The following is a 57,671-nucleotide window of genomic DNA, read 5'->3' on the forward strand; positions in this document are numbered from 1 at the left end:
GTTAAGCGTAGAGGAAACCTCGGAAAAGGTTTCCTACACTTCGTTGCATTTCAGGCCAGATTCCCGTCTTCTCCCTATCATTGCGCCTCCTTAATTATTTCGCGAAACCGCTAGTTTGATCAAAAATGCTTGGTAGGAGTAAAGGTTCCCCGGGTTCTGCACTGAAAGATAATGGTTGGACTAACTTGATTCTTAATATAAAAGTCTCGATTAAGGGACAATATGTCGAAGGTGAGGAAAAGATAAACCTGATAAAAAATTCAAACAAACGATTTAAATTTGAAAAATGATATTAGTGGCTTTATCAAGAACGGAATAAAGCGAGAAATAGAAGTAAATAAAAAAGGGAACTGCAAAGTCCCCTTTTGGGTGGTGATGGAGGGAATCGAACCCCCGACACAAGGATTTTCAGTCCTTTGCTCTACCAACTGAGCTACATCACCATTATTTCGAATGCGGTTATATCTCTCACCGGGGCCACAAAAGTATAGAAATTTATATTCGGTGCAAAATTGGTAGCTGAATTATTAATTATTGATTTTTTTAAATTAGGTTACAATCCAGAATTAATAAAATGATAGGACAGATTGCATTTATTATCGTACTAGCTGTTTTCAGCTACCTTATATTCAAAAGAGTATCTAGAATTCGCAAAAACATCTTTTTAGGGAAAAAAATAGAGATCAACGATCATAAAAACGAAAGGTTCAAAAACCTTTTACTGGTAGCATTTGGACAGAAGAAAATGTTTAAGAGACCTGTACCGGCTTTTCTACATTTATTCATCTACTTGGGTTTTATTGTCATTAACCTTGAGGTGTTAGAATTTGTAATTGACGGTATTGCCGGCACCCATCGTATCTCTGCTCCTTATCTCGGAGGTTTTTATACTTTCTTAATGAACATTTTTGAGTTTCTTGCAGTGGCTGTTCTTGTTTCATGTATCCTTTTATTGGCGAGACGTAATGTTTTAAAATTAAAACGCTTCTGGACTTACGAAATGAGCGGCTGGCCCAGGTTAGACGCAAACATTATCCTGCTTACTGAAATTGTTCTGATGGTTGCTATCCTCACTATGAATGCTACCGACCAGGTACTTCAAACCAGAGATACCCATTATGCTGCTACCGGAAGAATATTCTTCAGCTCGATGGTAAGCCCACTTTTTGAATCTCTGCCTACAGGTACTCTAATCTTCATTGAACGATTCGCCTGGTGGTTTCACATTGTAGGCATCCTCGGTTTTGCGCTATATGTCACATACTCAAAGCACCTTCATATTTTCATAGGGTTTCCAAATACGTACTATGCCAAGGTTGATCCCAAAGGGCATATGAACAACATGCCTGTTGTTACCAACGAAGTAAAAATTATGTTGGGATTACAGGATGCAAACAATAGTGCCCCCGCTGAACCAGGCCGATTTGGTGCGAAGGATATTAATGATCTGTCTTGGAATAATTTGATGGCAGCGTATGCCTGTACCGAGTGTGGTAGGTGCACGTCAGAGTGCCCTGCTAATATTACCGGCAAAAAGCTTTCTCCAAGAAAAATAATGATGGACACACGTGACAGAATGGAAGAAGTTGGAAGATCACTTGAGAAAGGTGGCCCTGGTTTGAATGATGGCAAAACACTCTTTCATGATTACATCACGAAAGAAGAGATCAATGCCTGCACGAGCTGCAATGCCTGTGTTGAAGCTTGCCCGGTTTTAATTAATCCCCTCGAAATAATAAATGAATTAAAACGATATCAGTCCATGGAGGAGTCTTCAGCTCCTGCCTCATGGAATGCGATGTATCAGAATGTTGAAACCAGTTTTGCACCATGGAAATTTCCTCCATCAGATCGCTTCAACTGGGCAAATGATTTAAAGTAATAAACTTAAGTTTTAGAAAGATGAATGTTCCTACAATGGCAGAAATGGCTGCTGCTGGCAAAACACCGGAGGTTCTATTTTGGGTGGGTTGTGCCGGATCTTTTGACGATCGTTATAAAAGGGTAACAAAAGCATTTGTTAAAATATTAAATGCTGTCGGCATTGATTTCGCAGTACTCGGTACCGAAGAGACATGTACCGGAGATCCAGCCCGAAGAGCTGGAAACGAGTTTTTGTTTCAGATGCAGGCCATAAACAATATCCAGGTGTTGAATGCCTATGGCATTAAAAAAATTGTTACCGCATGCCCACACTGTTTCAACACAATTAAAAACGAATATCCTGAACTTGGTGGTAGCTATGAAGTAATCCATCATTCAGTTTTTCTTCAGCAACTAATACAAGATGGGAGAATAAAACTTGTGGGAGGGGGTACATTCAAGGGAAGAAAAATCACTTACCACGACTCCTGTTATCTTGGCCGGGCCAACAACATTTACGAAGCTCCAAGATCAGTGCTTGAAGCTTTGGATGCTGACCTTGTTGAAATGAAAAGATGTCGGACTACAGGACTTTGTTGTGGCGCTGGGGGAGGGCAGATGTTTAAAGAGCCTGAACCCGGAAGAAAAGACATTAATGTTGAAAGAACGGAAGAAGCACTGTCTACAGGGGCATCAACAATTGCTGTGGCCTGCCCGTTTTGTATGACAATGATGAGTGATGGAGTTAAAAATAAGGAGCGGGAGGCCGATGTTAAAGTAAAAGACCTGGCAGAACTTATTGCTGAAGCTAAAGGTTTGAATTGAAAATAACAGGTTATGTTTATTCCTTTCGATTCAATTTCCCCCAGTTCAAAAATCTGGATATTCCAGTCGGCAATGCCGTTTACCACTGTTCAAAAGAATAACGTTTCAAATTATCTTTTAGAATTTACACAACAATGGAACGCTCACGGGCATGAACTGAAATCGTCTTTTAAGATTGCTTTTGATCATTTTATTATCCTCGCTGTTGATGAGTCTTATATCGCAACAAGCGGCTGTTCGGTAGATGAGTCAGTAAGAGCTATTAAAACGGTTGAAGCAACAAATGGACTTGACCTCTTTGACAGAAACAAGATTGCCTTTTTGGAAGGTGAGCAAGTTTTTTTTGTAAAAGTATCCGAATTAAAAGAAAAATTTAAATCGAATACCTTGAAAGAGTCAACATTAGCGTTTAATAACTTGATTAGTACAAAACAGGATCTAGATACTTTGTGGCTGGTACCTGCCGGTAACACCTGGCTTAAAAGATATATACCGAAAGAAACGGTTAACACATAATCCTTTTAGAATTTGTTAGTTTTATACCATATTTAAAGATATGCGGCTCTTCTCTCCCTTCATTATTATTCTTATTCTCCTCGCTGCCTGCAGTGCTGATAAAAAAGCAACCAAAGCGTTTAGATATGGTAAGTACCAATCAGCGATCGATTTATATAAAAAGCAACTATCAGATAAAGCGAAAGCTCCTCGGGCGAACTACTTCATTGCAGAATCGTACAGGCTTTCCAACAGAATTAAAGAGGCTGAAGCCTACTATGAAAAAGCAGGTGGCAGAGGGATTAATAAGGATTCTATTAAATTTTATTACGTTCAGGCGTTAAAGGCGAATGGTAAGTACAATGAAGCCCGCGCGCAATTGGAAGACCTTTCTAAGAATGCTGAAGAAGAAAAAGTAAGAGATCGTGCGAAGGCTGAACTTGATGGATTAAGCTACCTCGAAAATCTTAAAACAAAAGCAAGTTATTATAAAGTTAAAAACCTTGAGCTTATTAACACACCATCAAGTGAGTATTCTCCTGCATTTTTGAACAACGAATTATTTTTTACATCATCCAGAGGTAATGGAAAGATCTATCAGGGAAACGGTACACCTTTTACGGATATTTACAAGGTTGCATCAAGAGGTGCCAACGTTGATTTAGCCACGTTAGCACCTATGCCAGAGGGTATTAATTCGGAGAACATCAATGATGGTTGTATTACCTTCTCACCAGATGGGAAAACAATGGTGTTTGCAAAAGGTAATAGCGGAAAGAAAAAAGGCGGTGAAGATGTCGATCTCTATATTTCGCGATTTAGAAATGGTGCATGGCAAGCGCCTGTGCCGTTAAATATAAATGATCCGGAGGCTTGGGATTCGTCTCCTTCCTTTAGCCCCGATGGCCGTACCCTTTATTTTGCTTCCAATAGAAAGGGGCGTGGCAGAGACAAAACCGGTTATGGCGGAACAGACATTTACTCAGCGCAGATGGACTCCAGGGGAAGGTTTTCACGTGTAAAGAACCTTGGTCCTGAAATAAATACTCCGGGTAATGAGCTGTTTCCCTACGTAGCTGAAGACATGAAATTATACTTTGCTTCAGATGGCCATCCTGGTTTTGGTGGGCTTGATCTGTTTGTAGTAATGCGTCAGAAGGGAAGAACAGTGATAGAAAACCTGGGCGAGCCAATGAACTCAAGTGGCGATGATTTTGGTATTTTCCTCTTTAAAGCAGATCGCGGATTTTTTACTTCCAACAGAGAAGGAGGAAAAGGCGATGACGATATTTACACTTTCGTGAATGAAGATCCGGATCTGAAAGTTGTTAATTACTACTTGCAGGGTATCACTTATACAAAAGACAGCGTTGATAACAATCAGATATTACCCAACACAAAAGTGTCTCTTGTTGATGCCAATGGCGATGTACTTCAGGATTTTGTTACCGGAAATGATGGTAAGTTTTTATTCAGGATTTATGACAACGAGGATTATAATCTGATCGGACAAACCGATGGATACCTGGTAAAACGTCAGACTTATTCTATGCGCGGTAAAGGAGTAGATCCAACTACGTTGAAAGAACTGGTTACCAACATCACGTACGATACCATTATGATTCTTGACAGAATCGAGCTAAATAAAATCTTCGTACTCGAAAACATTTATTATAACTACGACAAGGCAGACATTAGACCTGATGCCGCTAAAGAACTTGACAAACTTGTTCAACTTTTGGTCGACAACCCTGAAATAAAAATTGAATTGAGTTCACATACTGATAGTGTAGATACTGAAGCTTACAACCTAGACCTTTCACAGCGCAGAGCACAATCTGCAGTGAATTACCTGGTTAAAAAGGGCATTGAGTCCCAAAGGCTGGTGGCAAAGGGCTACGGAGAATCGAAACCAATTGCACGAAATACAAACCCGGATGGAACTGACAATCCAGTTGGGCGACAGAAGAACAGAAGAACAGAATTTAAAATTCTTGCTATTGGCGTGGTTCCTAAGAAGGTAGAAGAGAGCGAGGATGAGGAATTTGACGAAGACAAATATTTCCGCGGCAGCGGTAATTAAACAGTATTAAAGCCTCCTAAAACGGAGGTTTTTTTTATTTATGTAGCGCTGCTTTACATTTTATAAACTGTCTGAAATTAATGGGGTTAAAAGTTTATTGTAAAGAATACTACCCTATTTTTGCCGCTAAGAATTAAATACTATTATGAGCTATCGTATAGAGAAAGATACTATGGGCGAAGTCCAGGTGCCCTCAGATAAGTATTGGGGAGCACAAACTGAACGTTCACGTAATAATTTTAAAATCGGCCCTGAGGCGAGTATGCCCAAAGAGATCGTTTATGCTTTTGCATATTTGAAAAAAGCTGCGGCTCTTGCAAACCAGGAGCTTGGAGTTCTGTCAGCCGATAAAAAAGATCTTATTGCTAAGGTATGTGATGAAATTCTTGCAGGTAAGCTCGATGGTGAGTTCCCTCTGGTTATCTGGCAAACAGGTTCAGGTACGCAAAGTAACATGAATGTGAATGAAGTTATAGCTTACCGTGCACACGTACTCAATGGAGGAAAGCTTACAGATGAAAAGAAAGTGCTCCATCCTAACGATGATGTAAATAAATCACAATCATCAAACGATACTTTTCCTACAGCAATGCACGTTGCCGCCTATAAACAAGTGAGCGAAGTAACCATTCCTGGTATGTTAAAACTTCGTGAAACGCTGGCTAAAAAGGCAATAGCGTATAAGAATATCGTAAAGACCGGTCGCACGCATTTTATGGATGCTACGCCGCTTACATTAGGACAGGAAATCTCGGGATACGTTCAGCAGATTGACAACAGCATCAAAGCCATTAAGAACGCCCTTGACGCAGTTAAAGAATTGGCATTAGGTGGTACCGCTGTTGGAACAGGATTAAATACTCCTAAAGGGTATGATGTATTGGTAGCAAAAAAGATTGCTGAGTTAACAGGATATCCTTTCATAACTGCGCCAAACAAGTTTGAAGCATTGGCAGCGCATGATGCAATGGTTGAGTTGTCAGGAGCCTTAAAGCGATCTGCCGTTGCATTAATGAAGATAGCTAATGATGTGCGTATGCTTAGCTCCGGACCTCGTTGTGGAATTGGCGAGATAATTATTCCCGATAACGAACCAGGCTCTTCTATAATGCCAGGAAAGGTAAACCCTACTCAGCCAGAAGCATTGACTATGGTTTGTGCGCAGGTAATAGGAAATGACGTTGCTGTTTCTGTTGGTGGTTCAATGGGGCATTTTGAGCTAAACGTGTTTAAGCCGGTAATTGCGGCTAACGTTTTACAGTCAGCCCGGTTATTAGGCGATGCATGTGTTTCGTTTAATGACAAATGCGCTGAAGGTATTGAGCCTAACGAAGACATGATTAAGCAACATCTTGAAAACTCGTTGATGCTCGTTACCGCATTAAACCCCCATATTGGTTACGAAAACGCCGCCAAGATTGCCAAAACAGCGCATAAGGAAAATAAAACCTTAAGGGAGGCTGCTGTCGGATTGGGGCTTTTAACTTCTGAGCAGTTCGATCAGTGGGTTAAGCCTGAAAAGATGGTTGGAAGCTTGTAAAATGGCCGCTTTTTAATGTTCCAAAAATTCTTTGTACTTTTATAGTTGATATAACCATTAAGCCATGAATTACAGACTAATTACTATTTTTTGTCTGGCTTTAATTTTTTCAGCTTCTCAAAGTTTTAGTCAACTGTCAAAGCAAGAAAAGAAAGAGTGGAAGAAGAAAGCCAAGGAATATTCCAAGAATCCTGCAAACCTTAAGCAATTACTTGATGAAAAGGATGCAGCTCAGTCAGAAGTAGCATCTTTGAATGCAAAAGTTTCTGATCTCCAATCAAAAGTGAGTGATAAAGATGTGAAAATAGTTGAACTTGAAGATCAACTTTCACAAGCGAGGGCTCAGTTAACCGCTGCAAAAGCTGAGTTGTCACAAGCAAAAGAAACACCTGTTATTAATCCTATGGATTTTTCTAAAGGTGTAGTTTTTAAAGTGCAGATTGGTGCTTTTAAGAATAAGGATCTTGCCAAATATTTCGAAAATAATCCGAACTTTGGCGGCGAGGTAAAAGAAAACGAACCTCAGAAAATCACAATAGGTATTTTCAGAGACTATTGGGAGGCTGATAAGTTTAAGAAGTACATGCGCGAAATGGGAGTGAAGGATGCATGGATTGTACCTTACAGAGATGGAACTCGTGTTGAGATTAAGGATGTACTCGAAGGTGTTGTTAATGCCAAACCTGCAGAGGGCACTTATTAATCTTAATTAATGATTTTATAAAAAAGCAGTATCCCTCTGATACTGCTTTTTTCATTATTTAAATTCTAAAGAAAATACTTAGTCCTGATTTAACATGATCATTGTTAACGCAAATAAAAGCTAAGATTAAATCGCATTTTATTAAATGGGCCCTATTGTTGTATTAAGACGATTGGTTTTGATGTCTTTAAAAATAGGAGTACTACCTTGAATAAAGACCATAGGATAAATCTTTTTGTTTATATTGTTCCATCATAATGAGATAGCGACCGAATCATGAGGAAGGAGAGCAGGACAATGATAAAAGGAATGTTTATTTGAATAATAAAAGATAGTGATGGAGAAGCGTTGGTTCTATAAGGAGATTCCACCCCAGGAAGATATCATGTCGCTTTGTAAAGCAATTAATACAAGTGTTTTTACATCAACTATTCTTTGTCAAAGAGGTATTACCGATTATGATTCTGCAAAGAGGTTTTTCAGGCCATCTTTAAAAGATCTCCATGATCCTTTTCTTATGAAGGACATGCATCAGGCAGTACAACGATTAAAGAAAGCAATAGACAGTAACGAGCGCATTTTGATATATGGCGATTATGATGTTGATGGAACCACAGCGGTGGCCCTTGTATATAGCTATTTAAAGAAATTTTATCCCAACTGTGCTGCATACATTCCGGATAGATACGCGGAAGGATACGGCGTCTCATTAGCAGGTATAGAATGGGCAGAACAAAATGGTTACTCCCTTATCATTGCTTTAGATTGTGGTATAAAGGCTTCTGAAATTGTATCGCTGGCGCATAGAAAAGGTATTGACTTCATTATTTGTGATCATCACTTGCCAGATGATTCCATCCCGCATGCAATTGCTGTACTGGATCCCAAACAGGATGATTGTTCCTATCCGTGCCCTGATTTAAGTGGGTGTGGTCTAGGGTTTAAATTAATACAAGCCTTTGCAAGAACGCATCGCAATGAAGAAGAGGTATTTGAATACCTCGATCTTGTTGCTGTAAGCATTGCTTCTGATATTGTTCCTATTACTGATGAGAATCGTATTCTTTGCCACTATGGTTTAAAGAAGTTGAATGAGAATCCGCTCCCCGGTTTAAAAGCATTAAAGGATATCGCGTGTATTAAAAATGATCTTGATGTATCAGGAATAGTTTTTACGCTTGGGCCTAGAATTAATGCTGCAGGCAGGGTAGCACATGGTAGTGCTGCTGTAGATTTGCTTATTGCTAAAACTGAAGAAGAGGCGAATGCATTAGCAGAGAAGATCAACCTCAAGAATGACTTAAGAAAAGAATTTGATTCTTCTATTACAGAGGAGGCAATTGCGATGATTGAATCTAATGCTGCGCATCGCTCTTTAAAAACAACAGTGCTGTTTAAGAACTCTTGGCATAAGGGTGTGATTGGCATAGTTGCTGCACGTTGTGTTGAAAAATATTACCGACCAACAGTAATACTAACGGAATCAAATAATAAAATTACAGGATCCGCCAGAAGCATTAATGGCTTTGATTTATATAACGCTATTCTTGAATGCAGCGACTTACTTGAAAAATTTGGGGGTCATAAATATGCAGCAGGGCTTACGTTAGATATCAGCAATCTTGAAGCTTTTCAACAACGATTTGAAAAAGTTGTTTCATCTACACTGACAGATGAGATGTTAATACCGGTAATAGATATTGATCTTTCCATTCCGTTGGATGCCATTACTAGCGGCTTTTTAAATGTTTTAAAACAAATAGCTCCTTTTGGCCCTGGAAACCAAAAACCTGTTTTTGAAGCACAGAATTTATATGTGTTTAATTCACTGACAAGTTTTAAAGACAGGCATATTAAATTTCTGGTAGGCCAGGAAGGAAACGACAATGTTTTTCAGGCTGTAGGCTTTGACTTATCAGAGCATTATAATCGGCTTGCAAGGCGCGATAATTTTAAAATGGCATTTACAATAGAAGAAAATACGTATAACGGAATAACATCCGTACAATTAAGAATTAAGGACATCAAGTTTTGATAAGATGGTATTACGTGCTGAAAATCTTATTAAGAAATACAAGACAAGAACAGTTGTAAACAACGTTTCTGTACAAGTTTCTCAAGGTGAAATAGTAGGTTTATTAGGGCCAAACGGTGCAGGTAAGACTACTTCTTTTTATATGATCGTTGGTTTAATTAAACCAAACGAAGGAAAGATATTCCTTGAAAATGAGGAGATAACTCCTATGCCTATGTTTCAACGTGCAAAAAGAGGTATTGGTTATCTTGCTCAGGAAGCCTCTGTTTTCAGGAAGCTAACCGTAGAAGAAAATATAATGGCTGTACTCGAGATGCGCGATTTTACAAAGCAAGAACGGAAAGAAAAGGTGGATATGCTCATTGAGGAGTTTAGCTTGCAGAAAGTGCGTAAAAACTTAGGTATGTCATTGTCAGGAGGGGAGCGAAGACGTACTGAAATAGCGAGGGCGCTTGCTGTAGATCCTAAATTTGTTTTGCTTGATGAGCCTTTTGCAGGTGTTGACCCGATAGCAGTTGAAGAGATCCAACATATTGTAGCAAAACTCAAAAACAAGAACATCGGTATTCTTATTACTGACCATAATGTTGATGAAACGCTTTCAATTACTGATCGTGCTTATCTGATGGTAGATGGGAAATTATTCAAATCAGGCACTGCAGAAGAACTTGCCGGTGACCCTCAGGTTAGGAAGGTATATTTAGGTCAGAATTTCGAACTAAGAAGAGCGAAGATTAACCTGTAATTAGAAACGCGATCTTAGTGGGGAAAAAGCTCTTTGATTAAACTCCAAACAAGATCTGGCTCGTAACCTTTTTGTATTACATATTTAGAAAGTTTATCGCGTCTAACAAAAAGATTAGGTTCATCAAGAGAATTTGATTTGTCTTTAACTAATTTCTCTAAAGTTTGTGTGTAGTCTCTCTCGTCTATTTCCTTCAAGGCAGACTTTATACAGTTTTTAGAGATATGTTTTTGCTCCAGCTCATGAACAATTTTTAACCTGCCCCACTTTTTCATTCTAAACTTTCCGCCTGCAAATGCTTTGGCAAAACGTTCTTCGTTTAGAAATCCTTCCGTAATCAGGTACGTTATCAGTTCTTCAACGTCAGTTTTAAATAGCCCGAAACTGTAAAGTTTATCTCTAACTTCGCTATGGCATCTTTCCTGATAAACACAATAGCGAAGTATTTTTTCACGTGCTTGTAAGGGAGTGAGTTTCTTCATGCTAGCTGCAAATGAGAGACTCAATAATATGTATTATTTCACCAGGCCTTTATTCTTAAGAATACTGGCCACAAATTTACGCTCGTTATCGGTATTGAAAATTTTAAAGGGCAGGTGAATAAGCTGCGCTTTGTTGACAAAAAGGGCAAAGTGATCTTTTCCTATAGATGCTCTTTTAATCTGATCCCATTTTAACGGCATACCTTCACGAGGATTTATTTTCATTAAAATTTGCTGACTGCTAATCTCGTAAGAGAACTTCTCAAATAACATTTTTCCCTGGTCGAGTTGGGTTACACCATAAAACTGAATATACCAGAACAAAAGATAGAGTCCTAAACCAACTACTGCGCCTATAAACCACCAGATACTAGGCACCCATATGTACATCAAACATAAGACAAAAGCTACTAAGGCAGGAATCCATCCCTGTTGTCTTAGTATACTTTTAAATGCCAGATTAATATAAGTTTTCTTATCTAGTTTGTAATTTTTTGTCTTTACAATCATACTACGTTATGCTTCTTCTACTTTATTGCTTTTAAACTTAAATCAAGACTTTTGATGGAGTGAGTTAATGCACCAACAGAGATAAAGTCTACCCCACACTCAGCTATTGGTCTTATAGTCTCTTCAGTAATACCTCCACTGGCTTCTGTTTTAAATCTTCCATTGATGAGTTTTACCGCTTCTTTCATGGTTTTTACATCCATATTATCAAGCATAATTACATCAATCTCACCAACTTCGAGTACCTGCTTTACTTCTTCTAAATTTCTGGTTTCAACTTCAATCTTAAGTGCCTTATTTCTGGCGCGAAGATAGTCTTTTGTTCGAATGATTGCTGGTTGGACACCTCCTGCAAGGTCAATATGATTATCTTTAAGCATTATCATATCGTAAAGCCCTACTCTGTGGTTCTGACCTCCGCCTATTGCCACCGCCCATTTTTCCAACAATCGGAAATTTGGTGTTGTTTTACGGGTATCAAGCAGTTGTGCGCCTGTCCCCTTTATTAGATTTAAAAGATGCCTTGTATAAGTAGCAATGCCACTCATCCGTTGCATTGAATTCAAGACAAACCGCTCTGTAGTTAAAAGAGAGCGGGAAGACCCACTTACAGTAAGTGCGATATCACCTTTTTTGACTTCGTCACCGTCTTTGAAAAATGTTTCTACTTTTAAGGAAGGATCAAATTGATTGAAAATACGAATAGCGAGCTCTATACCTGCAATAATGCCATTCTCCTTTATCAGTAATTTAGCTTTACCTACAGCATTTTCAGGAATAGCAGCCAGGCTGGAGTGATCTCCGTCGCCTACGTCTTCTTTCAGCGCAGTCGAGATAAACTGATCTAAAAATTGATCTGTAATGTATGCTGGTCTCACAGCTACAAAAATAGACCAGTATTATAAAGATTAAAGAACAAACTTGTTTTAAATCTTGGATAATGAAATAAAAAAAGCCTACTCTTTAGAGAAGCTTATTTCCTGAAGAAGTTGCTGGTTACTGGTGGCTTTTATTTTCATAAATACCCGGTAAACATCAGCCCCGCTTTTGTATTGACCAATAGCAAAAGGTTGACCTCCTTTAGAAGATCCCTGGTGGATGATATCAAATTCAGAAGGCGGATGTTGTTTAAAGAAATCTCTGAACACAAATTCAGCCTGTGTTTTGCTATAGCTTTGAATATTACCCTCGATCGTTACATCAACATTTTGATAGAGGTATTTAGATAGCTCTTTAGCACTACCTGCTTTGATAGTTTCTTTTACTTGACCAATAACGTCGGTTTGCCCAAAAACCCTGAAAATCTGTAAAGAAAGCAGGGTGGAAATAAGCAACGCGTTTAATCTAATACCCTTCATGACAATGATCCATTAAGGCGAAAATTATGCCACTTGTGAAAGATACCAAATTTAAAGTATGAAACGACATTATATCTCATTTGTAGCGGCTGTATGTAAGATTGTTAGTCTATTTGTTTTGAAACGTAGCTATATTTGCGGGCTTTTAATTCAAATACAATAATAAACGGAAGCAACCTTAAAAACTATAGCATCAGATGAATAAGAAAGTTCTGCTCATGATCCTTGATGGTTGGGGTCTGGCCACTAATAAAAAAGTATCAGCAATTGATCAGGCAAAAACCCCTTTTGTAAGCTCATTATATGGTAAGTATGCTAACAGTAAGTTGGAAGCTTCCGGGCTCGCTGTAGGATTGCCAGAAGGACAAATGGGTAATTCGGAAGTAGGTCATATGAACATTGGTGCGGGACGAGTGGTGTATCAGGATCTTGTTCGTATTAATAAAGCAATAAAGGAAAGAGAATTAGACAATAATCCTGTATTAAAAGAGGCATTTGCCTATGCTAAAGCGAATGGCAAAAACATCCATTTTATAGGTTTGGTTTCTGATGGTGGTGTGCATTCGCACATTGAGCATCTGAAAGGCCTCGTGTCAATTGCTAAACAAAACGATATACAAAACCTTTTTATCCATGCCTTTACGGATGGAAGGGACACAGATCCTAAAGGTGGATTCCAATATTTACAGGACTTGCAGAACCACTTAAGTAAGACAACTGGGAAAATAGCCACCATCATAGGAAGATATTATGCAATGGATCGTGATAAACGATGGGAGAGGGTGAAGCTCGCTTATGATTTATTAGTGAACGGCGAAGGTTTAAAAACTACAATGCCATTAGAGGCGGTTAAGAAATCTTACGAGGAGAATATTACAGACGAATTTATAAAGCCAATTGTAGTAACAGACGTTAATCACAAACCAGTTGCTACTATTAAAGAAGGTGACGTAGTGCTCTGCTTCAATTTCAGAACTGACCGTGGAAGGCAGATAACACAAGCGTTAACACAACTTGATTTCCCTGAACAGGGAATGAAAAAACTAAAGTTGCATTACATTTCTTTAACCAACTATGACGACTCGTTTCAGGATGTTAAAGTAATCTTTGATAAGGATAACCTGGAGAATACAATAGGAGAGGTTATTGCAGCTGCAGGCAGAAAACAAATACGTATTGCTGAAACAGAAAAATATCCTCATGTAACGTTTTTCTTTTCAGGAGGTAGAGAACAAGCTTTTGCTGGCGAATCTCGTATTCTTTGTCCTTCTCCAAAAGTTGCTACTTATGATCTTAAGCCCGAAATGAGTGCCAATGATATCAAGGACAAGATTATTCCAGAACTTGAAAATAAAACGGCTGATTTTATCTGCTTAAATTTTGCCAATCCAGATATGGTGGGCCATACAGGTGTTTTCGAAGCTGCAGTTAAAGCCTGTGAAACGGTTGATATGTGCGCACAAAAGGTGACAGAAGCTGCCCTTAAAAGTGATTATAGTGTCATTATTATTGCAGACCACGGCAACGCGGATATGATGATCAACGAAGATGGTACTCCAAATACTGCGCATACCACAAACCTTGTTCCTTGTATTCTTGTTGATAATAACTATAAAGGGAAACTGAAGAATGGAAAACTCGGAGATCTTGCTCCTACTATCTTAACATTAATGGGTTTACCACTGCCCCCACAAATGACAGGTGATGTATTATTACAAAACTGACAGGAAAATCATACCAGCACTAATTGTGCTTACCCTCGTAGTTCTTTCATGTAATAAGAAATCTGAAGTTGCGCCACTTTATAATATTGATAGTCTGATAACATCACAGGTTGGCTATTTAAGTAAGAAGCAGGCACAGTTACTGAAGGAGGCAAGGATAGGATCTCAACAGGATGATAGTGTTTATAAACCTAAGGATACTTTGGCCTGGGCCAATGAATTTGAAATCTTCAGGGAGTTAAGTGCGATTAATAAACCGACTAATCGCGATAGTTACATAATAGACGATAACCTTTTTGATCCTGCCAGTAATTTAACGGTTAAGGCATTCTCGCTTAAAGAAGGTTTAGAGCTGCCCGTGAAATATGTGCGTATCTTCTATTTGAGCTCCCTTCAAAAACCTAAAAAGATCGAAGCATTGTATAACGAAAAGAATCTGTTGTCAGCAAGTTCGCGCTTACTTACAATGGAATTTAAGGAGATCAGAAGTATAAACGTTCTTACATCATATAGTATCCAGGGAGGTCAAAAAATGATTTTAGGGGATTCTGTGTCGTTCTTAATCATGGGTAAAATCATTAGCGACTAATTTTTATTTGTATATATGGCTAAGCGTAATAGCGAACCAATTTCTAAAGAGGATAAGCGGGCATTGAATAAAACAAATTTGAAAACACTAATGGGTGTTTTCAAGTTCATGCTTCCTTATAAAGGGCTGTTCATTATAGGTCTGATCTCACTAGCTCTTTCCAGTGTAACTTTACTTGCATTCCCTCGACTCGCCGGAGAATTGCTTGATGTTGCTTCGGGGAAAGCAAAGTACTTTTCATCTATTAATGAGGTTGCACTGATCCTTATTTTCATCTTATTTATTCAAAGTGTTTTCTCTTTCATTCGTGTTTACACTTTTTCAATAGTAAGTGAAAGAGGAATGGCAAATGTCAGGGAGACTGTCTATAAAAAGATCATCTGGCTGCCCATGACCTTTTTCGATAGCAGAAGAGTGGGAGAGTTGATGAGTAGGATAACAGCAGATGTCGGAACCCTTCAGGATACTTTCAGTTTCACATTGGCTGAATTGCTAAGGCAGTTGATCACACTCATATTCGGCACGGCAATACTTCTTTACCTTGCACCTACACTTACCGGTTTCATGCTTCTTACATTTCCAATTCTTGTAGTTGCAGCTTTGATTTTCGGCAAATTCATTAGGAAATTATCAAAGAAAACTCAGGATAAACTAGCAGAAGCTAATGTAATTGTTGAAGAATCGCTTCAATCTATTTCAATAGTTAAGGCCTTTACAAATGAAGCATTTGAAATTAATAGGTATAGCAGTGCCTTGAAAGAGGTTGTTAATGTTGCTTTGCATGGGTCGCGCTATCGAGGCTTCTTCATATCCTTCATAATTTTTGCATTATTTGGAGGTATTGTTGCCGTGGGATGGTATGGAGCCAGTCTTGTACAATCTGAATCTATTACGGTAGGAGAGCTATTTTCTTTTATTTTTTATACATCCTTTATTGGTTTTTCAATAGCAGGGTTAGGAGATATTTTCACCCAGCTCCAACGTTCTATAGGCGCTTCTGAGAGAGTTTTAGAAATAATTAAACAAACCGATGAAGCACAACCGAAGCAAGATAAGATTAAGGTGTTAGGTGAAATTTCTTTTGAGAATGTGTCTTTCGCTTACCCTTCCCGAGCTGAGTATCCTGTGCTTAAAGAGCTGAATTTTAAAATCAAGGCAGGAGAAAAAATTGCTCTTGTGGGTCAGAGCGGGTCAGGAAAATCGACAATCATAAACCTGTTGATGCGTTTTTATCCGGTGACCGAAGGGGTTGTTTCAGTTGATACAATCAATATTTACGACTACAATCTTACTTCTTATCGTGAAAACTTAGGTATCGTCCCTCAGGAAGTGATTTTGTTTGGTGGAACTATTAAAGAGAACATTCAGTACGGGAAGCCAGGAGCCACTGAAGATGAAATTCGCGAAGCGGCTAGAAAGGCAAATGCATTAGAATTCATTGAAGGCTTTCCGGAGAAGTTCAGTACCATTGTGGGAGATAGAGGTGTAAAACTTTCTGGTGGACAAAGGCAAAGAATAGCAATTGCACGGGCAATACTGAAAGATCCTTCTATCCTTATTCTTGATGAAGCTACAAGTTCGTTGGATGCACATTCTGAAGTGCTGGTTCAGGAAGCACTAGAAAAGCTCATGGAGGGAAGAACCACAATTGTTATTGCACACAGACTAAGCACAATTAAAAAAGTAGATCGTATCTTTGTAATTAAAGAAGGTCGCTTAGCCGAAATGGGTTCACATGCTGAACTTACCAAGCTAAGTAATGGTATTTACAGTAACTTGCTTAAGTTACAACTACAATGATGAATGCAGTTTCAGAAAAGCTTCTTCGTGATTTCCGGTTGCGCTCAACGCCTACCCGCCAGGAAATTCTTGACCTTTTTCTGAACTCTAATTACGCTTTATCGTATGGGGACATTGAAAAGGAGATCAGCGAATCCGATAGAGTAACTGTTTATAGAACACTAAAAACCTTTCTGGATAAAGGATTAATACATAAAGTTCTGGATGATGAAGGGAGTTTAAAGTATGCCCTTTGTAATGATGCCTGTGATACCTCCGGCCATCATCACGACCACGTTCATTTTAAATGTATGAAATGTGGTCAAACTAATTGTATTAATGTTGATATTCCCGAAGTAAAATTGCCGAAGGGGTATGTAGCACAGGAAAAGAATCTATTAATTCAGGGTATTTGTGATTCTTGTGCGAGGTAACCAGCATCTTGGTAAAAAATGTTTTTACATTAAAACAGAGGGTAAGTTTTTGAGATAAAATAATATTTGTAGTTTTGAAAGTTAGGGTATTAGGAAAATATTAATATTGAACAATTTCCGAAACTTTAATCTGTAATTTTTGACCCCATTGCAATCAGGTTTGAACATACTTCTATTTTCCATTTTCAGGAACCATAGCGAAAGAGAGACTATTCTTTTCGGAATCTTTGCTATTATCATTATCCTGTTTCTTGTGCTTGATCTAGGGCTATTCCATAAACAAGCAAGGAAGATATCAACCAAATCAGCGCTCTACCAGTCTATTTTCTGGGTTTTTATTTCAACATGTTTTGGCATTTTTATCTATGCTTATGACGACAGTGGTGCTGAAGGTGCCGTCGAGTATTTTTCGGCATATCTAACAGAGTATGCCCTGTCTGTTGATAATATTTTCGTAATCCTTTTAATTCTGAAGTACTTTCAGGTTAAGGAGGAGTATTATCATAAAATACTCTTCTGGGGTATTTTCGGAGCTATAGTTTTTAGAGCAATCTTTATCTTCGTCGGAGCTTTACTTATCGCCAAATTTCACTGGATACTGTACATCTTTGGTGTATTCCTGATTTATTCTGGTATCCGTATCTACCTGGAAGATGGTGACGAGAAGATAGAACCCGAAAAGAATCCGATATTAAAGTTCTGCCGCAAATATCTTCCTGTTACGAAAGGCGAACATGGCGGAAGATTCCTGGTAAGAGAGCAGGGAAAATTAATGTTTACTCCGCTTTTCCTGGTTATCATCTTGATTGAAACTACTGATCTGATTTTTGCAGTAGACTCAATTCCTGCAGCTTTTGCGATTACTCAAAACGAGTTTCTTATCTATACCTCCAACATTTTTGCGGTAATGGGCTTAAGGGCGATGTTCTTTTTACTCGCTGGCATTATTGACAAGTTTTACCTGCTTCAAAAAGGACTTTCAATTATCCTTTTCTTTATCGGTGCGAAAATGTTGCTGGATATATGGCACATAGAGGTGAATGTGTACCTCTCCTTTACGGTAATTATTGCAACACTGATCCTTTCGATAGTCTTTTCGGTAATTATTCCCCGCAGAGCTGACGATTAGTCAGCATCGGGAATAATGTTCTTTGGTAATATTTTAAGCAGAATAGGAAGTGTAAGAAACTTCTGAGGCAAAGAAATAATAACAAAGGTGGGTATAGTCTTGAGAATAGCAATCAAATCAGTTCTTGCTTTCTCCTTTTCCTCTACTGTTAGCGAATCTGACTTTGCTTTGCTGAGGAGTTCCATAACATTGTCACTCCCTTGAATTTCCTTAAAAAGTGTTTTCTTATTCTTCTCAGCAATTCTGGCTACCCGGTTTATAAACTGTTCGCTAACTTCATCGTAATCCTGCTTATCCTGTAGGTGCCCGAGCTGTTTCCAATGCTCAAGCACAAATCCTTCTATAGCAAGTAAACTGTTCTCAAGATCATCATCCGTAAAGCCGAGTTGTTTTGCGAATGCTTCTATAAACTCCATCTCACCTTCTTCAACCTTCTTGTCGGCCCAGATAGTAAGAATAGCCATCTCCAAAAAATATTTCCTTAAAATCCAGGAGTTTTCAGAAGGAAGATTAATTTCTTCAATTCTAACACCGGTCTCAAATATTCGTAATGCCTCTTTTCTTTTCTCTGCAGGGAGGTTAGTACTGTGAATAAAAAACTCAACTAATTTTTTCTCTTCGTAAACTACTTCCTTATTGGCATGCGCAGCAGCAGCTATTACTTTAACTACAGAAAATCGCAGCTCATCACGTTCATAGCGGAAAAAGTCCGCCACTATTCTGTCTGCGTTGGTATGAATCCACTGCCCAAAGATGAATATATCAAGAAAGAGTAGACTATTGTGAAAGAAATGACTCCAGAAGTTCCCTTCAAACTCTGCTGTGTGTTCAATCCGCTTGTCTAGTATCTTCTCTGCGATTTCAAGGGGCGTGCGCTTTTTTCCGAAAATAGTTTTTGATGGTGTAGCAATTTCCGGAAATATATTATTGTAAAAGTTACCAATATTCTTAAGTGTGTTAAAGATAACTTTTGACAGTTCATCAGGGGTGGTGACTGGCTTGTCATTGAAAAGGAGAGAGCTGCTTATTAAGCTCTCAGCCAACAAAATTTTCATCTTGTCCTTCTCATTCCAGTTCTCTAATTGTAAATTCTCAATATTACCTACGGTTTGGCCATACATTAAACCTGTGGGCTGTATGATACGGTAGAGAGATTGTTCAGGATGACCTTGCTTATGATTGGAATCAGTGCCAATGTCCTTCAATAGCTCCTGGCGAAACTCCAGATATTCTTTTAGCCAACCTTTTTCATTAGGATTCATTGAAGAAAAAATGGTAGGAGTATAAGATACGCGATTTTGTCTCAGCAACGAAATCCATTACTTCAAAGCGGACCTCCATCCTTTTGAAAGGATGTTTTCTGCGTCGGTTTCTACTTTTTCGCCAAGTGATTTCTTATATGCGTCCAACCTTTCAGCTATTTTTTCATCGCTACTGCCTAATATTTGTGCAGCAAGTATACCTGCATTTTTTGCACCGTTTAAAGCTACAGTCGCTACAGGCACCCCGCCTGGCATTTGTAGTATAGAGAGTACAGAATCCCAGCCATCAATAGAGTTTGATGATTTAACAGGAACGCCAATAACAGGAAGAGACGTTAGCGATGCCACCATACCGGGAAGATGGGCAGCACCGCCCGCACCAGCTATTATAACTTTTATTCCCGCTTGGCGCGCACCCTGTGCATAGTTAACCATGCGAAGCGGGGTTCTGTGAGCAGAAACAATGGTTAGCTCATAAGCAATGCCAAATTCATTTAATATTTCTGCTGCCTCTTTCATCACCGAGAGATCAGACTGGCTGCCCATTATAATACCTACAACCGGCTTGTTCATGCTGCTATAACCTTTAAAGTTTCTTTAACAAAAATTGCCTTCTTCTTTAGGTTTTCGACATCCTCATCTACAATGGTAACATGTCCCATTTTCCTAAACGGCTTAGTTAGCTTTTTGCCATAAAGATGAACATGTACACCTCTCTCACGGATTACTTCTTCAAAACCTTTATATACTGCTGGACCCGAATATTCTGGCTCACCAAGTAGGTTTACCATGGCGCTAGGTATCACCAAAGATGTATCACCCAAGGGCCAGTTGAGTATGGCGCGCAGGTGTTGTTCATACTGAGAGGTAATATTTGCTTCAATAGTTTGATGCCCACTGTTATGTGGCCGCGGCGCAACCTCATTAACAAGCACCTTACTATCTTTTGTTACAAACATTTCAACAGCAAGAAGACCTACCATATCTAATTTTCTAATAATGTCTTCTGCTATATTATTTGCTTGCTTAATAACGTCAGATGATAGTTGCGCCGGAGCAAACAAATATTCTACAAGATTATGCGTAGGATGAAAAACCATTTCTACAACAGGAAATGTTTTTATTTCACCTTTTTCATTTCGTGCTACGATAACAGAGATTTCTTTTTCAAAATCTATCAACTTCTCAAGAAGACCGGGCGCATCAAATGCTTTTGAAAGTTCTTGCTCTGTTCTTATAATTTGAACACCGCGCCCATCGTATCCTTCTTTTCCAAGTTTGTTTACAGCAGGAAGAAAAGTTTTATGTTTAAGCACATCTTGCGCATTTTCAGTAAGCACAAAATCCGCCGTGGGGATGTTGTGTTCTTTATAGAAAGTTTTCTGAACTCTTTTATCCTGTATTAGCTCTATAACCTCTGGCTGAGGAAACACCTTTTTTCCTTGTTTAACAAGTTGTTTAAGGGCTTGTGTGTTTACGTTCTCAATCTCTATTGTAATAATGTCGCAGTGACTGCCAAATTGCATCACAGTATCAAAATCAGTAAGCTTTCCTGATTTAAACTGAGCAAGGGTTGAGCACGGTGCCGATGGGTCTGGATCAAGCACAGTAAAATCAATGTTAAAATCAATACCTGATTGAATTAACATACGTCCTAGCTGACCGCCTCCTAAAATACCTAATTTAAAATGTTGATTGAATGACTGACTCAAGATCTAAATGTTTTGACTGCAATTTAGACAGCCTTAATGAATACTAATAGTATTAAATTTAATTAGCAATTCGGTTTTACTTTGACTTGGCAATCTCTACGTCTGTGATTACGTCACCAACCTCAATACGATGTACCAAGTCCATTCCCTCAACAACTTCTGCAAAAATTGTATATCGGCCGTCTAAATGGGGTGTTGGAGAATGGGTTATAAACCATTGTGTTCCCTCGGTATCCTTTCCGGCTGAGGCCATGCCGACACTTCCTGTTTTGTATTTACGTGTGGTAAACTCTGATCTTATAGAATAGTCTTCACTTCCCCAACCATCACCGCGATTGCAGCCTCCCTGGATTACAAAGTTTGGAACTACACGATGGAAGGGCTTTCCGTCAAAGTAATTGCTTTGCGCAAGCTTTACAAAGTTAGCTACAGAACCTGGGGCTTCATCTGTTAGCAATTGTATTCTTACATTTCCTTTTGTGGTTTTTACTATTGCTTCCTGATTGTTCTTGATGTTCTTAATGAAGTCCCAATCAATGGGGTGGTTAAACTCATTTACAACAGGTTTCGCCTTTCTTCTTTCAAAATACGCTATCGCTTTCTCGACGGGCTGAAGTGCTTCGTTATCTTTTGGAAGGCTTAATTTTTTAGCCCCCTCAGCCAAAAAAGAAAAGTCCTTTACAGTGCTCCTGTAATTATTTAAAGAATCAGCAAGGGGTTCAGCAAGAATGCCTATCACTGCAGCGTCAACCTTTTGTTTTAACATCTCCTCTTTACAAACTTCGGCATACTTTGCTTTCAGGCTCTGATTAAAATCTTTTTGTTGATGCAAATTTGCAAGAGCACTGGCAGCAGATGTGCGAACAACAGCTGTGTCAGCCGAAAGTTTTTCTTGGATAAAATCAAAAGCAGAAATTGAATTCTGTAAAGAAGAAATTAATGAAGCTTGAGCATATGGATTGATGCTTTGATTTATCGATTGTTTTACTTCTTCGATAAGCGATTTGTTGTCACTAACTTTAATCGCAGCTTCAAATAGGTTCGCTTTAATTCTCCAGTTTTCAATTCTCCCTGTTAAATTAGAAAGTTCAATCCAGTTATCTTTTGTTGCTACTGCTTTAATCACTTCAGATGCCGCAATTCCAACATTGGGGTTGTTATTGTAAAGGGCAGCATATAAGATGGATTTTGTATTTTCTATAGGAAAGCTCCTAAGGGCATATAAAGCATTTACCTTAACCCTGAAGTCGCGTTCAGAATCAATAATCTCTTTTAGTGTCTTTACAACAGCAGGATCTTTAGCTTTACGCAGCGCTGATGCCGCCGCCATTCTTACTTCAGCAGAACGATCATTTAACGCAGATTGTGAAATTGATTTCGTGTATATACCGAGATCTTTTGCTCCTCTTGCAAAATAGTGCGCTGCAATTAAGCGTACAGATTCATTCAGATTTTCGCTTAAAAGAATAGAAGCAATCCTGTTGGCTGTAGTATCTGTCTTCCCATTTAATCCTGCCCGGTAAATAGATAAGGATAACCCCTCGTTTCCATTTGTGTCTTTTAACAATGTGGGCTGAATGAGCTCCCACTTAACGGTTCTTTTGCCGTAAGCTTCAAGTAATTCATTCAGAACAACATTGTTCTTTTCTTTCATTATTGCTCCAAGCAATATTCTTTCACTTTCTTTTGAAGGTGTTTGCCCTATAGCAAAAGCAGCTGCTTTTCGCACCGAAGTAGAGGGTTCGTTAAATAGAAGCTTGCCAATATGATGTAACGCTGCACTGTCTTGAATTGAACCAAAAGCGAGTACGGCTTCTTTTCGATAAGTAGAATCTTCCTGGCTAAAATATCGGTATAAACTGTCCGAAAGTCTCTTGTCTTTGTAGTCGTAAATTTTCTTTATCTCGGTGTCCGAGAACTTATTTACACCATCAGATTTTTTACCACAAGCAATAACCAGGCTGAGCAACAGCAGCAGGGGAAAGAACTTTTTAAACATTTATTGTCAGATTAGAGAGGGTTCTGTCATTGCAACACGAGCTACTTCGTAATTCGATGGTGAATAGAAGAAGTGGTTTTTCTTTTACTGCATACGACTATCTGCCTCAGATAATTTCCTGTAAAGATAATAAAGTTATTGGAGCAATTCGGATGCTTATGATAACAGCTGGTAAACAGCAAAGGCAGATAGATATGCCAATGCAGTCATATATAGGAGTTGAAGCAAAGGCCATTTCCATCCTTTTGTTTCCCGATACACCACAGCCAATGTGCTCATGCATTGCATGGCGAAAGTATAGAATATCAGTAATGAAAAACCTGTTGCAGGTGTAAAGCGAGGATTACCTGTTTCCGGATCTACCTCTTTGGCTAACCGCTCTTTAATTGTATCCTGATCGTCTTCATTTACACTTCCTATACTGTATATCGTGGCGATGGTTCCAACAAAAACTTCCCTTGCAGCAAAAGAGGTTAAAAGTGCAATTCCGATTTTCCAATCGTAACCAAGCGGTTTAATCACCGGCTCTATTGCTTTTCCGATTACACCCGCGTATGAATTCTCAAGCTTATACGCTGCAACCCTATCTTCAAGCCCTTGCTCTGTTAACCTTAAATTAGCTGATTGTGAAAGCACTGTTTCTCTTGCATTCTCTAATCTATCACCAGGGCCGTAGCTGGCTAGTACCCATAGAACAATTGAGATAGCAAGTATTACTTTACCAGCTTCAAATACAAATGCTTTTGTTTTTTCGACAATTGTATAGCCAACGTTTGACCACCGTGGTACGCGGTAGGCAGGTAGCTCCATGATTAAGAAGCTTCTTTCTTTAACCTTAATAAGCAATTTCATAACCCAGGCAGATCCTATTGCAGCAACAAATCCTAACAGGTAAAGTCCCATAAGTGCAAGACCCTGTAGATTAAAAAAACCAATAGCCCTGTCGGGAGGAATAATTAAAGCGATGAGAATAGTAAAAACCGGAAGCCTGGCCGAACAACTGATAAGAGGCGTTACGAAAATAGTGATTGTTCTTTCCTTCCAGTTATCGATGGTACGGGTTGCCATAATAGCAGGAATTGCGCATGCAACGCCCGACATTAAAGGCACTACACTCTTCCCATTTAAACCAAATTTTCGCATGATCTTATCCATTAGAAATACCACGCGTGCCATGTACCCTGATTCTTCCAGAATCGCGATAAACGCAAACAGAATGGCAATCTGCGGAATAAAGATTAGTATACCGCCAATACCAGGAATAATACCTTCAGCAATTAAACTTGTAAGCGGACCCTCAGGCAATGCGTTCTTAACAAAACCACTAAAATCCGCAAACAATGTATCGATCATATCCATCGGCAACGTTGCCCAGGCAAAAATTGATTGGAAGATCAAAAACAGAAGTCCGAAGAAGATAACATAACCCCACACTTTATGTGTAAGTATCTTATCAAGCTTGTTGGAATATTGCTTCCATGAATTATCACCTTGTTTTAGCGTTACCTGGTTCAGAAGATCCTGTATAATACTGTAACGCTGGATGGTCTCCGCTCCCTGAAATTTTCCGGGGAAGAAATTATATCCAGTTCTTATTGCACCAACTACATGTTGGTCTGAAGCTGACAGAAATTTTAGCGACTTTGGTTGTTCAAGAAATTGGTAGGCTTCATAATCGTTATCTACCTTCAATTTCTCACGTAGTTCCTGTACGGCAGGTTTAGCGTCATCCCATACTGAAAAAATAGGCTTTGGTGAGGGCGCTAAAGGCTGAAGGAAGGCACGTTTAAGTTCTTCTAATCCTATTCCGTTTCTCGCATTTATAGGAATAACAGGAATACCAAGTTTAGAAGATAGCGCCTTTAGGTCATAGCTGATGCCTGACTTCACAGCCAGATCCATCATGTTTAATGCAAGAATTACGGGCAGGCCGATGTCTATTATCTGCGTAACAAGTAAAAGACTTCTTTTAAGATTGGTGGCATCAGCAATGACAACGATCTTGTCGGGCGTCGATGCCGAATGATGGTCGAGCAGAATTTCAGCAACTATTTGCTCGTCTAAACTCCTGGGATAAATGCTGTAAATGCCGGGAAGGTCTACAATCTCAACAATGCTTTGATCTGGCAGCGAACAAATACCCGATTTCTTATCGACTGTTACCCCTGGAAAATTGCCAATCTTCTGATTAAGACCAGTCAAATGGTTAAAGAGAGATGATTTTCCTGCATTGGGATTCCCGAGCAATGCAATTTTCTGCCGCTTTATCTCTGACATTACTGAACGATTGAAATGGTTGCTGCCTCCTCAAGTCTTAAAGACAGCTCATAACCAGATACACTGATGCAAATAGGATCGCCAAACGGAGCAGTAAAATTAAATCGAACAGGTACACCAGGAAGGCATCCCATCTCCATCAACTTCACGGAAATGTATTCGTCTTTGAAACCAGCAATTATTGCTACTTCACCTGGCTTCATTTGCGCGACACTTTTGGTTGAACTCAATTCTGGTTATTTAGATTAATTACAAACAAGGCAAAGATATGGGTGGTTCCATTCACAAACAATGATTTTTATCAAAGGATTCTACTTTAGCGTAGATATTGTGTAGCATTAGTTAATACAAGAAGAGTCCTATGCTTACTCGTACAGGTACCATGGGGAATCAGTATGGGGACCGAGTAGCTTTCATGGTGATAGGGTAATGATAGGGTGGTCGTTCGGTGGAACAAGGGAAAAAGGGCCCTTTTACGGTTAAAAACCGTATTTAGGCTGAAAAAAGGCTGAATCTGCACTGATTATCCATAGAACCTGTACTGAACGCAGACTAGTCTGCCATGGTAGATCACTGATAAGTCATTTAGAAGGTTTTAAAGGGATTGAAAGAATTAATAGTTTTAAAAGTAACTTATGGAAAAGAAAGAAAAAGAGGAGAATGATGCTCCGAAATCTGAAAAGCATCAGAAAGAGGTGGAAGAGAAAAAACAAGAAAAACAGAATGATGCCGATGAAGGAGAAAATCCTTTCGACTTCGGAGGTATGCCTCAACGCGATTTAAAGAAAAACCTGGGCTGTGGATAGAGCAGAAAAAAACTTTAGATTCCTTCAGCTACAAATACTCTTTTCACGCGCTCGCTCGTGCTTGTGAGAATTTCGTATGGGATGGTATTGATACGATTGGCTACATCATGTATCGAAAACTCCTTTCCAAAGATAATCACCTCATCTCCTTCACGTGCATCTATACCAGTAACATCAACCATTGTCATATCCATACATACATTGCCAACCACTGATGCCATTTTCCCATTTATTAAAACCTTTCCGATACCGCGGCTAAATGCGCGGCTAAAACCATCGGCATATCCAATGGCAATGGTGGCAATCCTCATTTCTTTTTCTGCATTTCCTCTTCTTCCATAACCAATAGATTCACCTGCAGGAATGGTCTTAATTTGCGATATAAACGTTTTTAATGTTGCTACAGGTTTTAGCGCTCCAATTCTTTCTTGTGTTGGATCTACACCGTAAAGCCCTATGCCTAATCTAACCATGTCAAACTGCATTTCCGGAAGTCTGAGGATACCCGGAGAGTTTAAAAGATGATACAAAGGCTTAGCAGGCAAAATGGAAGAAACGTCATTTGCTAATCTGAAAAACTTTTCTCCTTGCTGCTTTGAGAATTGATCATGCATGGCTTCATCAGCGCCTGCCAAGTGGCTGAATATGCTGGCCACTGTTATATTCTGGTGTTTAATCAGAAGGCCTTTTAGTTCTTCAATGTCTCCCTCATCAAAACCAAGACGGTGCATGCCCGTGTCTAGTTTTAAATGAATTGTACTTTCTCTCCCATCAAGAAAGTTTAAGTAGGAATGAAAAATCTTAAAGCTATAAATCTCAGGTTCCAGGTGGTGACCAATAAGTTTGTTGAAACTATCTTCAGAAGGATTCATTACCATAATGGGTAAAGAAATATTATTCTTTCTTAGTTCTATTCCTTCATCTGCATAGGCAACACCCAGGTAATCTACTTTATGAAACTGCAGGAGGTTGGCTATTTCAGTGCTTCCGCTTCCATAAGCAAAGGCTTTAACCATCACCATAATTTTTGTAGATGGCTTAATGCGTGACTTAAAAAAATTCAGATTATGAACAACGGCGTTCAAATCAATCTCCATCACAGTGCCATGCACTTTGCGTTGCAGCTTATTGACAATCTTTTCGAATTGGAAAGGCCTTGCTCCCTTAACCAGTATAATTTCGTTTTGAAGTTTGGTCTCATCAAAGTCTGTAAGAAAGGCCTCCGTACTTTCAAAGAAAGTAGAGGAGGAGGGAAAGTACTTCTTATGCTTGCTTAGTAATTCACCTATTCCTACAAAGAAGTCTACTTTTCTACGTGCGATTACTTCTGCAATCTTTTTTACTAGATCTTCATCAGGCAAGCCCGATTGTAGTACATCGGATAATATTATGCGCTTTGTTTTCTTTTGATGCTGATTAGCCAGAAACTCCGTGCTGATTTGCAAACCCGCCAGGTCGTTATTATAAGTATCGTCAATAATCTGGCACTGGTTGATCCCTTCTTTCAATTCCAGACGCATGGGAATCGAGCGAAGCATAGCAATGCGATTATTAATTTCTTTTAAATCAAACTTCAAATAAATCAACAATGCGACGCAATGCAGGCAATTCTCAACCGATGCGCTATCTGTAAAAGGAATAGTAATGCGTTCCTGTTCATTTTGATAACTGATCAGAAAGTAATTACCATCTTTACGAATGATTATATCTGCATTGTTGCTAAAGCCCCAGCTCAGTAGCTTTTTATTTGATCGAACGGCAACCTCATCAATCAATAGATGGTCCTTGCAATAAATTACGATTGTGGAGTTTTCGAATAACTTGAATTTTTCTTCAGCTTTTTGCTTTCGGCTTTCAAAACCTTCGTCATGTGCCGACCCTAGATTCGAGAATATACCTACGGTTGGTTGTATAATTTTTGCAAGTTTTTCCATCTCCGCAGGCTCTGAAATACCGGCTTCAAATAAGCCTAATTGATGATATGGTTGCAGTTGCCATACCGATAAAGGAACACCCAACTGTGAGTTATAGCTACCAGGGTTCTTGGCAATCTTGTAATCAGGCGATAATAACTGATAGAGCCATTCTTTAATGATTGTTTTTCCATTACTGCCTGTGATTCCTACAACAGGGATGTTGTAATTGCTTCTATGCGCTGAAGCAATAGCCTGAATTGCATGAATAGAAGATTCTACCAAGAGGATGTTGCAACCCGCAAGTGTACTTAACCCTGCTATTTCACATTCTATTACAAATTGTCTTATCCCTTGATTGTATAGATCTTTGATGTATAAATGACCATCGTGATGAGGGCCCTTTATTGCAAAGAAGACAGAGCCTTCTACATTGCTTCCTTTCCTGCTATCTGTAATAAGATTGGTGATAAGCTGGTTCTGATCCATGGATAAAACGGAACCATTTGTTAAAGCAGGAAGATCTGAAAACCAAATCATAGATCACTATAGTCAAAATAATTTAGCGCCGTCAGGTACCGGCTTATCTGGAGTACAAAGAACTACGTTTCCTTTCTCATCAGGAAACCCCGTAACGAGTACCTCTGACATAAAGTTGGCAATTTGCTTGGGAGGAAAATTGGTAACACAGACTACTTGTTTGCCTACCAGGCCTTCAGGATTGTAATGTGTTGTTATTTGAGCACTGGATTTTTTAACTCCCATTTCCCCTAAATCTATCCACAGCTTAATGGCTGGTTTTTTTACTTCAGCAAATATCTCTGCTTTAATTACTGTACCGATTCTGATATCTATTTTTGAAAAATCTTCCCAAGAGATCATACTGCTTTAAATAACGGACGAAAAGTAGTCAGAAACATGCGAAATGCAATTTAAAGTGCTCTTAACTACCTGATTTCGATAGTTTAATCAATAAATAATGTTTGTATTACCGCTTTATTTCGTACTTTGCTGAAACAAAAAACAAAATGCTGGTGTTTAAACAATTTACCGAATAATGAAGGTTCAGCTCTCATATATCGTTTCATTGCTTTTCTTAAGTTCCTTAAGCAGCTTTGTGTATGCACAAGACGGTGGAATGCAGGATATTGAAATGACGGTTGAGGTAGTAGACAGAGATCGCATTATATCTTCTTCTTCCGGTGAATCTGGTTCTCGTTATACGCCCAGAACTTCTTATTCTTCCAATAAAGATTCTGTTGGTTCAAACTCACAAAACAACGCCCCCTCATCACCCGTTACGCCAGCACCAGCAACTAACAATAAAGCTCAAAAGCCAGCCGCTAACCAAAAAGCGCCCGCCGACAAGCACGCAAAAGAGAAAGATGACTCTATCCTTTCTTTTAATTTTCTCTATTATATAATTGAGAAGTACAAACTTCAGGACATCGTAGACTAACATTTATTGTTAGCTACAGAGGTTTATTTATTTCCTTTTCTATATTTGCAACACAGTTGCATTTAAATGAAGAGGCTCTTTTTAATTTTTATTTTGATTTTGTCTTCTGATTTGTTGCCTGGGCAACCTTGCAATAAACGTATTGAAGGCGAAATACTGTCTGATGAAGGTAAGTTCTTGCCTCAGGCTACTGTTAAGATCGTTAATACAGAACAAACTGTGCTTACCGCTGATGACGGGAGTTTTATTTTCGATCATTTATGCCAGGATAGAGTTCAAATCCTGGTGTCGTACGTTGGTTTCAGTAATATAACCATAACGCTCGACCTACCCATTAAAAGAAAAATCAACATTATACTTCAACGGGCGCAAAAAGTTTTAGATGATGTTATTGTTGAAGGCGAACAACTTCGGAGGGGCGCATCTCAGACTTCTGCTATTTTGAGTAGAGAAGATTTAGCCGGTCTTCATGGCAAACCCCTGGGTGAGTCGTTAAAAGAAATACCAGGAGTAAATGCACTTCAAACTGGTCCGGCAATATTTAAACCTGTAATTCATGGCTTGCACAGTCAACGGATAATGGTGTTAAATAATGGCATTCGCCAAGAAGGTCAGCAGTGGGGTGTTGAACATGCACCGGAAATTGATCCGTTTATTGCATCAGAAATTGAAGTTGTTAAGGGATCTGAAACTGTAAGATATGGCTCCGATGCCATTGGAGGAGTTATCATAGTTAATCCCCCGGCTTTGCATCCTACAGAAAAAATAGGAGGTGAATTTAATGTTGGCCTTGTAAGCAATAACCGGATGGGTGTGTTTTCAGGAATGATGGAAGGAGGTATCAAGCCTTGGAGACATTGTAGCTGGCGTGTTCAGGGCTCGTTTAAAAAGGGTGGCGACTATCATACACCTGACTATAACTTATCTAACACTGGCATTGAAGAGTATAACTTTTCTGCCGCATTAGGCTTTGAGCACGATCATCATGGAGGTGAAATCTACATAAGTAGTTTTAATACCGCAATTGGTATACTTCGCGCAGCACATACAGGAAATAACGAAGATCTACAACGTTCTATAGTAAGTGAACGCCCATGGTATATTAAAGATTTTACCTACGATATTAATAATCCACGTCAAAACATAAGGCACTATCTTGTTAAAGTTAAGGCGTACGAACAGATACGAAATTTAGGAAGACTGAATATTCAATATGGCGGGCAGTTCAATCAACGTGAAGAGTTTGATATCAGAAGAGGTGATAACAACACAAGACCCGCGCTTTCACTGGGCCTTTTTAGCAATGTTGTTGATGTTACACTGGATCATGAGAAGGGGCACCACAGCGGGAGCATCGGCATAAATGGAACTTTGAAGTCTAATAAAAATGATACGCAAGAAACAGGTATTGTAGCTTTGATACCAGATTATAATCAACTCGCTTCAGGTATTTTTGTATTCGAAAAGTTGAAGTTTAATAAATGGGTTTTGGAAGCTGGAGGAAGGTATGATTATCAACATCTACTTGTTAAGACATTTCAGAACAGAACGCTTCTAAAACCTGAATTTAATTTTCATTACTTCTCTGGCAACTTAGGCGCCACTTATAATTGGACACCATCATGGAGAATTATTGTTAACGCTGGCTATTCTACCAGGCCACCACATGTAAGTGAACTTTACAGTGAAGGACTTCATCATGGCACAGCTTCAATTGAAGAAGGGCTTATGTTAAAAGAGGGTGTAAAGATCACGGACCACTCGCACGTTAAAGAAGAGATTTCAAAAAAGATAATAGGAACATTGCAGCATACAAAGGAGAACCTCTCACTAGACTTTTCTTTGTACTATAACGATATTGATAACTATGTTTATTTGCGTCCTTACGAAACACGTCTTACCAACCGGGGAAACTTCCCAGCCTTTCAATACCGACAAAACAACGCTGTATTAACAGGAAGTGATGTTAGTCTGAAGTATACATTTAGTGAGAAAATAACTTACAAGTTAAAAGGGTCTTATCTGTACGCCAAGGATAGAGATAACGACGACGTTTTGCCTTTTATTCCTCCAGCTCAAATTGAAAATGGTGTAAGCTTCAATGTTAACTCAAATAGGATTAAAGATTTAATCATCAGTGTTAATCTTCCCTATACGTTTAAGCAAATACGTGCGCCAAAGGTTGTATACCCATTGGACCTGGATTCTGAAACTGTACAGGGTAAAAATTTTGATTTTGCTCCTGCACCTGCGGGCTACTTGTTGGTAAACGCATCAGTTTCATTTAAAATTCCTGTAAAAGAAAATACCCTAACGTTCTCGTTATCCACTGAAAATGTTTTCAATGAAGTATATCGTAACTATATGAATAGATTGCGATACTACAGCGATGAGATAGGCAGGAATTTTTCTTTACGGTTGTCTTATAACTTCTTACAACATTAACACTTAATAAACCTGATAAAAATGAACTCACAAAAAACACAACTTATTATGCCTACTCCAAAACAGATTTTGGCTTATATTTTTCTATTTGCAACATTGTTGCTCTCGTGCAGTGATGATGATCCGGAGCCAGTGAATGAAGAAGAGTTGATCACTACAGTAGTATTGGTTTTTCAACCGCTCAATGCAACAGGAAATCCTGAAGGAAATGCTTCCGTATTTTCATGGATAGATAGAGATGAGGACGGACCTATTGTACCTGTAATCAGCGATATCACGTTGTCATCAAACACTACTTATAAGTTAACTGTTCAATTATTAAATGAATCTGTAAATCCGGCCGTAAACATCAGCGAGGAAGTGTTAGAGGAGGGAACAGAACATCAATTCTTTTTTGGGAGAAGCAACGGTCTCAATCTTAACGTAACATATGCAGACAACGACAAAGATGGTTTACCCGTAGGATTAACTAACAATGCTACTACTGGCAATGCAAGTACCGGAGAGTTTACTGTTACTTTAAGACATGAGCCGCAAAAAAATGCATCTGGAGTAAAAAGTGGAGACATTACCAATGCAGGTGGTGAAACGGATGTACAGGTAAGTTTTCCAGTAACAATTAATTGAATGTTCTGTTAATTAATTTTTAAATACGTTGTGAAGTGTAAGAGGCTGTCACTATAAAAGTGCAGCCTTTTTTAATCGGAATTAAAATCGTCTACGATCGTAATCGAGTAGATCTACCTTTTTTTGAATCAGTTATTAGAGGTTCTTCTTTATAGCAAGAAGTGGGTTGAATAGTTATTGTTACAACGCGAGTTTTGTTCTTGCTCCAACACAAAAACTGATATGATTAATTTACTTCGATGTGATATGGAGATAAACACAATTTGTTTCTCAATTTTGTTATTCATATTTTATTTCATCTATGTCTAGTGTAGCTATTCACGTTGTTCCTTCTTCTCAAACTGTGTTGGGCCAAAAGCAATTGAACCGCGTTCAATCTATTGATTTACTTAGAGGTGTGGTGATGATAATTATGGCACTGGATCATGTGCGTGATTACTTTCATGCAGATGCCTTTTTTTACAATCCATTAGATCTGGAAAAGACAAGTATCGCACTGTTTTTTACAAGATGGATCACACACTTATGTGCTCCCGTATTTGTTTTTTTGGCGGGTACTTCTGCTTTTCTTGTTGGTAATAAAAAAGGTAAGGCAGAGCTATCAGCATTTCTATTGAAGAGAGGCTTGTGGCTGATTGTGCTTGAGTTTACTGTTATAAATTTTGCATGGTTCTTCAATGCTGAGTTTCCTTTGCTAGCACTTACAGTTATTTGGGCATTGGCAATTGGAATGATTGTATTAAGTGTTGCTATCTATATTCCCTTTAAACTTCTCCTCGCGTTAGGATTTGTGTTAGTAGCAGGGCATAATTTCCTTGATAGCATTCACATTAAAGAAGGCTTTGGTAGTTCTTTAACCTGGTCATTACTCCACGAACAAGGAGGCTTCGCGTTGGGCCACTTCTTTGTTTTTGTAGGTTACCCCATCATACCATGGACTGGCATAATGATTCTTGGTTATTGCTTTGGTAATTTTTACAAGCCTACTTTTGATGCAACACGAAGAAAGAGACTACTCTTGACTATCGGATTACTCATGATAGTTTCATTTTGCATACTTCGTTTATTAAATGTCTATGGTGATCCTTTTCCATGGCAAAGTCAGGGTAATGTTCTTTACACATTTCTGTCTTTTCTAAACGTAACAAAGTATCCACCTTCACTTTTGTATACACTTATTACACTTGGGCCTGCTTTTATTTTTCTTTCTTTTTCTGAGAATTATAATGGTAGGATATCACAATATGTGATCTCACTTGGAAGGGTTCCAATGTTTTACTACATCACTCACTTGTATCTGATTCACATTATAGCTGTAGTCGCTGCCCTTGCCACTGGCTTTGATATTTCTGATATGGTATTTAATACATGGGTTACAGATTCACCTAACCTAAAAAGGTATGGGTTTAATCTGGGTGTTGTATACTTTGTTTGGATAGCCGTAGTTCTATTGCTGTATCCATTATGTCTATGGTACGACAGGTATAAAATTGCAAACAAAGAAAAGTGGTGGCTAAGCTATCTTTAATAAAGAAAGGGGAAGGGGGGTTAGGCCTCCTTCTTGACCAGGAATTGTTCAAGGTCTTTAAGGTTAAGTACTCCTTCGTAATAGGCTTTACCAAAAATAACAGCAAAAATCCCCATGTCGTTTAAGCGTTTGATATCATCAACCCCACGCACGCCGCCGCTGGCTAGTACTGAGATTTGTGGAAATCTTTTTAAGATATCTTCATAGAAATCGAAGGCCGGCCCTTCGAGTACACCATCACGTGAAACGTCAGTTGACTTTACGTATTTTAAACCACGAGAATAGAAGTAATCAAGATGGTCGAATAGAGTGAGCTCTGCTTTTCGTTGCCAACCTCTGAATAACAATTCTTTTGAGTCTTTGTTAATAACATCAGCACCTAAGGTCATTTTTTCCCTGCCATACGAAATAATCCATGAAGCAAATAATTCCGGATCAGTAACAGCAACACTCGCTGCTGTAATATAATCTGCACCGTATTCAAAAGCCTTACTAATGTCTCCGTCAGTTGAAATACCTCCAGTAAAATCAATTTTTAAATCGGTATGGCCACGTATCGCTTCTAATACATGCCAGTTTACCGGGCCTCCTTTTTCAGCTCCGTCAAGATCAACTAAATGAACTACTTCAATACCATGGTCTTCAAATCGCTTTGCTAGATCAAGTGGATTTTCGTCATAAGCCTTCTCACTCGTAGGATCTCCTTTTCGCATTTTTACAACGTTACCCTTACGAATGGCAATGGATGGTATAACCTGAATCATCTGAAGTAGATTTTAGAACAGCTAAATTAAAATACAAAGTCTAAAGATGCATTGAAAACCAGAAAACTAGAAAATAATTTGGATCAAAAGTTGATTATTCATGCTCTTACAATTTATCCGTACCTTTGTATAATCCCGCAATCGTATGAAGTATTTATTTCTTGTATTCGGCCTTTACTTTTCAGCTTTTTATGCAAATGGACAGGCACAAACGCGAAAGTTGTCTTCCAGCATTAATCATCCCTCACTTAATTTGTACTCGCCCTATCTCAGTGCAGACGCTAACGCATTAGTGTTTATCTCCGATAATGCCGAAGATGGTGTATTAACTCCGTTTTATACGTTTCGGGAAGTTAGCGACTGGCGCGAACCTCAGCTGTTTCCAAAACATATACAATCGCGTTTAAATTTTTTACGTGGTTATTCACTCAGTGCGGACGGAAAACGGCTTTACTTCACAACTTTAAAAGGTCCTGGAGTAGGAGGGTTTGACATTTGGTATAGTGATCTGAAAGGAACATCATGGTCAGAGCCAGGAAATTTTGGCTTACCACTCAATACAAAAGCGCATGAAGGCTGTCCAACTTTTACTACGGATGGTAATACAGTTTACTTCATGCGATGCGAAAAGATGGACCAGAATAAAGGTGAAAATTGCAGGATCTTAAAAAGCACAAAAAAACCGAATGGCCAATGGGAAGAACCTGTAGAGTTGCCATCGAATATTAATACCGGAAATTCTCAGACACCAAGAATCATGGCGGATGGAGAAACACTATACTTCTCATCAGATAAATTATCTCCCAAAAAGGGAGGAATGGATCTATATGTTACCAGGCTCGTGAATGGAAAGTGGACAGACCCGAAGCCCCTCGATTTTATTAACACCGACAAAGATGATCAGTATATCAGCGTAGCTGCATTAGGAAGATATATTCTAAAAGATACACAAGGCCCGCGTAAAAATGAGTTGGTTGAATTTCTGATACCTGAATCCCTTAGGCCAAAGGGAATAATGAAGGTAGAGGGGAGTGTTACCGATCCTGCTGGTAAGGCGGTATCCGCTTATATTTCGGCTTTTGATGTTTCGAATAATAAAAGGGTTTATAATGCTAAACCAGCTGCTGATGGATCGTTTTATTTATATCTGAAAGAAGGAAGTAGATATGAAATATCGTTCGATCCGGAGCAAAATAATCTCACCTACTATTCTAGAATCTTTGATTTGAACAATAGCGACAAGATTCCCCAGGTTGAAAAACTAAAAGCAACACTAAAAGCTCTGGTAATTGGCGATGAACTCAATCTGGATAGAGTGCAATTTAATCCTTCTTCAAGTGAACTGATGCTAACAGAGGGGGTAAGCGAATGGAAGCGTTTAGTAAGAGTAATTAATGGAAACCCAAGCTTTAAATTTGATATACAGGTATTGCAAACAGGTTATCTTGAAGATACTATTCCCTCAAACCCTGATTTAACGGAGGCAATTTATGATTCAGTTACCACTCAATATGACGACATTGACTCACTTGGTCAGCTCTATAAAAGAGATACGATAATCGTTAAGACGATCTACCATAATAATCGCACAACCAAACAGGCTAAAGCAATTGCTGATTATCTTATTTCCTTAGGTGCAAGTAAAGATAGGATTAGCTACTTTGGAAATTCTATTCCTGCAACATCTCCAGATAATAGGAGACTTGTTATCAAAGCAGTGGTAAAGAAATAGTGATAAAGAAACAGATTAAGTTATTCTGAGGACATTTGTTTAAAGGTGATGGGAAGAGCCACAAGGGTTTTATCCCACGCGAGTACCATCTCAAGATCTTCACCTGTTTTTTCGAAGGAGATAGTAAACTGTTCAAAAATTTGGTCCTGTTGTACAGAAGAAACATCAATACTCAATACATCCTTTTCAGGTTGCCTGTTTGCTTCTCCCTTTGAATTTATGCCCCATTGGCCATATTCGGAATTAAAAATGACAGTCCAGATTTCTTGTCGTGGAATGGTCCAGAGAGAGTATTTGCCTGCTTTTAAGGTTTTACCTTCAATAATCAGGTCTTTATTGGTTTCAAAAGTAGTGGCTTCATTTGCCCCGGTTCTCCAAACTTTATCATAAGGTACAAGCGCTCCAAATACCTGCCGCTCTTTTTTATAAGGTCTATTGTAAAAAACTTTTATAGAGAGATCATCTTGGGAATAAACAATATTGTCTTCCGGAGAGAAGGATTTTGTTTTTCTTAATTGAACGTATATGACTATAACTGCCAGCACGCCGATGACTGCAATACCTATTAAACTATAAATTACAAACTTTTTCATGGCCCCGAATAAACTAAACTATTGCTTATCAAGAAATTAAACTTAAAAACATTTTTTTAAGTTTCTAATAAAAATTAGTCCAATACACCCTATTTTTACAACTCTAAAATTTAGAAATATGGATTTTGCTTCTTGGTGGCCTTTTTACGTTGTTATTGCTCTTTTTATCCTTGCTATCGTTTCACCATGGATATTCCCAAATAAAATGGTGAGCAAAAACAAGCACGACAACAAGTTCTAAATATCATCTGATTCTATTGCCAAACAACCTATTCTATATAGGTGGCGTGAGCAAGTTGTTAGTACTCCATAACAATGGAGTAACTTAAGCTGGCCTTTACAATATCTCTTTATCTGTTCTTAGATCGCCAGGAGAAGGTATACATAGTTTATACTAACCGCTGCTGCAGGCGCCCTTTCTTTGATATCATAACCTATTAAAAAATTTATCTATATTGAGTGGTGTGTCAGACATTATGACTCGCCTATACACTTTTCTAATAGTAATCATTTTTGCTTGCACCAAAGGCTTTTCGCAGGTGCTCGGTTTTTCTTTGGCGGAAGGAAGAACTAAGGTTCAAATACCAATTGAGATTAATAACAATCTCGTTGTAGTCCCGATAGTTTTAAATGGTGCCCTACCTCTTAAATTCATTCTTGATACGGGCGTACGAACAGCAATTCTCACACAGAAAACCTTTAGTGACATTTTAAATCTCTCTTACTCGAGAAAGTACAGTATCGCAGGCCCTGGAGGAATAAAGGTTGTTGATGCTTATATAACGAATAATGTTTCTCTTGAACTTCCTGGTGTACTTGGCAGGGGCCATGCACTCTTAGTTCTTGATCAGGACTACCTGGAGCTCAGAAATTACCTGGGCACAGACGTGCATGGAATTTTGGGTTATGAGTTATTCAGCAGGTTTATTGTTAAAATCGATTATGAAAAAAAGATTTTAACATTAATGCTTCCGGAAAGATTTAAGCCGAACAAGAAGTATCAAGCGTTGCCTATTCGTATTGAAGATACAAAACCTTACCTCACCACGCCGGTAATATTGGCTGATGGAACCCAACTGACAGCAAAGCTTCTGGTAGATTCAGGCGCAAGCCATGGCCTTATGCTCGATCCCGCATCAGATTCAAGAATTTCTGTTCCGGAAAATACAGTGAGCAGTGTAATTGGAAGAGGTCTGGGCGGAGAAATAACTGGCAGGGTAGGCAGAATAGATAGACTCATACTTGGCAACTTACAACTCCACGGACCCATTACAAATTTCCCTGATCCCAATAGCTACTTCGATAGTTTAAAAGTGGGCTCAGCCCAAAGAAACGGAGCGATTGGAGGTGAAGTCCTTAGCCGTTTTACCGTTGTCTTTAATTTTCCTAAGGAACAAATTTACCTCAAGAAAAATAGTGCCTTTAAAAAGGACTTCCATTACAATTTAAGCGGAATAACAATTAAAGCTAAAGGATCTCGATTAAATGTATTTGAAGTAACAGAAGTCAGAAGACAATCGGTTTCTGATAAAGCTGGGGTTGCCTCTGGTGATATTATTCTTACTGTAAATGGAATTTCTGCATCCGTGCTTACACTAAATCTTATCAATGGATTTTTTAACAACAAACCCGGAAAGAAAATCAAACTTTTGATCGAACGGAACGGTGTAAAAATTCGTAAAGAATTTAGACTTGAAGATCAGATTTAAGAGAATGCCAGTAATGATTTCTTTCTTTTTTGATAGGCTTGAATCAAATATTGCTGTGCTCGCCTAACATGAAGAGAATTGCGTAATGCGCTGTGTAACACTTCTGCTGAAAGATTATTCTTTAGTAGATAATCTAGAATGCCAGATGCACCAAAAGACTCCTGGTAGTTCGAATTTTTCAAAACCGTAATAGGTACGTCTTTTGTTTTATTACTCTGAGAAAGAGCCTGAATAGTTTGTGATAATTCTGCTTTACCAATATTATCATCAATTAAAATAAAATTAGGCTTGAAGCGAATCAAGCGGTCTAATATGCTTTTAACATCAAAAGCGATTTCTGTTACTATCTTTTTCGTTCTAATCTGCTTAAGCTTTGTAAGTACTCCGCTCATTTCTATCGGATTATTGCCTATAAGCAAAACATGAAGTGGCTCAGCACTTTTCGGAATTGTAAACTTTGTATTCATACCAACTAATACTGTATATAACGTATTCCAGGGTTAAAAGAGATTCCTTTTTTTGAAATTTTTTACGCTTTTATATTTCAGTTATAAGGTTACCTTTAATAACCATATAATTATTTCGAAAATTGAAGAACATCGCAATCGTAGGTGGAGGTTTAGCGGGTCTTGTTTCAGGTATCCAGTTAGCAAAAAAAGGAGTGCCATGTGCAATTTTTGAGCGGAAGGATTACCCTATAAACCGCGTTTGCGGAGAATACATTAGTAACGAAACGCTTTCTTTTTTAAAACAAAATAATTTATACCCCGAAAATTTTAATCCTCCGCAAATTTCTTTTTTGCAACTATCATCTGTTAGTGGACATTCTGCCACAATGCTGCTTGACCTCGGTGGCTTTGGTATAAGCAGATACGCTTTTGATCATTTTTTATACAAAAAAGCCGTGGAGGCTGGTGTAAAGATTCACACAAATACTGAGGTATTAGATGTAGTTTACAACAACACTAAGTTTAACATTGAGCTCGAATCTTCAACACACAGTGCTAATCTTGTAATTGGCACATTTGGCAAGCGATCACGGCTGGATACACAACTCAGGAGAAAGCACCTAACGCGAAGGTCTCCCTATGTTGGAATAAAATATCATGTTAAGAGTAATCATCCTGAAAATGTAATAGCACTTCACAATTTTTCTGGGGGGTATTGTGGCGTAGTAAATGTTGAGAATGGTATTACAAACATATGTTACCTTGTTCATCGTGATGTAGTAAGAAGGTTTAAGAACATCTCAGAAATGGAAAAGCATGTTCTTTTTAAAAATCCAAATTTAGAGAAACTATTTAAGGAGGCGGTTTTTACAGATAACAAACCCCTTGTGATAAATGAAATTTCATTTGCGACGAAAGGGCCTGTTGAACACCATATGCTGTTGGCGGGTGATGCTGCAGGTATGATAACACCACTGTGTGGCAATGGTATGGCTATGGCAATTCGTAGTGGGAAGTTGATTAGTGAAATCTCTTTTAAATTTTGTGAGGATAAAATAACAAGAGACAAGCTCGAGACTGATTACAGAAAAGCATGGTCTAAATTGTTTTCACAACGGCTTATGTTAGGAAGAATAGTGCAGAAATTATTCGGTAACTCTTTCACATCTGATTTTGCTGTGAAGCTTATGCTTCACTCTTCTTCAATAGCCCAATTAATTGTTAGGAATACACATGGCAAACCGTTTTAATGTTATTACAAAAACTGGTGTACTTGGGTAGTATTAAAAAAGAGGTAAAGAAAAAAAAGATTAAGACAAGTTGCTGAAATATAGTTAAGCGCCATTGTGCGGCCATAGTCAGCGTTGTTTTTATTCCTCAAGACGAGCATCAGCCAGTAGAAAAAATACAATAGCACGGGTAAAACTGCCATAAGAAAAATCATAGCGTACTTACTCGAAAAGTATAGATTTAAGTAAAGTAGAAAGCAAGAGAGAGCAACACCAAAAACGATGATAGAAAAATAAAATGTTCCTTTAACTCCAAGCTTTAAACTTATTGTAGTGTCTCCCCTTTTACTATCTTCCTCATGTTGATACACTTGTGTTAAGGGATAGTTGGCCCAAAGCATTAAAGACGTTAATATGCCCGGTATGATTACGTTAGGTCTTAAAGCTATAGAAATAGGGAAGTCATTCACGCCAACATAACACATGAGAAATGTAAATAACCCCTGAAAGATGCCGGTGATAACAAGACTTGTAAAGGCATATTTTTTTAATCTTATAGATGGATGACTATAAGCTTTAGATACTAGTCCATAAATTAATAACATCACAGCAAAAGTTAAGTTTAACTTCAGATAACCTAAAATTATTGCTAAAGCATCAAGTAAAAGAGAAAGATAGTAAAGACCTGTTTTGGTAGGGGGAGGATTCTTGAGGCCGCCTATGCTTTTTTCGTCCTTATCAAAATAACTGTTGTAACCGTTGCTTGCAGGGTAAAGAAGAAAATGAATGATAAAAAAGACCCAAAACAATCTTAACTCATTTAGATTAGGAGAAATAGAAAGCGAGAATAGAAATATTGGTAATAGAAAAAAGGAAAAAGGAATGCGGAGATGGAGTAAAGAAGACTTTGAAAACATATTTAAACTTTAAAACAAGTTAGTAGTTTTTCTTATAATTGATACGAATGAGTTTAATAACAGCTATCGCTACGGCAACGCCCGATAATAAATTTACACAGTCAGTCATCGCTGATTTTATGCTTCGTAAAATGACGCTGCATAACGGGGATAGCAGAAAGCTTAAAACAATATTTAAGTTAAGTGGAATATCGTACAGGCATTCAGTATTATCCGATTATGGTAAATCGGATAATTTTGAATTTTATCCTGAGGATGGAAATGCGATTTTCCCAACCACGCAGAATAGATTAGATACATTTAGGGCGCAGGCTCTTCCACTAAGTTTACTGGCTATTGAAAAGTTATGGACTAGCGCTACGGTATCAGCAAAAGAAATTACCCATCTGATTGTTGTAAGCTGTACGGGAATGTATGCCCCTGGTTTAGATATAGATATTGTACAGCACGCCGCATTGAACACAACAGTGCATCGTACTGCAATAACATTTATGGGATGTTACGCTGCATTCAATGCTTTAAAAATTGGTGATGCTTTTTGCAAGAGTAACCCCAAGGCAAAGGTGTTGATTGTATGCACCGAGCTTTGCAGTATACATTTTCAAAGAGGAGCATCAGAAGACAACTTAATCGCGAATGCATTATTTGCGGATGGTTCTGCAGCCCTTATTATGGAGAGTGAAACCACCAGCAAACTACAACTGGAGGTTGAGGGATTTCACAGTGATCTTGCGCCTAAGGGTAGTAATGACATGGCGTGGAATATCGGCGATTTCGGTTTCGAAATGAAATTATCTGCATATGTTCCTGATATCATTCAGGGTGGTATTGCAGCATTAACACAGACGCTTCTTAGAAGTTTATCTATCAGCTTTTCAGATATTAAACACTTTGCGATACATCCGGGAGGAAAAAAAATACTTGAAGCTATAGAAAAGGAACTGGGAATAACAAAGGAGCAAAATAGGGCGGCTTATCATGTGCTGGAGAATTACGGAAATATGTCGTCTCCAACAGTGCTATTTGTATTAGAAGAATTGATCAATCGCTTGGCGCGGAATAATAAAGGTGAAAATATTTTGAGCTTTGCCTTTGGTCCTGGTCTTACGCTTGAAAGTATGATCTTAAAGATTAATTCGATTTAAAGTATGCCTGACTTTTCCCAGCGTTCTTACGAGGAAGAAATTATGGATGACCTGGGTGCTTCAGGTGCAATAATTGATGTTACGTTAAAAGAGCTTGAAACAATCAACCTTTTGCTCGGTGGTAATTACGTAACGGTAAACGGTGTAAACACTTTAATAAAGAATATTGATAGAACAAGAAAATTAAGCATTGTCGACTTAGGCTGCGGCAGTGGAGATATTCTCAGGTTGATAAGAAAATCTCTTAATAAGAGGCAAATCAATGCAGATTTAATAGGCGTTGATGCCAATCCAAATATTATTGCTTATGCAAAAAAACACAATGCAAAAGAATCAGGAATTCATTTTGAAGCACTTAATATTTTTTCAGAAGAATTTAAGACCAGACAGTTTGATATAGTTACCGCTACTTTATTCTTCCATCATTTTACCAACGACCAACTCATCAGCTTCTTTGCTCAGTTAAAAAACCAGGTTCGCATAGGCATTGTAATCAACGACATTCACAGGCACTGGTTTGCCTACTATTCAATAAAATGGCTTACAAAGCTGTTCTCTAAGTCCACCATGGTTATTAACGATGCTCCTCTTTCGGTAATGCGCGCCTTTAAAAAGGTTGAATTGGAGAATATCCTCCAAAATGCGGGAATTAAAAACTATAAAATTAAATGGATGTGGGCTTTTAGGTGGCAAATAATTATTTCTATTTAATAATTTCTGGCTCAATTTTTCCTTTAAACTCACTAGATATGAAATCTACTATCCCCTTTTTATTACTTGTTGCGGTTTTATCCGCGTGCTCTTCAAGTCCCTTTGGAACAAAAGTTAAAGAACCTTTTCGCGGAAATGCCTATGAGTCAAATAACCGATTTTTTAGGGCAACAGGTAAAGGAGAAAGCTCAGAAGATAATATTGCCCGCGGAAAAGCAGATATTGATGCAAAGTCAATGTTGGCCGGGCAAGTAAATACTACCATGAAACAGGTTGCTGATCAATACCTGGGTCAGACAGAGAACACTGAAGCAGCAGATGTGGCAGACAAATTTCAAAGCCTCGTTCGGCAGGTTATGAATACCGATATCGCAGATCTGAGAAAAATAGGGGAACAGAAGTACTTTGATAAAAAGACAAATAAGTATACCGTATTTATAGCTTACGAAATTAAAAAGAATGCCATGTTTCGTTTCATGAAGAAGCAGGCAAAAGTAGATAAGACAGTAAGCGAAAAACAACGGGCTGTTATTGAGAAATTAATAGATGAGGAGTTAGAAAAAGCGGAAGCAGAAGAAAAATAGTTAGGTTTAAAATTCGAGAAAGCCTTCCTCATAACGAGGAGGGCTTTTTTTATTCGCTAGCGTTGAACATGTATAAAGCCTTTGTATTGCTTATCAGAACGAAAGTTGTTTTTGAATGCATAGTAGTAGATGCCTGTTGCAACGTCATCGCCCTTCCATTGGTTTTGATAATGGTTACTTTCATACACCGTTCCTCCCCACCTGTTATAAATAATTAGTTCCCAATCACTTTTCTCAAGACCGAGGATCTCGAACAATTGGTTAAAGCGATCACCGTTAGGAGTAAAGATATTCGGAATAAGGTCAATGTCTCCTTGTACAGGAACGTTCTTGGGTATTTCACTTGTACATCCTGTGGCAGGATCTGTTAATTGAAGAACCACTGGATGAATTCCTATTTCAAAAAACACTTTATTGGCTTTTGGTATACCTAAAAAAGTTTCATCTGGAAACAACCAGTCTGCAACCAATGTTCCATTTGCCAGCGAAGTGAAAATAACTTGCTCTTCAACAAAAGGATAAGCAGGTTTAAAAGTGAAATCGCCTTCTGGTGATTTGTTTACGAGCATTTCATTTGCCTTATATCGCACAGTGCAGTTGTCAGCATTTGTTAAGGCAATAATCGGCTGAAATTTTCCAGAAACACTATATACATGTGAAATCAGTGTATTCGTATTACTCTCAACGTTCCCATCACCAAAATCCCATTGCGCTGATACGGTATTGATGTATTCTGCCTTAAAGAGAATAGAGTCATTGGTACAATTAAATGGATTCAGCGAAGCAAACTTGCCTATAGGTCCATCAACAAAAATGAAATTTTTTATCTCCAGCGTATCGCTGCAACCATAAGCATCTGTTACTTCCAGCGAAACATCATATTTTCCAGGGAAGTAATAGCTATTGGTAGGATGTTCTATTACGGATTGTTGCTCATCGCCAAACTTCCAGGACCACGCAACTGCACCGATTGAAGTACTGACAAAGGGAGTAATTAAAGGCGGACAATCTGTAATAGTTTGTGATGAAGTAAAGTCTGCAACTGGTTTAATTATTTTTATAAAACTCTCCTCTTTAAATTCCTGTTCACATCCGTATAAGTCAGCGACGCGCGCCGTAAGTGCATAAGAACCTAGCGAAGTATAGCTTACAGATGGACTCCATGAGTTAGATGTTTGCCCATTTCCCAAATCCCATGCAACGCTTGCTGCGTTAGCAGGGGTAGAATTTATTTGGATGACTTCATTTAAGCATGCCGCTGGACGTGTTGTATTAAAATTAATCTTGGGTAAGGTAAACGCAAGGCTGTCCGGCAATACAACCACACATGTGGCCACAGGGTTGGTAACCTTAAGTGTCACATAGTATTTGCCGAAAGCAGTGTAGGTTTGAGTAGGAGGCAATTTTTCATTCCCATCAATTTTATCACCGTCACCGAAGTCCCACTCTCGGGAGACAATATCAGGAGATGCGGTGCTCTCGTCCTTAAATGTTACTTTTAACTCCTTGCAATCACTTACTGGTAAGTCGAAACTGAATTTCCCGTCAATGTCAGCTACAACAATAGGATGAGGCAGTGCAAATGTTTTTGAACATTGCGCCGAATCTTTTACTGTTAATGAAGTGGCATAACTTTGAGCAGTTGGATACGTTTTAGCAGGACTAAGTCTTTGACCATAGCCAAAAGTCCCATCTCCAAAACTCCAAACCCATTCTTTGGCATGCAAGGAACTATCTGAAAAAGTAACAGGTACATTCTTACATACTGAGTCTGGGTAAACGCCGTACCTCGCAACGAGCTCCTGAATGACCACATCTTTTGTAATAGAAAATGCAGCACAACCATCTTTCTGTGCCGTTAGTGTTACTGGATATTTGTCCTGCAAAATAAAAGTATGTTTCGGGTTAAAATCAGTGCTTGTTTTACTGTCACCAAAATCCCAGACACATGATGAACCAGAAGAAGTGATGTTGGTAAAACGTGGTGTGTATGGGTTGTTGCAATCTTTTTCAAAGGTGAAATCAACCAACGGCCCTTTTACTTTAATAGCGTTAGAAATTACTTTTACATTTTTACATCCGGCGTTTTTTGCGATTAAAGAAATAGTGTAAGTCCCTGGGGCCTGATAAATTTTACTAATAGTCGCAGCGCCAGATACAGTATCTCCTGGAGCAAGAACCCAACAGTAAGTATCCGCTTTAGTAGTGGAATTAAAGGTTACTACATCTGTATTTGTACAAACTGTATTTTTATCTATTGTAAAATTTGCAATAGGAGTTATATTCGAAACCTTTACCAACGCGTTAGTTGTGCTGGCACATCCAATTGAATTCTTTACTGTTAATTTTACTGTGTAAGAGCCTTCTTTTGTATAAGTATGTTTAGGTTTTGTTAGTGTCGATTTTTGATTATCACCAAAATCCCATTCCGCATTCCAGGAGGCGTCTCCTATGCTTTCAAATTGGACATTAAAAGGGGCACATCCTGAAAGCGTAGGTTCATTAGAGCAGGAATTTTCTTTAGCAGGATAAATAGAGGCGACAGGGTTATCCGTAATTGAAATTTGCTTCTGTATCTCCGAAGGGCATTGAAGGGCGTTATAGGCAATCAATTTTACATTAAAGGTGCCCGCTGAAGCGTATACATGGTTAGGATTAGGTTCTGAAGAAAAAATATTATCTCCAAAATCCCATAATAAAGACGTGTTGTTCTTTGACGTATTTGTAAATGAAATAGTGCGATCACATGCTGGCTTATAAGTAAAATTAGCACTGGCGGAATTTACAATTTCTATGAGTTTGGTCTGTTTAACAGGACAGATGTCAGTAGTCGCCGTGAGGGTAACAGTATATTTTCCTGCTTGAACATATTGTGTCTTTGGCGTAGCATCTGTTGATGTTTTTCCATTTCCAAAATCCCAGTGATACGATTTAATGCCATTTGATGACGGCACCGTAAACTCAATCTCACTGTTAATACAAGCCTGGTTTTTATCTGCGAAAATATCATATCCTCCTATTCCTACATTAATCGTTTTTTCAGTAGTGTGTTCACATCCATAATCACCTTTAACTGTAAGGTTCACTTTATAACTACCTATTTTCGTAAACGTAAATTGGCCGTTCTTCTGTGTTGATGTTCCTTCGCCGCCGAAGTCCCATGTATAGGAAAGATTACCAGGACCTATTGAATTGTTAGTAAAATCTACGTTAGCCGGAGCGTTACAAAAGAAGGTTGTAGCACTAAAGTCAGCTTTTATGGGATGGACCTTTATTATGTTATTTTTTGCTACTACACCTTGGCATCCTTGAGCATTAGTTGCCACTAACGTTACTGAAAAATCTCCCGCAGTTTTATATTCATACTTTGGGCTTACATCGTTGCTTGTATTTCCATCGCCAAAAACCCACAGATAGTTACTTATAACTGCTGCATCATCAGTGGAAGTATTGGTAAACTGCACTGGTCTTATTGGGCAACCTTCAACATAACTGAAGTTAAAATTAGCCGTAGGTTTATCATAAACAGTAATAGTATGTGTCTTGGTGCTGCTGTTATTAATAGTTAATGTAACTGTATATGTACCTTTGGTATCAAAGGTTACTGTTGGATTTTTCTCAATAGATGTGTTATTGGTAGCTTTTCCAAATGTCCAGCTCCATGAGTTAGCACTACTTGATTTATCCAGAAATTTAACTTGAAATGGAGCGCAACCTGTAAAAGATCCACTTTCTGTAGTGAAATCTGCTGCCTGACCAAAGGAAAACGACCTAGATAGGAATAGAGTAAAGACTAAGAAAGCAAAGGCTTTCAAATAGAGGTGGGGCATGATCAAAGGGATAATTTTTTTATTGCAAATTACACGTTTTGCTCATGTGCTGTTTGGCGATGTAAGAAAGAACGCATTCTTCTGTCACAGAACTACTTATAGATGTCTAATCGCTCTAAACAATTATAAATGCCCTTTTCCCAAAACGTTGCTCAATACCTTGTTTTTCTTGAATATTAACAGTTTTAAGAGCGAGCGGCCTTTTTGTCAGTTCTAGTTTTCTGCTATTGCTCTGCTACTCGTCTCCTACTCCTGCTACTTCTGCCATTATTACAGCAACTATTACCCTGTTTTACCTTGGTAGTAACCTAAAAGAGTCGTTGTACGTCTGTGTATTAAAAACATATTATCCTGTGAAAAACCTCCTTTTTGCCATTGTAATGCTTTCATTCTTTTCACTTGCCTTCGGGCAGAATGGAGAATTCCACCTCGATAAGGAGTATAGCATAAATAAAACAGGGATGTTAGATCTCGCAGCATCCGATGCGAAAGTCTTTATTACAGGCTCTGATCGTACCTCTGCGCATATCAGGATTAATAGGAAAATTGAGGCGAAAGGATGGACTAAGGGAGGGGAGAATTTTAAGGTAGAAGTTGAAGAGTCAGAAGGGAATATTAAAGTCAGGGAGAAAAATAATTTCTACAAGTATTTCTTTTGGCTACTATCGTGAAGAATATAAAATTGAAATAGAGTTGCCTAAAAGTGTAAGCTTGTTGGTTAGGGGTGATGATGGCGATTACTATATAAAAAACATAAACGGCTCCATCTCTTTGAGTCTGGACGATGCGGATGCTGAACTAAGCGACTGCGGCGGTTATAGTTTTACTTTTAGATTTGATGATGGTGATTTGAAAATGAATAGAGGTAAAGGGAAAATACAACTTGATGCAGATGATTCTGATGTGAGAATTTACGATGCAGCTTTTACTTCGATTGATGCAGACATAGATGATGGTAGTATATACCTTGAAACTTCACTAAGTGATAACGATTCTTACAGGCTTAACTCACAAGATGGTGGAATATCCTTGGTAGTAACAGCTGGTGGCGGTGAGTTTGATATCAGCCATGACGATGCTGGCATTCGATGCGACGACTCCTTTAAAAAATTGGAAGTAAGCGAAGAACACACACGGCTCTCTCTTAACAACGGTAAAGCGAAAGTTACGATTCGTTCCGATGATGCTTCTATAAAGCTGGCCTCGAAATAACATTTATAACATGCCCTGTCCGGTGCTTTTCATATAAAAGCAATTATTTCATTTCAATTATTGTTAATTCTGGGTTAAAAGTGGTTTGTTATTGAAATATTGATAATAAATTGCTGCAGCATCCTGGAACGATGATACGTGTTTATACAGTTACAAATGGTAAAATAGATCAGTACAAGAATCCTCCTTTAGCAGAGATTCTTGAATACAATGATGTTGTTTGGGTGGATCTGCAAACGCCTACCCAGCAGGAACGTGAATTCATTGAGAAGAATTTTAAGATCGAATTTTTTACCACGCAGGAAGCCCAGGAAATTGAAAGCAGTTCGCGTTTTCTCGAAACAGAAGAGACCATAGAGATAAACCTTGGTTTTATCTCCACCGAAGGAGAATTTAATGTTCAGAACGTAACATTTATTCTCAAAGGCAGTATTCTGTTTACTTACCGGCAGGGCGATAACAAAACATTTGCAGAGACAGTAAGAAGGCTTAAGACTATGAACGCAGAGACCAAAGCCCATGGTCTCGATATTTTTCTTACAATTCTCGAAGCAAGGATTGACGGTGATGCCGATTTGATCGAAGGAATTAATAGAAGGATTAACCACGTCAGTCGGGCCCTTCTTTCTCAACGATCACTTAAGGAAGACCTGCTTTTAGGTATAGCACAACTTCAGGAGAACGTAATGTTGCTGCATCAAACTATTACGGAAAAACAAAGAGTGGTTAGCTCACTCATCCGTATACCCGAGTTTAATAAACGTGAGAACGAACGACTCACAATTGTTATACGAGATATTGCCTCTCTTTTACAACACTCACAGTTCAGCTCAGAACGATTAGAGTACCTGCAAAATACTTTCCTTGGTTTGAGTAATATTGAACAGAACCAGGTCATAAAGATTTTTACTGTAGTAACTGTGGTTTTCATGCCGCCAACGCTCATCGCTAGTATCTATGGCATGAACTTCAAATTTATGCCTGAGCTCAATTGGATGGCAGGATATCCCTTTGCCATTGGTCTGATGATCTTTTCGTCGTTACTATTCCTTTGGTATTTTAAACGAAAGAAGTGGCTTTGATGGCCGTCTTTTTTAATCATAATTATGAAGAAGGGTTTATTACTTGTGATCTTCTCCGTTTTTGCTTTAAACTATTTTCTTAAAGCACAACCTGCCACTGAAATTTTTCTTTTTGATCTTTCTGTTAAAAAGAACGCAGTCCAGATTTCCAACCCTGTTAATATCACAAACCGTAGGGGTTACGATAATCAACCGTATTTTCATCCTGATAAAACAATCTTATATTATGTATCGGAAGATTCAGTGGGAAGAACAGATATTTTTCAGTACAACTACTTAACAAAACAAACAAGGCGATTAACACATACACCTGAACGGGAATACTCTCCAACTGTAACTCCCGATAAAAGATATATTTCCTGTATCATTCAACGGGACAATGGAGCACAGGACTTAGGTAAGTACCCTATTGATGGTGAAGCTACGCCAACGATTTTAATTAGTGATCAGGTGATAGGTTATCATGCATGGGCCGATAGCCAGAATGCAGCGGTACTGGCATTGCCGAAGCCATACAGTTTACACTTGATTAATTTTAAGACAAAAAAAGATTCAATACTCACAGACTCTGTCGGCAGGTCACTGCATAAAGTGCCAGGAGAGAATGCAATTAGCTTTGTTCAACAGTTAAAAGATAATGTCTGGATGATAAGAAAGGTAGTGTCAGAGCCAATGAAGATAAATGACATTACCATTAGTATGCTTTCAAAGGAACATGACATGGCATGGACTCCAGACTTAAAAATTATCATGAGTAATGAGTCTAAACTCTTTTTCATCAATACAAAAGGAAAGGGAGAATGGAAAGAAGTGTCAATCGATGGAAATATCACTGGGAAATCGTTTACAAGAATTGCAGTAAATAATAAGGGAGATAAGCTTGCATTGGTGATCAGCGAAGATTGAATCTTGTAAACATTATAGCTACATTCGTGGTCTAATTTTCAAGAACATTGTCTAAATCTCTCAAACACATTGCTATCTGTGGCAATATAGGCTCAGGAAAAACTACGCTTGCGCTTAAACTAGCTAAACATTATGGATGGGAAGCACTGATTGAATCGGTTGATGATAATCCTTATTTGAGAGATTTTTATAATGACATGACCCAGTGGGCATTTCATGTTCAAATCTATTTTTTAAACAGCAGGTTTAAACAAATAAACACAATACGCACAAGCGAGAAAATAACGGTCCAGGACCGCACCATTTATGAGGATGCATACATCTTCGCTGCTAACCTCTTTAAGAGCGGGCACATGAGAGAACGTGATTATCGGAGCTACCTCGACATCTTTAACTCCATGATTCAATACGTACAACCTCCCGACCTCCTTGTTTATCTGAAAGCTGATATACCAAAACTGGTGCATCAAATACAGAAAAGGGGAAGAGATTATGAAGACGCCATCAGATTAGATTACCTCAAGCATTTGAATGCGCACTACGAAGAATGGATCAGCAGCTATAACTTGGGCAAGCTGCTTATTGTAGATGTTAATAATCTCGATTTTGTAGAGCGCGTAGATGATTTCGCTTATGTCGTGAATAAGATAGACCTGGAACTCAACAATCTATTCGACCTTTAAAATATTACCTTCTTTTTTTAACCACTCCCGTAAATTGGGATTGATAGCAACGTAATAAATCCTGATCTTGCTTTAACCTAAGAAATACCTGATTATGAAAAAGTATATCTGCTGCATGCTACTGCTCGCCAGCTCACTCGGCTACAGTCAGCAAATGGACACACTGAAAACAAAACCCGACAGTGTCAAAAATCAAAAACAAAAGAAAAGAGAGTTTCTTCCGCTCGAAGCGGCAAGAAAAATAAAGATCTCAAGTACTGAAGGATCCTGGATGTCTCTTGATGTATCACCCGATGGTAAAACAATTGCGTTTGATTTCCTGGGAGACATTTATCTGCTTCCTTTTACAGGAGGTAAAGCAAAACCTTTTCTTAAGGATATGTCTTTTGAATCTCATCCAAAATTCAGTCCTGACGGAAAGAACCTGCTTGTAATATCCGATAGAAGTGGTGCTGAAAACGTATGGCGCTTTTCTTTAGACAGAAAAGATTCATTGCAGATTACGAAAATGACTTCAGATTATTTTCAGTCAGCGGAATGGACTCCTGATGGAAATTATATCGTAGCATCGAAAGGGAGAAGAAATCTTAAACTATGGTTGTATCATAGAGATGGCGGAGGTGGTGCCCAGTTAATCAGCAAACCTGATAACTTAAAAACCATTGAGCCTGCTTTCGGCAATGATGGAAGACATATCTATTTTTCTCAGCGTACCGGTGCATGGAACTATAACGCGCAGCTGCCTCAATATCAAATAGGTCTTTACGACAGAGAGACAGGCGAGGTGGATACAAGAACAGAACGCTACGGCTCAGCCTTTGCGCCAACATTATCTCCTGATGGCAAATGGCTCGTGTATGGTACCCGTTATAATGATAAAACAGGTTTGATCATCCGGGATCTGAAATCTGGCGTCGAGAAGTGGCTTGCTTATCCTGTTCAGCGCGATGAGCAGGAGTCAATCGCACCCATGGGCGTTCTTCCTGCTATGTCCTTCACCCCTGATAGCAAAGAAGTTGTAGCATCATATGGAGGAAAGATCTATCGTATTCCTGTAGCTGGTGGAAATGCAATAGAAATACCTTTTGAAATCAACACAGAAATAGAACTAGGGCCTAAGCTTGATTTTAAGTATCCGATTAAGGATGACAAAGACATGACAGTTACTCAAATCAGGGATGGCAAGGTTTCACCTGATGGAAAGCAACTTGCATTTACGGCATTGAACAGATTATACGTTATGGATCTTCCAAATGGTACACCGAGGCGCGTTAGCAATTTCGATTTTACAGAAGCAATGCCTGCATGGAGTCCTGATGGAACACAACTCGCATGGGTAAGCTGGGAGAATAATGGCGGAAATATTTATAAGATAAATGCGAAGTCAACATCGGCGCGTCCTGTTAAACTCACGTCTACACAAGCGTTGTATACTGAACCTGCCTGGTCGTACAAGAACAATAGAATAGTTTTCATGATTGGATCATCCCAGTTCTTTCAGGATGCCGAAGGGCCGTACGCTTTTTCAAGCAAGGAGAACCTAGCATGGATTTCAGCTGATGGCGGTGCAATTACAGTTGTTGATAAGGCTAAAGGAAGAAGCTTCCCGCATTTCGTTAAATCAGACGATCGTATTTATCTCTATCATCGCAGCAAAGGTCTTGTATCTCTGCGGTGGGATGGTACGGATGAGAAAGATCACCTGAAAGTAACAGGTATTACAACGTATGGTACGTCATTCGAACAGCATTGCATGTTAGTGGAGTCTGCATCGGAACCACAGCGCGAACCTTCTAATGCTGAATATATCCTGATGGCACCCGATGGAGATCAGGCCTTGGCACAAATTAATAATGAAATTTATGTAGTGTCAGTGCCAAAGGTAGGTGCTGAAGCGCCAAAGATTTCTGTTTCTGATCCTTCAAATGCACAGTTCCCTTCGCGTAAGCTAACGAAGATCGGAGGCCAGTTTGCAAGCTGGAGCAACGATGGAAAGAAGGTATTCTGGTCTATCGGTAACGCCTTCTTTACATATAACCTCGATGAAGCAAAAGCAAAAGAAGAAGAGGTTAGAAAGAAAAAAGAAGCGAAGGAGAAGGCTGAAGCGGAAAAAGAAAGAAAAGATGACGACAAGAAGAATAAAAAGGATGGCGATGAAGAGAAGAAAGAGGATACATATAAGCCAGCTGAATTACGAGTTAAGGTAAAAGTCTTAAGAGACATCCCCGACGGAAAGGCTTTGCTTATGAACGCAAGGATCATTACAATGAAAGGTGATGAAGTTATCGAATCAGGAGATGTACTTATTGAAGGCAACCGCATTAAGAAAGTTGGTCCCGCAGGTTCAATAGCAGTAGACGGCTCTGTTCAGAAGATTGATCTGCAAGGTAAGACGATAATGCCCGGCTTTGTAGACACCCACGCTCACATGTGGCCTACATGGGGCTTGCATAAAAATCAGGTATGGATGTATGCTGCCAATCTTGCTTACGGTGTAACTACAACACGTGACCCGCAAACAGGTACAACAGATGTTCTTACTTATGCGGACCTTGTCGATGCCGGAAAAATTGTAGGTCCACGCATCTATTCAACTGGTCCTGGTGTCGGTTATTGGTCTTACAATATTAAAGACCTTGACCAGGCAAGAGATATTTTGAAACAGTACTCCGAATACTACAATACCAAATACATCAAAATGTATTTGGTGGGTAACAGGCAGCATCGCCAGTGGATCATCATGGCAGCGAAGGAGCAAGGTCTAAAACCTACTACTGAAGGTGGACTTGATTTCAAGTTAAACCTGACACAAATTATAGATGGATATCCAGGACATGAACATTCATTCCCTATCTATCCGCTTTATAAAGATGTTTCAAAGCTTGTAGCAGAATCAAATACAGCATATACACCTACGTTGCTTGTTTCCTATGGTGGCCCTTGGGCAGAAAATTACTATTACGCAACAGAGAATGTTAACGGTGACCCTAAACTCAATTTCTTTACACCAAAAGGTGAGTTAGACGCTAAATCAAGAAGAAGAGGAAGCTGGTTCATGTATGAAGAACATGTTTTCCCTGATCATGCTAAGTTTGTAAATGATTTGATAAAAGTGGGAGGTAATGCAGGTATTGGTTCCCACGGCCAACTTCAGGGTCTTGGTTATCACTGGGAATTGTGGTCAGTGCAGTCTGGTGGCATGTCTAACCATGATGCGCTTAAAGTTGGAACTATTCATGGTGCTAAAGCGCTTGGACTTGATGGTGATTTAGGATCAATAGAAGCAGGCAAACTTGCTGATCTGATTGTGTTAGATAAGAATCCATTAGAGAACATCAGAAATTCCAACACCATCAACAAGGTGATGATGAATGGAAGAATGTATGATGGTAACACGTTGGATGAAGTATATCCTATTTCAAGAAAGATAATGAATACATGGCAACAAAGCCAGCCAATAGGCACGCCCGGAGTAAGAGAATAATATTTTAAAATAAAGATGAGTTTGTCTCAAAAGTCGGACCGTATACTCGACGCGATGACGGAACCTATTAAGACTTTTGAGACAGCTCATCTTTTATTACACACACAAATGAACCCGGTCTCATTTTGTAAGTAGATGAGGTCAATTACCAGTATAGACACAAATTACATTGATAGATCTTTTCTCGTTTAGCTTTTCGTTTGCTCATCTGTTGCTTTTCTTTCTGGTAGCACTTCTTATTGGCATGTCTAAAACTGGAGTACATGGTGCAGGCATGCTTGCCGTGCCATTGCTTGCCGTGGTATTTGGCGGCCAACGTTCAAGTGGTATCATGCTGCCGATTCTATGCATTGCAGATGTATTGGGTGTTTGGTATTATCATCGCCACGCATCATGGCATCACTTAAGAAGATTATTTCCATGGGCAGCTTTGGGCACCTTAATGGGGACATTGATTGGAGGAAGCATTGATGATCACATGTTTAAGATGATCATGGCGGTCATCATTTTGCTCAGCGTAATCATTATGATCTGGCTTCAGCGCCACAAAGAAGATATCCCTGATAATTATTGGTTTGCCACCAGCGCAGGAGTTATTGGAGGATTTACTTCAATGATAGGAAATCTTGCAGGATCAGTAATGGCGGTTTATTTCCTGGCTATGCGGCTACCCAAGAACACGTTTATAGGAACAAGTGCGTGGTTCTTTTTAGTAATGAACTGGTTTAAAGTTCCATTCCACGTCTTTAGCTGGAAAACAATTACTGTCAATAGTTTCCTGCTTAACCTCTCTGCATTACCCGTAATAGCATTGGGTGCCTATTTTGGAATTATTATAATCAGGAACATCAACGAGAAAACCTATCGCTGGTTTATTATTACAATGACTTTGATCGCTTCTTGCCTTATGCTTCTTTCATAAGAGACGCAGCTCCCTGTAGCCCCCCAGTATGAATAGCAAGTAGGGTAGAGCCCTTTTCAAATTTTCCATCAGCTATTTCCTTATAGATAGCCCACATCATCTTTCCTGTATATATCGGGTCAAGAGGCAGGCCGTGTTTCGCTTTCATCGCTCTTATGAAATCTATAAGTTCTCTGTTTACCTTAGCATATCCGCCATGATCATACGCCGTTAGTAATTGAAAGTTCTTGTATTTCTTCCCGGAGAAAGCTTCTGCCATTGACAACACTTCGCCATTGAGAAACTCTCCATCTTTGAGAACAGATATTCCTATTAATTGTTTCTTGTGATCTAGCCCGCAAAGAATACCTGCCGCTGTGCCACCGGTACCCACTGGCAGTACTATGTAATCGTATGCAAGGTTCAGCAGTTCTTGTTCAGTAAACTCCTTACATCCTTTTACTGCATCTAAGTTACTTCCACCTTCCGGAACAAGATGAAAATTGCCATAGTGGGAATGCAAATAGTCAATAAAGTGTTTATCGTTCTTATTTCTGTATTCACTACGTGAAACAAAATGAAGGTCCATTCCCTTATTGGTGGCAAACTGCAATGTATTATTTAGCGGCTCTACTCGCTCACCCCTGATGATTCCAATAGATTTTAATTGTACCTCATCACAAGCTGCTGCTGTTGCATAAATATGATTTGAAAAGGCACCGCCAAATGTCAGAACTGTTTTATGGGAAGAGGCGAGCGCCTTTTCGAGGTTGTATTTCAGTTTCCACCATTTGTTTCCGGAAATATACGGGTGGTTCAAATCTTCCCGTTTAATAAGCAAACGCACGCCTGCCTCGCGAAACAGATCTTCTTCAATCTCTTGAATAGCGGTGTAGTTATAAAGAAGCAAGCTTTTTTAACAAAGATAGTTGGTTAAAGCGTTGAATCTAAAATCTAAGTATATTAGTTTTATAACTAAATAAATTAGTCTTCAATAAAGCGGCCATTGTATGGAAGAGGAATATTTTAAAGGACGAGGCGCCCAGATAAAAACAAAGAATAAGTACTTAAAGGCGGAGTATGTTGAGGAGCACGTCGAGGGCCTTGATGAACCTTTATATTCTGCTCCTACTACACAAATCTTTTATGAGAGTCCTAAAAAGATCGTAAACAAAGTTACAAGTCCTGACTTGTCTATGATGTATTCCATGAATCCTTACCAAGGCTGTGAGCATGGGTGTATTTATTGCTATGCCAGAAATTCTCATGAATACTGGGGCTTTAGTGCTGGGTTGGATTTCGAAAGCAAGATCGTTGTTAAAGAGAATGCGCCTCAGCTATTAGAGAAATTTATACTTCATCCTGATTGGCATCCGGTTCCCATTTCTGTTTCCGGTAATACAGATTGTTATCAGCCC

At 38.8% G+C, this 57,671-nt stretch carries 51 protein-coding genes and 1 tRNA gene (1 of these 52 running past the window's edge); 33 read left to right on the plus strand and 19 right to left on the minus strand.

Annotated elements, in window-relative coordinates; all coding sequences use genetic code 11:
- Positions 1–370 precede the first annotated feature (370 nt).
- Positions 371–443 (minus strand) — tRNA-Phe (locus tag KK060_RS12845).
- Between the two features lie 131 nt (positions 444–574).
- Here KK060_RS12845 and KK060_RS12850 point away from each other — a divergent pair.
- The 8 genes from KK060_RS12850 (at position 575) to lptB (ending at position 10,289) form a co-directional block, all read left to right on the plus strand.
- Positions 575–1,882, plus strand: a complete 1,308-nt coding sequence (locus KK060_RS12850; protein ID WP_254154144.1) for a 4Fe-4S dicluster domain-containing protein — start codon at positions 575–577, stop codon at positions 1,880–1,882.
- A 20-nt stretch (positions 1,883–1,902) separates the two neighbouring features.
- Entirely contained in the window at positions 1,903–2,688 is a 786-nt protein-coding gene (locus KK060_RS12855; protein ID WP_254154145.1) for a (Fe-S)-binding protein, read from the plus strand.
- 12 nt (positions 2,689–2,700) lie between these two features.
- Positions 2,701–3,204, plus strand: a complete 504-nt coding sequence (locus tag KK060_RS12860) for a hypothetical protein (RefSeq protein WP_254154146.1) — start codon at positions 2,701–2,703, stop codon at positions 3,202–3,204.
- A gap of 40 nt (positions 3,205–3,244) precedes the next feature.
- Positions 3,245–5,266, plus strand: coding sequence for a CHU_0125 family OmpA-like outer membrane integrity protein (locus KK060_RS12865; protein ID WP_254154147.1), 2,022 nt, complete (start codon positions 3,245–3,247; stop codon positions 5,264–5,266).
- 145 nt (positions 5,267–5,411) lie between these two features.
- Positions 5,412–6,806: a class II fumarate hydratase gene (fumC, locus tag KK060_RS12870; RefSeq protein ID WP_254154148.1), complete on the plus strand. Its 1,395-nt coding sequence runs from the start codon at positions 5,412–5,414 to the stop codon at positions 6,804–6,806.
- Positions 6,807–6,870: 64 nt separating this feature from the next.
- On the plus strand, positions 6,871–7,509 hold the full coding sequence (locus tag KK060_RS12875) for a coiled-coil domain-containing protein (RefSeq protein WP_254154149.1): 639 nt from the start codon (positions 6,871–6,873) through the stop codon (positions 7,507–7,509).
- A 337-nt stretch (positions 7,510–7,846) separates the two neighbouring features.
- Complete coding sequence (gene recJ, locus KK060_RS12880; RefSeq protein ID WP_254154150.1) at positions 7,847–9,544, plus strand: single-stranded-DNA-specific exonuclease RecJ; 1,698 nt, start codon at positions 7,847–7,849, stop codon at positions 9,542–9,544.
- 4 nt (positions 9,545–9,548) lie between these two features.
- Complete coding sequence (gene lptB, locus KK060_RS12885; protein WP_254154151.1) at positions 9,549–10,289, plus strand: LPS export ABC transporter ATP-binding protein; 741 nt, start codon at positions 9,549–9,551, stop codon at positions 10,287–10,289.
- Positions 10,290–10,303: 14 nt separating this feature from the next.
- On the opposite strand, the gene KK060_RS12890 is transcribed toward lptB, so the two are convergent.
- The 4 genes from KK060_RS12890 to KK060_RS12905 all read right to left on the minus strand — a co-directional run bounded on the left by KK060_RS12890 (position 10,304) and on the right by KK060_RS12905 (position 12,639).
- Positions 10,304–10,771: a regulatory protein RecX gene (locus KK060_RS12890; RefSeq protein WP_254154152.1), complete on the minus strand. Its 468-nt coding sequence runs from the start codon at positions 10,769–10,771 to the stop codon at positions 10,304–10,306.
- A 33-nt stretch (positions 10,772–10,804) separates the two neighbouring features.
- A complete protein-coding gene (locus KK060_RS12895; RefSeq protein ID WP_254154153.1) occupies positions 10,805–11,281 on the minus strand; it encodes a YcxB family protein in 477 nt (158 codons plus the stop codon).
- 17 nt (positions 11,282–11,298) lie between these two features.
- On the minus strand, positions 11,299–12,159 hold the full coding sequence (gene nadC, locus KK060_RS12900) for a carboxylating nicotinate-nucleotide diphosphorylase (RefSeq protein ID WP_254154154.1): 861 nt from the start codon (positions 12,157–12,159) through the stop codon (positions 11,299–11,301).
- 78 nt (positions 12,160–12,237) lie between these two features.
- The gene (locus KK060_RS12905) at positions 12,238–12,639 is read right to left on the minus strand and encodes a DUF4783 domain-containing protein (protein ID WP_254154155.1); all 402 of its coding nucleotides are present in this window, start codon (positions 12,637–12,639) and stop codon (positions 12,238–12,240) included.
- Positions 12,640–12,836: 197 nt separating this feature from the next.
- On the opposite strand from KK060_RS12905, the gene gpmI reads away from it, so the two are divergent.
- The 5 genes from gpmI to KK060_RS12930 all read left to right on the plus strand — a co-directional run bounded on the left by gpmI (position 12,837) and on the right by KK060_RS12930 (position 18,294).
- Complete coding sequence (gene gpmI, locus KK060_RS12910) at positions 12,837–14,363, plus strand: 2,3-bisphosphoglycerate-independent phosphoglycerate mutase (RefSeq protein WP_254154156.1); 1,527 nt, start codon at positions 12,837–12,839, stop codon at positions 14,361–14,363.
- Positions 14,344–14,952 carry a hypothetical protein gene (locus KK060_RS12915; RefSeq protein WP_254154157.1) on the plus strand — a complete coding sequence of 203 codons (609 nt, stop codon included), beginning with the start codon at positions 14,344–14,346 and terminating at the stop codon, positions 14,950–14,952. Before gpmI ends, KK060_RS12915 begins: the two co-directional genes overlap by 20 nt.
- Positions 14,953–14,967: 15 nt before the next feature.
- Positions 14,968–16,752, plus strand: a complete 1,785-nt coding sequence (locus KK060_RS12920) for an ABC transporter ATP-binding protein (protein ID WP_254154158.1) — start codon at positions 14,968–14,970, stop codon at positions 16,750–16,752.
- A complete protein-coding gene (locus KK060_RS12925; RefSeq protein ID WP_367397484.1) occupies positions 16,749–17,165 on the plus strand; it encodes a Fur family transcriptional regulator in 417 nt (138 codons plus the stop codon). Before KK060_RS12920 ends, KK060_RS12925 begins: the two co-directional genes overlap by 4 nt.
- Positions 17,166–17,325: 160 nt before the next feature.
- The gene (locus KK060_RS12930) at positions 17,326–18,294 is read left to right on the plus strand and encodes a TerC family protein (RefSeq protein ID WP_254154159.1); all 969 of its coding nucleotides are present in this window, start codon (positions 17,326–17,328) and stop codon (positions 18,292–18,294) included.
- On the opposite strand, the gene KK060_RS12935 is transcribed toward KK060_RS12930, so the two are convergent.
- The 6 genes from KK060_RS12935 to KK060_RS12960 all read right to left on the minus strand — a co-directional run bounded on the left by KK060_RS12935 (position 18,291) and on the right by KK060_RS12960 (position 25,774).
- Entirely contained in the window at positions 18,291–19,556 is a 1,266-nt protein-coding gene (locus KK060_RS12935; RefSeq protein ID WP_254154160.1) for a hypothetical protein, read from the minus strand. The two genes, KK060_RS12930 and KK060_RS12935, sit on opposite strands and share 4 nt — an antisense overlap.
- A gap of 57 nt (positions 19,557–19,613) precedes the next feature.
- On the minus strand, positions 19,614–20,129 hold the full coding sequence (purE, locus tag KK060_RS12940; RefSeq protein WP_254154161.1) for a 5-(carboxyamino)imidazole ribonucleotide mutase: 516 nt from the start codon (positions 20,127–20,129) through the stop codon (positions 19,614–19,616).
- A complete protein-coding gene (locus tag KK060_RS12945) occupies positions 20,126–21,268 on the minus strand; it encodes a 5-(carboxyamino)imidazole ribonucleotide synthase (RefSeq protein WP_302180070.1) in 1,143 nt (380 codons plus the stop codon). Before KK060_RS12945 ends, purE begins: the two co-directional genes overlap by 4 nt.
- A gap of 76 nt (positions 21,269–21,344) precedes the next feature.
- Positions 21,345–23,267, minus strand: a complete 1,923-nt coding sequence (locus KK060_RS12950; RefSeq protein ID WP_254154162.1) for a peptidylprolyl isomerase — start codon at positions 23,265–23,267, stop codon at positions 21,345–21,347.
- Between the two features lie 156 nt (positions 23,268–23,423).
- On the minus strand, positions 23,424–25,544 hold the full coding sequence (gene feoB, locus KK060_RS12955) for a ferrous iron transport protein B (protein ID WP_254154163.1): 2,121 nt from the start codon (positions 25,542–25,544) through the stop codon (positions 23,424–23,426).
- Entirely contained in the window at positions 25,544–25,774 is a 231-nt protein-coding gene (locus tag KK060_RS12960; protein ID WP_367397485.1) for a FeoA family protein, read from the minus strand. The genes feoB and KK060_RS12960 overlap by 1 nt, the downstream gene beginning before the upstream one ends.
- Before the next feature lie 405 nt (positions 25,775–26,179).
- On the opposite strand from KK060_RS12960, the gene KK060_RS12965 reads away from it, so the two are divergent.
- Positions 26,180–26,350: a hypothetical protein gene (locus tag KK060_RS12965; protein WP_254154164.1), complete on the plus strand. Its 171-nt coding sequence runs from the start codon at positions 26,180–26,182 to the stop codon at positions 26,348–26,350.
- A 14-nt stretch (positions 26,351–26,364) separates the two neighbouring features.
- On the opposite strand, the gene KK060_RS12970 is transcribed toward KK060_RS12965, so the two are convergent.
- Together KK060_RS12970 and KK060_RS12975 are read right to left on the minus strand one after the other, a co-directional pair.
- The gene (locus tag KK060_RS12970; protein WP_254154165.1) at positions 26,365–28,803 is read right to left on the minus strand and encodes a bifunctional UDP-N-acetylmuramoyl-tripeptide:D-alanyl-D-alanine ligase/alanine racemase; all 2,439 of its coding nucleotides are present in this window, start codon (positions 28,801–28,803) and stop codon (positions 26,365–26,367) included.
- A gap of 12 nt (positions 28,804–28,815) precedes the next feature.
- Positions 28,816–29,145 carry a tRNA-binding protein gene (locus tag KK060_RS12975; RefSeq protein ID WP_254154166.1) on the minus strand — a complete coding sequence of 110 codons (330 nt, stop codon included), beginning with the start codon at positions 29,143–29,145 and terminating at the stop codon, positions 28,816–28,818.
- Between the two features lie 175 nt (positions 29,146–29,320).
- Between KK060_RS12975 and KK060_RS12980 the strand changes: the two genes are divergently transcribed.
- The 4 genes from KK060_RS12980 (at position 29,321) to KK060_RS12995 (ending at position 34,322) form a co-directional block, all read left to right on the plus strand.
- On the plus strand, positions 29,321–29,722 hold the full coding sequence (locus tag KK060_RS12980; protein ID WP_254154167.1) for a hypothetical protein: 402 nt from the start codon (positions 29,321–29,323) through the stop codon (positions 29,720–29,722).
- 93 nt (positions 29,723–29,815) lie between these two features.
- Positions 29,816–32,167, plus strand: a complete 2,352-nt coding sequence (locus KK060_RS12985; RefSeq protein ID WP_254154168.1) for a TonB-dependent receptor — start codon at positions 29,816–29,818, stop codon at positions 32,165–32,167.
- A 21-nt stretch (positions 32,168–32,188) separates the two neighbouring features.
- Positions 32,189–32,794 carry a hypothetical protein gene (locus KK060_RS12990; protein WP_254154169.1) on the plus strand — a complete coding sequence of 202 codons (606 nt, stop codon included), beginning with the start codon at positions 32,189–32,191 and terminating at the stop codon, positions 32,792–32,794.
- Positions 32,795–33,095: 301 nt separating this feature from the next.
- Complete coding sequence (locus KK060_RS12995; RefSeq protein WP_254154170.1) at positions 33,096–34,322, plus strand: acetyltransferase domain-containing protein; 1,227 nt, start codon at positions 33,096–33,098, stop codon at positions 34,320–34,322.
- A 20-nt stretch (positions 34,323–34,342) separates the two neighbouring features.
- On the opposite strand, the gene KK060_RS13000 is transcribed toward KK060_RS12995, so the two are convergent.
- The gene (locus KK060_RS13000) at positions 34,343–35,086 is read right to left on the minus strand and encodes a 1-(5-phosphoribosyl)-5-[(5-phosphoribosylamino)methylideneamino]imidazole-4-carboxamide isomerase (protein WP_254154171.1); all 744 of its coding nucleotides are present in this window, start codon (positions 35,084–35,086) and stop codon (positions 34,343–34,345) included.
- A 145-nt stretch (positions 35,087–35,231) separates the two neighbouring features.
- Between KK060_RS13000 and KK060_RS13005 the strand changes: the two genes are divergently transcribed.
- Positions 35,232–36,818, plus strand: coding sequence for a hypothetical protein (locus KK060_RS13005; protein ID WP_254154172.1), 1,587 nt, complete (start codon positions 35,232–35,234; stop codon positions 36,816–36,818).
- 20 nt (positions 36,819–36,838) lie between these two features.
- Here the strand turns inward: KK060_RS13005 and KK060_RS13010 are convergent, their stop codons facing one another.
- Complete coding sequence (locus KK060_RS13010) at positions 36,839–37,411, minus strand: DUF2911 domain-containing protein (RefSeq protein ID WP_254154173.1); 573 nt, start codon at positions 37,409–37,411, stop codon at positions 36,839–36,841.
- 118 nt (positions 37,412–37,529) lie between these two features.
- On the opposite strand from KK060_RS13010, the gene KK060_RS25050 reads away from it, so the two are divergent.
- Together KK060_RS25050 and KK060_RS13015 are read left to right on the plus strand one after the other, a co-directional pair.
- Positions 37,530–37,652: a hypothetical protein gene (locus KK060_RS25050; RefSeq protein ID WP_267293366.1), complete on the plus strand. Its 123-nt coding sequence runs from the start codon at positions 37,530–37,532 to the stop codon at positions 37,650–37,652.
- Between the two features lie 235 nt (positions 37,653–37,887).
- Positions 37,888–39,120: an aspartyl protease family protein gene (locus KK060_RS13015; RefSeq protein WP_254154174.1), complete on the plus strand. Its 1,233-nt coding sequence runs from the start codon at positions 37,888–37,890 to the stop codon at positions 39,118–39,120.
- On the opposite strand, the gene KK060_RS13020 is transcribed toward KK060_RS13015, so the two are convergent.
- Positions 39,117–39,587 (minus strand): hypothetical protein, encoded by a 471-nt coding sequence (locus KK060_RS13020; RefSeq protein WP_254154175.1) that lies wholly within the window; start codon positions 39,585–39,587, stop codon positions 39,117–39,119. The two genes, KK060_RS13015 and KK060_RS13020, sit on opposite strands and share 4 nt — an antisense overlap.
- Positions 39,588–39,709: 122 nt before the next feature.
- On the opposite strand from KK060_RS13020, the gene KK060_RS13025 reads away from it, so the two are divergent.
- Positions 39,710–40,819: an NAD(P)/FAD-dependent oxidoreductase gene (locus tag KK060_RS13025; protein WP_254154176.1), complete on the plus strand. Its 1,110-nt coding sequence runs from the start codon at positions 39,710–39,712 to the stop codon at positions 40,817–40,819.
- Positions 40,820–40,824: 5 nt separating this feature from the next.
- On the opposite strand, the gene KK060_RS13030 is transcribed toward KK060_RS13025, so the two are convergent.
- The gene (locus KK060_RS13030) at positions 40,825–41,715 is read right to left on the minus strand and encodes a UbiA family prenyltransferase (RefSeq protein ID WP_254154177.1); all 891 of its coding nucleotides are present in this window, start codon (positions 41,713–41,715) and stop codon (positions 40,825–40,827) included.
- Between the two features lie 47 nt (positions 41,716–41,762).
- On the opposite strand from KK060_RS13030, the gene KK060_RS13035 reads away from it, so the two are divergent.
- Genes KK060_RS13035 through KK060_RS13045 form a run of 3 tightly spaced genes read left to right on the plus strand, consistent with a single transcriptional unit; the run spans position 41,763 to position 44,155 of the window.
- On the plus strand, positions 41,763–42,860 hold the full coding sequence (locus KK060_RS13035) for a type III polyketide synthase (RefSeq protein ID WP_254154178.1): 1,098 nt from the start codon (positions 41,763–41,765) through the stop codon (positions 42,858–42,860).
- A gap of 3 nt (positions 42,861–42,863) precedes the next feature.
- Entirely contained in the window at positions 42,864–43,571 is a 708-nt protein-coding gene (locus tag KK060_RS13040) for a methyltransferase domain-containing protein (protein WP_254154179.1), read from the plus strand.
- Between the two features lie 38 nt (positions 43,572–43,609).
- A complete protein-coding gene (locus KK060_RS13045; protein ID WP_254154180.1) occupies positions 43,610–44,155 on the plus strand; it encodes a hypothetical protein in 546 nt (181 codons plus the stop codon).
- 56 nt (positions 44,156–44,211) lie between these two features.
- Here the strand turns inward: KK060_RS13045 and KK060_RS13050 are convergent, their stop codons facing one another.
- Positions 44,212–47,985, minus strand: a complete 3,774-nt coding sequence (locus KK060_RS13050; protein ID WP_254154181.1) for a PKD domain-containing protein — start codon at positions 47,983–47,985, stop codon at positions 44,212–44,214.
- A 353-nt stretch (positions 47,986–48,338) separates the two neighbouring features.
- On the opposite strand from KK060_RS13050, the gene KK060_RS13055 reads away from it, so the two are divergent.
- From KK060_RS13055 to KK060_RS13085, 7 genes are all read left to right on the plus strand, one after another.
- On the plus strand, positions 48,339–48,656 hold the full coding sequence (locus tag KK060_RS13055; protein WP_254154182.1) for a hypothetical protein: 318 nt from the start codon (positions 48,339–48,341) through the stop codon (positions 48,654–48,656).
- A gap of 22 nt (positions 48,657–48,678) precedes the next feature.
- Positions 48,679–49,197 (plus strand): DUF4097 family beta strand repeat-containing protein, encoded by a 519-nt coding sequence (locus KK060_RS13060; protein WP_254154183.1) that lies wholly within the window; start codon positions 48,679–48,681, stop codon positions 49,195–49,197.
- Between the two features lie 131 nt (positions 49,198–49,328).
- The gene (gene corA, locus KK060_RS13065) at positions 49,329–50,279 is read left to right on the plus strand and encodes a magnesium/cobalt transporter CorA (RefSeq protein WP_254154184.1); all 951 of its coding nucleotides are present in this window, start codon (positions 49,329–49,331) and stop codon (positions 50,277–50,279) included.
- Positions 50,280–50,303: 24 nt separating this feature from the next.
- The gene (locus tag KK060_RS13070; RefSeq protein ID WP_254154185.1) at positions 50,304–51,185 is read left to right on the plus strand and encodes a TolB family protein; all 882 of its coding nucleotides are present in this window, start codon (positions 50,304–50,306) and stop codon (positions 51,183–51,185) included.
- A 47-nt stretch (positions 51,186–51,232) separates the two neighbouring features.
- A complete protein-coding gene (locus KK060_RS13075) occupies positions 51,233–51,868 on the plus strand; it encodes a deoxynucleoside kinase (RefSeq protein ID WP_254154186.1) in 636 nt (211 codons plus the stop codon).
- Between the two features lie 94 nt (positions 51,869–51,962).
- The gene (locus tag KK060_RS13080; protein ID WP_254154187.1) at positions 51,963–55,352 is read left to right on the plus strand and encodes an amidohydrolase family protein; all 3,390 of its coding nucleotides are present in this window, start codon (positions 51,963–51,965) and stop codon (positions 55,350–55,352) included.
- A gap of 169 nt (positions 55,353–55,521) precedes the next feature.
- On the plus strand, positions 55,522–56,274 hold the full coding sequence (locus KK060_RS13085; protein WP_254154188.1) for a sulfite exporter TauE/SafE family protein: 753 nt from the start codon (positions 55,522–55,524) through the stop codon (positions 56,272–56,274).
- Here the strand turns inward: KK060_RS13085 and KK060_RS13090 are convergent.
- Positions 56,258–57,163 carry a 1-aminocyclopropane-1-carboxylate deaminase/D-cysteine desulfhydrase gene (locus KK060_RS13090; RefSeq protein WP_254154189.1) on the minus strand — a complete coding sequence of 302 codons (906 nt, stop codon included), beginning with the start codon at positions 57,161–57,163 and terminating at the stop codon, positions 56,258–56,260. The two genes, KK060_RS13085 and KK060_RS13090, sit on opposite strands and share 17 nt — an antisense overlap.
- A gap of 100 nt (positions 57,164–57,263) precedes the next feature.
- Here KK060_RS13090 and KK060_RS13095 point away from each other — a divergent pair, with 100 nt between their 5' ends.
- A protein-coding gene (locus KK060_RS13095) for a PA0069 family radical SAM protein (RefSeq protein ID WP_254154190.1) crosses the window boundary here: on the plus strand, positions 57,264–57,671 show its beginning. The gene runs 645 nt beyond the window's last position; the window shows 408 of its 1,053 coding nt (coding positions 1–408); it begins with the start codon at positions 57,264–57,266; the stop codon falls past the right edge of the window.

This window comes from Chryseosolibacter indicum, from assembly GCF_018598585.1.
Taxonomy (GTDB): Bacteria; Bacteroidota; Bacteroidia; order Cytophagales; family Cyclobacteriaceae; genus Chryseosolibacter; species Chryseosolibacter indicus.

What these genes read in the sequence shown, in the direction of transcription:
- recJ (WP_254154150.1), top strand. Translation starts at nt 7,847, where the DNA reads ATGGAGAAGCGTTGGTTCTATAAGGAGATTCCACCCCAGGAAGATATC.
- lptB (WP_254154151.1), top strand. Translation starts at nt 9,549, where the DNA reads ATGGTATTACGTGCTGAAAATCTTATTAAGAAATACAAGACAAGAACA.
- KK060_RS12920 (WP_254154158.1), top strand. Translation starts at nt 14,968, where the DNA reads ATGGCTAAGCGTAATAGCGAACCAATTTCTAAAGAGGATAAGCGGGCA.
- KK060_RS25050 (WP_267293366.1), top strand. Translation starts at nt 37,530, where the DNA reads ATGGATTTTGCTTCTTGGTGGCCTTTTTACGTTGTTATTGCTCTTTTT.
- KK060_RS12925 (WP_367397484.1), top strand. Translation starts at nt 16,749, where the DNA reads ATGATGAATGCAGTTTCAGAAAAGCTTCTTCGTGATTTCCGGTTGCGC.
- KK060_RS13015 (WP_254154174.1), top strand. Translation starts at nt 37,888, where the DNA reads ATGACTCGCCTATACACTTTTCTAATAGTAATCATTTTTGCTTGCACC.
- KK060_RS12915 (WP_254154157.1), top strand. Translation starts at nt 14,344, where the DNA reads ATGTATTATTACAAAACTGACAGGAAAATCATACCAGCACTAATTGTG.
- KK060_RS12970 (WP_254154165.1), bottom strand. Translation starts at nt 28,803, where the DNA reads ATGATTTGGTTTTCAGATCTTCCTGCTTTAACAAATGGTTCCGTTTTA.
- KK060_RS13035 (WP_254154178.1), top strand. Translation starts at nt 41,763, where the DNA reads ATGAGTTTAATAACAGCTATCGCTACGGCAACGCCCGATAATAAATTT.
- feoB (WP_254154163.1), bottom strand. Translation starts at nt 25,544, where the DNA reads ATGTCAGAGATAAAGCGGCAGAAAATTGCATTGCTCGGGAATCCCAAT.
- KK060_RS12995 (WP_254154170.1), top strand. Translation starts at nt 33,096, where the DNA reads ATGTCTAGTGTAGCTATTCACGTTGTTCCTTCTTCTCAAACTGTGTTG.
- KK060_RS12895 (WP_254154153.1), bottom strand. Translation starts at nt 11,281, where the DNA reads ATGATTGTAAAGACAAAAAATTACAAACTAGATAAGAAAACTTATATT.
- KK060_RS13010 (WP_254154173.1), bottom strand. Translation starts at nt 37,411, where the DNA reads ATGAAAAAGTTTGTAATTTATAGTTTAATAGGTATTGCAGTCATCGGC.
- KK060_RS13050 (WP_254154181.1), bottom strand. Translation starts at nt 47,985, where the DNA reads ATGCCCCACCTCTATTTGAAAGCCTTTGCTTTCTTAGTCTTTACTCTA.
- KK060_RS13040 (WP_254154179.1), top strand. Translation starts at nt 42,864, where the DNA reads ATGCCTGACTTTTCCCAGCGTTCTTACGAGGAAGAAATTATGGATGAC.
- KK060_RS12975 (WP_254154166.1), bottom strand. Translation starts at nt 29,145, where the DNA reads ATGATCTCTTGGGAAGATTTTTCAAAAATAGATATCAGAATCGGTACA.
- KK060_RS13005 (WP_254154172.1), top strand. Translation starts at nt 35,232, where the DNA reads ATGAAGTATTTATTTCTTGTATTCGGCCTTTACTTTTCAGCTTTTTAT.
- KK060_RS12855 (WP_254154145.1), top strand. Translation starts at nt 1,903, where the DNA reads ATGAATGTTCCTACAATGGCAGAAATGGCTGCTGCTGGCAAAACACCG.
- KK060_RS12980 (WP_254154167.1), top strand. Translation starts at nt 29,321, where the DNA reads ATGAAGGTTCAGCTCTCATATATCGTTTCATTGCTTTTCTTAAGTTCC.
- KK060_RS13080 (WP_254154187.1), top strand. Translation starts at nt 51,963, where the DNA reads ATGAAAAAGTATATCTGCTGCATGCTACTGCTCGCCAGCTCACTCGGC.
- gpmI (WP_254154156.1), top strand. Translation starts at nt 12,837, where the DNA reads ATGAATAAGAAAGTTCTGCTCATGATCCTTGATGGTTGGGGTCTGGCC.
- KK060_RS12965 (WP_254154164.1), top strand. Translation starts at nt 26,180, where the DNA reads ATGGAAAAGAAAGAAAAAGAGGAGAATGATGCTCCGAAATCTGAAAAG.
- KK060_RS12890 (WP_254154152.1), bottom strand. Translation starts at nt 10,771, where the DNA reads ATGAAGAAACTCACTCCCTTACAAGCACGTGAAAAAATACTTCGCTAT.
- corA (WP_254154184.1), top strand. Translation starts at nt 49,329, where the DNA reads ATGATACGTGTTTATACAGTTACAAATGGTAAAATAGATCAGTACAAG.
- KK060_RS13045 (WP_254154180.1), top strand. Translation starts at nt 43,610, where the DNA reads ATGAAATCTACTATCCCCTTTTTATTACTTGTTGCGGTTTTATCCGCG.
- KK060_RS12865 (WP_254154147.1), top strand. Translation starts at nt 3,245, where the DNA reads ATGCGGCTCTTCTCTCCCTTCATTATTATTCTTATTCTCCTCGCTGCC.
- KK060_RS12860 (WP_254154146.1), top strand. Translation starts at nt 2,701, where the DNA reads ATGTTTATTCCTTTCGATTCAATTTCCCCCAGTTCAAAAATCTGGATA.
- purE (WP_254154161.1), bottom strand. Translation starts at nt 20,129, where the DNA reads ATGAACAAGCCGGTTGTAGGTATTATAATGGGCAGCCAGTCTGATCTC.
- KK060_RS13000 (WP_254154171.1), bottom strand. Translation starts at nt 35,086, where the DNA reads ATGATTCAGGTTATACCATCCATTGCCATTCGTAAGGGTAACGTTGTA.
- KK060_RS12990 (WP_254154169.1), top strand. Translation starts at nt 32,189, where the DNA reads ATGAACTCACAAAAAACACAACTTATTATGCCTACTCCAAAACAGATT.
- KK060_RS12950 (WP_254154162.1), bottom strand. Translation starts at nt 23,267, where the DNA reads ATGTTTAAAAAGTTCTTTCCCCTGCTGCTGTTGCTCAGCCTGGTTATT.
- KK060_RS12905 (WP_254154155.1), bottom strand. Translation starts at nt 12,639, where the DNA reads ATGAAGGGTATTAGATTAAACGCGTTGCTTATTTCCACCCTGCTTTCT.
- KK060_RS12875 (WP_254154149.1), top strand. Translation starts at nt 6,871, where the DNA reads ATGAATTACAGACTAATTACTATTTTTTGTCTGGCTTTAATTTTTTCA.
- fumC (WP_254154148.1), top strand. Translation starts at nt 5,412, where the DNA reads ATGAGCTATCGTATAGAGAAAGATACTATGGGCGAAGTCCAGGTGCCC.
- KK060_RS12935 (WP_254154160.1), bottom strand. Translation starts at nt 19,556, where the DNA reads ATGAATCCTAATGAAAAAGGTTGGCTAAAAGAATATCTGGAGTTTCGC.
- KK060_RS13070 (WP_254154185.1), top strand. Translation starts at nt 50,304, where the DNA reads ATGAAGAAGGGTTTATTACTTGTGATCTTCTCCGTTTTTGCTTTAAAC.
- KK060_RS13020 (WP_254154175.1), bottom strand. Translation starts at nt 39,587, where the DNA reads ATGAATACAAAGTTTACAATTCCGAAAAGTGCTGAGCCACTTCATGTT.
- KK060_RS13030 (WP_254154177.1), bottom strand. Translation starts at nt 41,715, where the DNA reads ATGTTTTCAAAGTCTTCTTTACTCCATCTCCGCATTCCTTTTTCCTTT.
- KK060_RS12850 (WP_254154144.1), top strand. Translation starts at nt 575, where the DNA reads ATGATAGGACAGATTGCATTTATTATCGTACTAGCTGTTTTCAGCTAC.